Origin of the sequence: Bellilinea caldifistulae, from assembly GCF_001306055.1 — a bacterium.
GTDB lineage: Bacteria > Chloroflexota > Anaerolineae > Anaerolineales > Anaerolineaceae > Bellilinea > Bellilinea caldifistulae.
Genome location: NZ_LGHJ01000028.1, coordinates 1 through 50,576, shown reverse-complemented (window position 1 = coordinate 50,576; position 50,576 = coordinate 1). Strand labels below are relative to the sequence as shown.

The 50,576-nt window shown below is 51.9% G+C and carries 39 protein-coding genes, 1 pseudogene and 1 CRISPR repeat array; of the genes and pseudogenes, 21 read left to right on the top strand and 19 right to left on the bottom strand.

The annotated features are described in order from the left end of the window. Nucleotides 1-144: 144 nt before the first annotated feature. The 11 genes from AC812_RS16640 to AC812_RS17745 all read left to right on the top strand — a co-directional run bounded on the left by AC812_RS16640 (nt 145) and on the right by AC812_RS17745 (nt 9,479). A complete protein-coding gene (locus AC812_RS16640) occupies nt 145-1,845 on the top strand; it encodes an NACHT domain-containing protein (protein WP_062158987.1) in 1,701 nt (566 codons plus the stop codon). Nucleotide 1,846: 1 nt separating this feature from the next. Continuing rightward, on the top strand, nt 1,847-2,278 hold the full coding sequence (csm2, locus tag AC812_RS16635) for a type III-A CRISPR-associated protein Csm2 (protein WP_061919096.1): 432 nt from the start codon (nt 1,847-1,849) through the stop codon (nt 2,276-2,278). A gap of 33 nt (nt 2,279-2,311) precedes the next feature. Further along, complete coding sequence (gene csm3 / locus AC812_RS16630; RefSeq protein WP_061919094.1) at nt 2,312-3,121, top strand: type III-A CRISPR-associated RAMP protein Csm3; 810 nt, start codon at nt 2,312-2,314, stop codon at nt 3,119-3,121. A 9-nt stretch (nt 3,122-3,130) separates the two neighbouring features. Continuing rightward, nucleotides 3,131-4,240, top strand: a complete 1,110-nt coding sequence (gene csm4 / locus AC812_RS16625; RefSeq protein ID WP_061919092.1) for a type III-A CRISPR-associated RAMP protein Csm4 — start codon at nt 3,131-3,133, stop codon at nt 4,238-4,240. Between the two features lies 1 nt (nt 4,241). Continuing rightward, on the top strand, nt 4,242-5,384 hold the full coding sequence (gene csm5, locus AC812_RS16620) for a type III-A CRISPR-associated RAMP protein Csm5 (RefSeq protein WP_061919090.1): 1,143 nt from the start codon (nt 4,242-4,244) through the stop codon (nt 5,382-5,384). Next, the gene (gene csx2, locus AC812_RS16615; RefSeq protein WP_061919088.1) at nt 5,381-6,646 is read left to right on the top strand and encodes a TIGR02221 family CRISPR-associated protein; all 1,266 of its coding nucleotides are present in this window, start codon (nt 5,381-5,383) and stop codon (nt 6,644-6,646) included. Before csm5 ends, csx2 begins: the two co-directional genes overlap by 4 nt. 10 nt (nt 6,647-6,656) lie before the next feature. Further along, nucleotides 6,657-7,061, top strand: coding sequence for a CRISPR-associated protein Csx15 (gene csx15, locus AC812_RS16610; protein ID WP_236839275.1), 405 nt, complete (start codon nt 6,657-6,659; stop codon nt 7,059-7,061). Next, nucleotides 7,058-7,918, top strand: a complete 861-nt coding sequence (cas6, locus tag AC812_RS16605; protein ID WP_061919086.1) for a CRISPR system precrRNA processing endoribonuclease RAMP protein Cas6 — start codon at nt 7,058-7,060, stop codon at nt 7,916-7,918. The genes csx15 and cas6 overlap by 4 nt, the downstream gene beginning before the upstream one ends. A 52-nt stretch (nt 7,919-7,970) precedes the next feature. Then, nucleotides 7,971-8,105 (top strand): hypothetical protein, encoded by a 135-nt coding sequence (locus AC812_RS18325; RefSeq protein WP_282955637.1) that lies wholly within the window; start codon nt 7,971-7,973, stop codon nt 8,103-8,105. A gap of 218 nt (nt 8,106-8,323) precedes the next feature. Continuing rightward, nucleotides 8,324-8,657: direct repeats of the CRISPR family, unit length 36 nt; unit sequence GTCCGAATCAATAAATGCCCGTAAGGGCATTAAGAC. A gap of 273 nt (nt 8,658-8,930) precedes the next feature. Further along, on the top strand, nt 8,931-9,197 hold the full coding sequence (locus AC812_RS16600) for a hypothetical protein (protein ID WP_061919084.1): 267 nt from the start codon (nt 8,931-8,933) through the stop codon (nt 9,195-9,197). 105 nt (nt 9,198-9,302) lie between these two features. After that, on the top strand, nt 9,303-9,479 hold the full coding sequence (locus AC812_RS17745) for a hypothetical protein (protein ID WP_157235502.1): 177 nt from the start codon (nt 9,303-9,305) through the stop codon (nt 9,477-9,479). 100 nt (nt 9,480-9,579) lie between these two features. Here AC812_RS17745 and AC812_RS16595 read toward each other — a convergent pair whose 3' ends face one another. The 10 genes and pseudogenes from AC812_RS16595 to AC812_RS16550 form a co-directional block, all read right to left on the bottom strand. Then, a complete protein-coding gene (locus tag AC812_RS16595; RefSeq protein WP_061919082.1) occupies nt 9,580-12,135 on the bottom strand; it encodes an ABC transporter permease in 2,556 nt (851 codons plus the stop codon). Between the two features lie 22 nt (nt 12,136-12,157). Further along, nucleotides 12,158-12,907 carry an ABC transporter ATP-binding protein gene (locus AC812_RS16590; protein ID WP_061919080.1) on the bottom strand — a complete coding sequence of 250 codons (750 nt, stop codon included), beginning with the start codon at nt 12,905-12,907 and terminating at the stop codon, nt 12,158-12,160. Nucleotides 12,908-12,939: 32 nt separating this feature from the next. Beyond that, nucleotides 12,940-13,533, bottom strand: coding sequence for a PadR family transcriptional regulator (locus tag AC812_RS16585; protein WP_061919078.1), 594 nt, complete (start codon nt 13,531-13,533; stop codon nt 12,940-12,942). 223 nt (nt 13,534-13,756) lie between these two features. After that, entirely contained in the window at nt 13,757-14,107 is a 351-nt protein-coding gene (locus AC812_RS16580; RefSeq protein WP_061919076.1) for an Hpt domain-containing protein, read from the bottom strand. Next, nucleotides 14,097-15,449, bottom strand: coding sequence for a response regulator (locus AC812_RS18410; protein WP_346265129.1), 1,353 nt, complete (start codon nt 15,447-15,449; stop codon nt 14,097-14,099). The genes AC812_RS16580 and AC812_RS18410 overlap by 11 nt, the downstream gene beginning before the upstream one ends. A 21-nt stretch (nt 15,450-15,470) precedes the next feature. Beyond that, a pseudogene (locus tag AC812_RS18405) lies at nt 15,471-17,012 on the bottom strand (PAS domain S-box protein); the annotation flags it as partial. A 222-nt stretch (nt 17,013-17,234) separates the two neighbouring features. Further along, nucleotides 17,235-17,663 (bottom strand): peptidase associated/transthyretin-like domain-containing protein, encoded by a 429-nt coding sequence (locus AC812_RS16565; protein WP_061919070.1) that lies wholly within the window; start codon nt 17,661-17,663, stop codon nt 17,235-17,237. Nucleotides 17,664-17,688: 25 nt separating this feature from the next. Continuing rightward, nucleotides 17,689-18,426 carry a 3-keto-alpha-glucoside-1,2-lyase-like domain-containing protein gene (locus tag AC812_RS16560; RefSeq protein ID WP_061919068.1) on the bottom strand — a complete coding sequence of 246 codons (738 nt, stop codon included), beginning with the start codon at nt 18,424-18,426 and terminating at the stop codon, nt 17,689-17,691. 15 nt (nt 18,427-18,441) lie between these two features. Next, entirely contained in the window at nt 18,442-19,650 is a 1,209-nt protein-coding gene (locus AC812_RS16555; protein ID WP_061919066.1) for a response regulator, read from the bottom strand. A gap of 333 nt (nt 19,651-19,983) precedes the next feature. Further along, nucleotides 19,984-20,856, bottom strand: a complete 873-nt coding sequence (locus AC812_RS16550; RefSeq protein WP_061919064.1) for a tyrosine-type recombinase/integrase — start codon at nt 20,854-20,856, stop codon at nt 19,984-19,986. A gap of 300 nt (nt 20,857-21,156) precedes the next feature. Between AC812_RS16550 and AC812_RS16545 the strand changes: the two genes are divergently transcribed. From AC812_RS16545 to AC812_RS16520, 6 genes are read left to right on the top strand one after another with little or no spacing between them, the layout of a single operon-like run. Continuing rightward, nucleotides 21,157-22,851 (top strand): NERD domain-containing protein, encoded by a 1,695-nt coding sequence (locus tag AC812_RS16545; RefSeq protein ID WP_061919062.1) that lies wholly within the window; start codon nt 21,157-21,159, stop codon nt 22,849-22,851. An 8-nt stretch (nt 22,852-22,859) separates the two neighbouring features. Further along, entirely contained in the window at nt 22,860-26,567 is a 3,708-nt protein-coding gene (locus AC812_RS16540) for a DUF6079 family protein (RefSeq protein WP_061919060.1), read from the top strand. A gap of 10 nt (nt 26,568-26,577) precedes the next feature. Next, nucleotides 26,578-29,301 (top strand): DNA methyltransferase, encoded by a 2,724-nt coding sequence (locus tag AC812_RS16535; protein WP_082149207.1) that lies wholly within the window; start codon nt 26,578-26,580, stop codon nt 29,299-29,301. A gap of 27 nt (nt 29,302-29,328) precedes the next feature. Next, the gene (locus AC812_RS16530; protein WP_061919058.1) at nt 29,329-32,931 is read left to right on the top strand and encodes a hypothetical protein; all 3,603 of its coding nucleotides are present in this window, start codon (nt 29,329-29,331) and stop codon (nt 32,929-32,931) included. 2 nt (nt 32,932-32,933) lie between these two features. Then, complete coding sequence (locus AC812_RS16525) at nt 32,934-37,958, top strand: DEAD/DEAH box helicase (RefSeq protein WP_061919057.1); 5,025 nt, start codon at nt 32,934-32,936, stop codon at nt 37,956-37,958. Further along, on the top strand, nt 37,955-38,662 hold the full coding sequence (locus AC812_RS16520; protein ID WP_061919055.1) for a hypothetical protein: 708 nt from the start codon (nt 37,955-37,957) through the stop codon (nt 38,660-38,662). The genes AC812_RS16525 and AC812_RS16520 overlap by 4 nt, the downstream gene beginning before the upstream one ends. A gap of 127 nt (nt 38,663-38,789) precedes the next feature. On the opposite strand, the gene AC812_RS16515 is transcribed toward AC812_RS16520, so the two are convergent. The 5 genes from AC812_RS16515 to AC812_RS16495 all read right to left on the bottom strand — a co-directional run bounded on the left by AC812_RS16515 (nt 38,790) and on the right by AC812_RS16495 (nt 41,109). Next, nucleotides 38,790-39,599 (bottom strand): hypothetical protein, encoded by an 810-nt coding sequence (locus tag AC812_RS16515; protein ID WP_061919053.1) that lies wholly within the window; start codon nt 39,597-39,599, stop codon nt 38,790-38,792. Nucleotides 39,600-39,880: 281 nt separating this feature from the next. Beyond that, nucleotides 39,881-40,150: a hypothetical protein gene (locus AC812_RS16510; RefSeq protein WP_061919051.1), complete on the bottom strand. Its 270-nt coding sequence runs from the start codon at nt 40,148-40,150 to the stop codon at nt 39,881-39,883. Then, on the bottom strand, nt 40,143-40,451 hold the full coding sequence (locus AC812_RS16505) for an SWIM zinc finger family protein (RefSeq protein ID WP_061919049.1): 309 nt from the start codon (nt 40,449-40,451) through the stop codon (nt 40,143-40,145). The genes AC812_RS16510 and AC812_RS16505 overlap by 8 nt, the downstream gene beginning before the upstream one ends. A gap of 77 nt (nt 40,452-40,528) precedes the next feature. Further along, complete coding sequence (locus AC812_RS16500; RefSeq protein WP_061919047.1) at nt 40,529-40,735, bottom strand: hypothetical protein; 207 nt, start codon at nt 40,733-40,735, stop codon at nt 40,529-40,531. Next, the gene (locus tag AC812_RS16495) at nt 40,732-41,109 is read right to left on the bottom strand and encodes a hypothetical protein (RefSeq protein ID WP_061919045.1); all 378 of its coding nucleotides are present in this window, start codon (nt 41,107-41,109) and stop codon (nt 40,732-40,734) included. Before AC812_RS16495 ends, AC812_RS16500 begins: the two co-directional genes overlap by 4 nt. Between AC812_RS16495 and AC812_RS17740 the strand changes: the two genes are divergently transcribed. Continuing rightward, entirely contained in the window at nt 41,108-41,263 is a 156-nt protein-coding gene (locus AC812_RS17740; RefSeq protein WP_157235499.1) for a hypothetical protein, read from the top strand. The two genes, AC812_RS16495 and AC812_RS17740, sit on opposite strands and share 2 nt — an antisense overlap. A gap of 422 nt (nt 41,264-41,685) precedes the next feature. On the opposite strand, the gene AC812_RS16490 is transcribed toward AC812_RS17740, so the two are convergent. From AC812_RS16490 to AC812_RS16480, 4 genes are all read right to left on the bottom strand, one after another. Beyond that, entirely contained in the window at nt 41,686-41,883 is a 198-nt protein-coding gene (locus tag AC812_RS16490) for a hypothetical protein (RefSeq protein ID WP_061919043.1), read from the bottom strand. 214 nt (nt 41,884-42,097) lie between these two features. Beyond that, the gene (locus AC812_RS17735; RefSeq protein ID WP_157235496.1) at nt 42,098-42,256 is read right to left on the bottom strand and encodes a hypothetical protein; all 159 of its coding nucleotides are present in this window, start codon (nt 42,254-42,256) and stop codon (nt 42,098-42,100) included. A 355-nt stretch (nt 42,257-42,611) separates the two neighbouring features. Then, nucleotides 42,612-42,902, bottom strand: coding sequence for a hypothetical protein (locus tag AC812_RS16485; RefSeq protein ID WP_061919041.1), 291 nt, complete (start codon nt 42,900-42,902; stop codon nt 42,612-42,614). Next, the gene (locus AC812_RS16480; RefSeq protein ID WP_062158985.1) at nt 42,899-43,717 is read right to left on the bottom strand and encodes a tyrosine-type recombinase/integrase; all 819 of its coding nucleotides are present in this window, start codon (nt 43,715-43,717) and stop codon (nt 42,899-42,901) included. The genes AC812_RS16485 and AC812_RS16480 overlap by 4 nt, the downstream gene beginning before the upstream one ends. Before the next feature lie 320 nt (nt 43,718-44,037). Here AC812_RS16480 and AC812_RS16475 point away from each other — a divergent pair, with 320 nt between their 5' ends. The 3 genes from AC812_RS16475 to AC812_RS16465 all read left to right on the top strand — a co-directional run bounded on the left by AC812_RS16475 (nt 44,038) and on the right by AC812_RS16465 (nt 50,443). Then, nucleotides 44,038-49,425, top strand: coding sequence for an RHS repeat-associated core domain-containing protein (locus AC812_RS16475; RefSeq protein WP_062158983.1), 5,388 nt, complete (start codon nt 44,038-44,040; stop codon nt 49,423-49,425). Continuing rightward, nucleotides 49,422-49,724 (top strand): hypothetical protein, encoded by a 303-nt coding sequence (locus tag AC812_RS16470; protein ID WP_061919035.1) that lies wholly within the window; start codon nt 49,422-49,424, stop codon nt 49,722-49,724. The genes AC812_RS16475 and AC812_RS16470 overlap by 4 nt, the downstream gene beginning before the upstream one ends. A 149-nt stretch (nt 49,725-49,873) precedes the next feature. Continuing rightward, on the top strand, nt 49,874-50,443 hold the full coding sequence (locus AC812_RS16465) for a GIY-YIG nuclease family protein (protein ID WP_061919034.1): 570 nt from the start codon (nt 49,874-49,876) through the stop codon (nt 50,441-50,443). The last annotated feature ends 133 nt before the right edge of the window (nt 50,444-50,576 follow it).

Here is a 50,576-nt window from a genome sequence, read left to right as displayed (position 1 = left end):
TTGCGCAAAATTTCTTCGATCGTCCCTGCAGAAAGGTTATAATCATTTTGGTGAGTCATTGGGTTCTCCTTATTTGGTTTGGTCACCGTATAAGGATACTTCTGACTCACCATTTTTGTTAAGGTCCAAGAATTTACAGAAAGAATGATACATCAACTCAGAGGAATTGATGGAGTAAAAAGAACTATAAAAAATCTCATAAATGATTATATCCAACCAGAGCTTCGGGCTGTGAACTTGGAGGCAATTGATTGTGATGGGCATATCATTTTGTCCATCAAAATACCCCCTCTGCCAACAGAAACCCCATTCAAAGTCAGAAGAAGTCTGGATCGCATAGAAACAGGTCAATCCTGGATACGAACCGGGGAGAGCAACGAAAGACTGGCTCCCGAAATGGAAGGAATTTACCATCCTTTTACAAAATGCCCGTATATTTTTCCAGAACAATGGGAGAATTATTTTGTGAAACTGCAAGAGAGATTCAAGGAATCCTTCACCATTGAAGGATATCAAGAATTACTTTCAAATAATGGAATAGAGATTGTTGAAGAGATTCGGAGGTTCCTTGAGAGTAACAAAAACCTTCTCGTAATAACTGGCGAAGCCGCTATTGGGAAAACCACATTACTCGAAAGGTTCGCTTATATGAGGGCTGAATTATTGGAGGGGGATATTGGAAATCAAGAAAACTACCATCAGGTGTACTATCCATTTGGTTTTATACCGATTTTTGTTTCACTAAGGGAGTTGAACATAAATAATAGCGATCAAATGGAAAGCCTTCTGGTTAATCGTTTATGTGAGGGATTGAAATTTCCAGAGAGAAGACCTGAAGAATTGAATCGGTTATTTGAAAATCGGAGGTATCACTTTGTGGTGTTGCTGGATGGCTTTGATGAGATATTGAATAGGGTAGTTGGCAGGAGTTTTATTCGAATCTTAGAAGATTTGATAAGGAAGTATCCTGATCTGAAATTTATTCTGGCCACTCGCCCGCCTTCACCATCTTTTGCGGATGAATACAGAAAAGACATATCGGAAATAAGAATACAGCCATTTAATCAAGAGCAAATCCGAAAATACATTGAAGTTCAATGCAAAAGTGAGATCCTTGAAAAGGTTGAAACCTTTATTTACGCCGACCAGGAGCTGACACAAATTTGTTCGATTCCTTTTTATCTTGAAACAGCCTTGCCAGAGATTATTGGTGAATATTCCCCGCAACAGGATGATTTGGTAAAGGAAAACGAGATAATCCCGACGATAGCAGAAGATGGAGAGGATATGGACAATTCTGAAAATAATAGTCAACCGAGCGAGATTGCACAAGCAGAAGAATTAACCCTTGATCAACCGATTGAAGTGAGAACGGAAGCCACAGAGTCTCAAAAAACCTTAATTGAAGATCAGAACATTCGAATTGGCGTCATGCTTGACCGCATTTATTGGAGAGCATGGAACAGAGAAGCACAAAAAAGAAATTATGATCCCGATACGATGAGGTCTTTTTGGAGCCAAACTGAGAAATTAGCAATAAATGTAAATCTAGGCGAAGAGATCGGCCATCATCAATTTAACCGGGTGATGAGAAGAAATGCTAGGATGTTTTGCTTGAGTTTATCGGTTCTAACCGAAACTGAGGAAAGGAGAAGGATTCGTTTCTTTACAGATTTGACTCAGGTTATTTTTGCGGCTAATTACCTCAAAGAATTGATTCAAGAAAATCGAACGAGGTTCGAGAACCAGATTCAAGGTCTCTCTACACAATTCCAAGACAAATTAACCCCAATCTTGATGGATATAAGTCCAAAGTTTTATACGCTCAATACACAGGAGGAATAAAATGAGCCCCATACCTGCAAATGAAGTGCAAAAAATTATCACTCAGGACGCCAGCGGCGAACTGCTGGTGCAATGGACGAATCAGTTCGGTAAGGAGTTGAAAGAGCTGTATCTTTCCACCAGCCAGATCCGCAGTCTGTTCGGCGAGGTGCGCCAGATTCAGGGTGAATGGGCAGTTGCCCGCCAGAAGGGCGGAGCAGCGGTCGCCGAGCGCCAGAAGGTACTGCGCCGCCTGATTCTGCTCAAGCCGAAGATGGAGTACCGCGCCCGCCGAGAGCGCGGGCAGGCTGTTCGGGCGCTGGTGGATGTGCTCAAACCGGCGCTGGATGCGGTCACGCAGGCGCCGGCCGAAAAGCAGGACGAGTACTTCAAGCGTTTTGTCGAATTCCTCGAGGCAATTCTGGCCTACCACAAAGCCTACGGTGGCAGTTAGCACCCCGCAAAACTTGAACTTCAGGAGGTCATGATGAACAACAACAAAATTCAACTCAAAGGACGCGTTTTAATCCATTTTGATGTGGTTGCCCAAACAGGTTTGCACATCGGCGGTACCGAATCGGGCATCGAAATCGGCGGGGTGGATAAGACGGTCATCCGCGACCCGCTCACCAACCGGCCCTACATCCCCGGTTCCAGCCTGCGCGGCAAGATGCGCAGCCTGCTGGAAAAGTACAAGGGCTTGCCGCAGAACCAGCGCATCGGGCAGGGTTATATTCATTCCTGTGGAGCGGAAAACAATAAACACTCTGATACTTACCTGAACTGTGATGTGTGTACCACCTTTGGCGTGCCGGGCGAGCGCGAGTTTGCCACCCCCACCCGCCTGATCGTGCGGGATGTCTTTATGGATGAAGAAAGCGTAAAGGCTTTGGAAAATGCCGGCACCGACCTGCCCTACACCGAAGTCAAGACCGAAGTTTCGATTGACCGGGTGACCTCGGCAGCCAACCCACGCCAGATGGAGCGCGTGCCGGCCGGCACCCGTTTCAGCAACGCCGAACTGGTCTATTCGGTCTATGAAGGTGCCAATTGCGACGCTAAAAAGGACGTTCAGCGCCTGAAGGTGATTGTTGAAGGGCTGCAACTGCTGCTGGATGACTACCTCGGCGGGCTGGGCAGCCGCGGTTCTGGCAAGGTGGAGATCCAGAACATTCGCCTCGCCTGGCGCGGCAAGGATTACAGCGCCGAGCCGAAGAAATTAGGAGAATTTGAAACGGTTGCCGAACTGGCCGCCGGGCTGAGCGGCCTTCAGCAGCAAATTCTGGCCGAGTTGTAGGAGGGCGATATGCCACCCCTTGAAATCTATGCCCTGAAAATGAAGGGCGTAGTGCGGGTTGGCCGGCGCGGGCTGGAGCTGGAAGACACCCTGCCTGCTATCCCCTCGGATACACTGTTCAGCGCGCTGACCGCGGCGCTGGCGGCTTCCGGCGAGGACACGGCCGCCTTCCTGCAGCCGTTTCTGACCGATCCACCCCGTCCGCCCTTTTTGCTGACCTCGACTTTCCCCTACGTCGGCGAGGTGCGCTTTTACCCCGCACCGCTGGATTGGAGCGGCGCGCTGAGCGCCGAAACCCTGCGCGACTACGGCAAGCGCATCAAAAAGGTGCAGTACCTTTCCGAGCGGCTCTTTTTGCGTCTGCTGGGCGGTGAGCGGCTGGATGATGACCTTTTTCCAAAAGAAGAAGAGCAACCGCCCAAAAACGGCATTGCCCTGCAAGGCGGCCAGTTCTGGCTGACGCTGGAAGAAACCGGTTCGCTGCTGGAAGTTTATAAACTGAGGAAAGAAAAAATCTTTGCCCTGCGGCGCCAGGCGGTCTACCGCCGCGCCCGCCAGCCGCATGTGACCGTGGACCGCATCCGCTACGCGCCGGATATCTACCACACCGTCCAGATCCACTTTCAGCCGGGATGCGGCCTGTGGTTTGGCGTGCAGTGGCTGGCCGATGAAACTCACCCCAGCCGTGTCCTGCTGCGCCGCGCGCTGGATGCCCTGCAATACAGTGGGCTGGGCGGGAAGCGCGCCATCGGCTTTGGCGGTTTTGAGCTGCGTAAAGGCTTTCCTCAGCCACTACCATTTGAACTGCCTGTTGCTGCGCCCGGCCAGCCGGCCTACCTGCTCAGCCGCTATCACCCCCGCGCGGCCGAACTGCCCACTGCCCTGCAAGACGGATGCTACCAGCTGGTCAGCGTGGGCGGCTGGTGTGATCCCTTCGGACGCGAGAACCTGCTGCGCCAGCGCGTGCTGATGATCGGCGAGGGTAGCCTGCTGAACTTACCGAACCTGCCGGCGGGGGATGTGTGCGAGGTTTCGCCGCGGCAAGCCGGCGACCTGCCGCACCCCATCTACCGTTACGGGCTTGCCTGTGCGGCCGGTTTCAACGCGCGAGGAGGTTGACATGCCCGACTACACCGTCTTTCAGGTAAAGGTTTCCACCCTCACTCCGCTGCACATTGGCAGCGGCATAGAACTGCTCAACCAGTACGATTATGCCATTTATAAAGACCACACCTGGCGTATCCACCATGACCACCTGCTGGAAGCCCAAAAGATCGAGGACCCACGCCAACTGGCCATCATCGCCGAACGGCCGCCGCAGGAGCTGCTCAGCGAGGCTGATTATCGTCCTGACAGTCCCCTCTTCCGCTATGTGCTGAAAGGAACGCCGCGTGCCACCGGTGAAGGGGCCGTCCTGCGCGAGCAGATCAAGGATGTGTATGACCGACCCTACCTGCCCGGTTCTTCACTCAAAGGCGCGCTGCGCACGGCGCTGGCCGCCGTATTGTGGAAGCAGAACGGCTTGCGGCTGGAAGTTAGCCACCTTGGGCGTAACGCCAAGTTTGCCGCCCAGGAACTGGAACGCTCGCTGCTGGGCAAAAACCCCAACCACGACCTGCTGCGCGCCTTGCAGGTCAGCGACAGCCAGCCGCTCGGTGCGGAAAGCCTGATGGTGGTCAACGCGCGGGTGATCAACCGCGGCGGCGCGTTGGGTTCGCCCATCGAAATGGAAGCCATCCGCCCGGATGTGACCTTTGAGCTGACCATCAAGGTGGATACCGCGCTCTTCTCGGACTGGGCGAAGGGCAAGGGGCTGCGGTTTGCCGCCGAAAGCGCGCTGCGTGCCCTGCCGCAGATCGTCAACAAGCGCGCGCAGGAGCAGGTGCGGCGCGAGCAGGCCTGGTTTGCGCGCATCCCCGGCGCCGGGCGGGTGACCTCGTTTTACGATTCCCTGCTCAAAAGCCAGCTGCAGCCCAACCAGATGCTCCTGTGCCTGGGCTGGGGTACCGGCTGGGAGAGCAAAACGTTCGGTACGCAGATGTTTGGCGACCCCAACACCCGTGAGGCGCTGCTGCGCCAGTTCCGCATGGCGCGTGGCAAACGCAAACACGGCGACCCATTCCCGCTCTCGCGGCGGGTGGCGGCCGCCTTTCAAAGAGGCAACAACGGCAAAGTGCAGGAAAGCCCCGCCCTGCCGCTCGGTTGGGTGCTGGTGCAGTTCCAGCCGGTTACCGGCAATCTCTCACTCTGGAGGACGACATGACGCATACGGTGATTACGTTTCTGGGCATTCGCCCTCAACAAACTACTTACCGCTATGACGGCAGGGAATATCAAGGACAGGTTTTTGCCGAAGCCATCCTGCAATTTCTTAACTTTGATCGAATGCTGGTGCTAACAACGCCGGAAGCGGAGTCGGTTTATTCGTCGACTCTTGAAAAGGGAAATGATCCCCGCATTCAGAAGGTTCCCATTCCTACCGGTCGTGATGATAAAGAAATGTGGGGTATCTTTGACAATGTTATTGACGAAATTAAGGATGGAGAAGAGGTAACCTTCGATATTACCCATGGACTGCGTTCAATCCCTTTTCTTGCCTTCCTTTTTGCAGCTTATCTCAAATCTGCCAAGGGAGTGACCATCCGCTCGATCCTCTATGGCGCACTGGATTTACAGAAAGAAAATAACGGTGTAGCGCCGGTATTGGATCTTTCGCGTTTTGCTTCGATGCTGGATTGGATTAATGCTGCCGATCAATTTGTTCAAACCGGCAATGCTACCCGGCTGGCGGATTTGTTGGGTGGCGTCAAAGAACAGAAACGGGCGGCGGAAACGCTCAGAACCGTTTCGCAGGCTGCCTTCTTATGCCAGCCGGTCAGTCTGATGAAAGCCAGCACTGATTTGCGTCCACATCTGGAGAGGGCTGCCAGATCTTTCTCTCATACTTCCAGGCCTTTCAGTGTCTTGTCGAAGAATATCATCGGCATTTTTGATGATTTTGCGCTCGAAGCTCCGCTAGATGATCCGTTAGAGTTTATCCGCCGGGAGTGGAAGATGATCGAGTGGTATGCGGACCATGGCCAAATGCTCCAGGCTGTCACGCTGGCGCGCGAGGTGATGATTGATGCGGTAGCCGTGCGTTACGAAAAAAACATTCACCTGAAACACGACCAGCGATCCACACTCGAAAAAGCCATTTCGGGGATTGCCAAAATTGGTCAGCCAATAACCGATGAGCATACCGGCGAAAAGCGCAAATTCAGCGTGGATGACTTGAATCGGATTGGCTATCAAATTTACAATGAATGGCCGGATGCAGAGAGCATGGCAAAAAACTTTTCTAGCCTGACGAGGCTGCGTAATCAACTGAGCCATGCGGAGCATCAGGCAGACCGGATGAACCTTCCTAAGGTGGAGCGTCAGATTTCAGAAGTGCTGGATGCCTTGCATCAGTTGCTAATTAAGTGGCAAATCCTGCCCGCGGACGAAAACCCGCCCGCCGATTTACCCACTCCTTCCGATTAGAGGTAACCCCATGATCTTGCTGCTCAACTTCTCTCACCCCCTCACCACCGATCAAATTCAACAGGTGGAAGCGCTCAGCGGCCAGCCGGTTGAGATTATGGACATCCCCGTCCACTTCGACAACAACCAGCCCTTCCTGCCCCAGCTGGAGGCGCTCATGACGCGCCTGTCCCTCTCCCCGGCCGAGTGGCAGAGCCGCCCCATTCTCGTCAACCCGCCCTCGCTCAACTTCATCACCGCCCTGCTGCTGGCCGAGCTGCACGGGCGGATGGGTTACTTCCCCCCGGTGCTCAGATTGCGCCCCGTGCCGGATGCGCTGCCGCCGCGCTACGAGGTGGCCGAAATTCTCAACCTCAACGCGGTGCGCGAACGGGCGCGCGCCGCCCGCTACCCCTCCAACGGAGAGGCCGGATGAGCGCACCGCCCGACCTGCTTTCGCTGGTGCTGATTGTGCGCCCGCTGCCGGCCGCGGCCGAGGAACGCCCGCTGCCGGAATGGTGGGGGCGGGCGGCGCAGGCTCTGTTGCTGGATGTCGTCCGACGCTCCGACGAACGCCTGGCTGCCGAACTGCACGACGATAACGGCCTGCGCCCCTACACCGCCTCGAATCTGCTGGGGCATTTTGAGGCGCGCCGCCCGCAGCCCGAACAAACCTACACCCTGCGCTTTACCGCGCTGACGGCGCCGCTGGCCGGCCTGCTCCTCGCCGCCGCCCAGCCCGGCGGGCCGCTGGCCGCCGGCGCACAGGTGGAGCTGGATTACCTGCCCTTCCGCATCGAAGCCGCCCACTTCGACCCCGTCGCTCACCCGTGGGCGGCTACGGCGCGTTACGACGATTTCTCCGCCGGACACCTGCTGGGCAGCGCCCCGCCGCGCCGTCTGACCCTGCACTTTGCCAGCCCGACCACTTTTCACGTGGATGGCCGTCACCTGCCACTGCCGCTGCCGGAGCAGGTTTTTACCAGTTTGCTGGAACGCTGGAACGCCTTTTCGCCACTCGCCCTGCCGGCCGAAACGCGCCGGTTTGCCGCCGAGTGCCTGCACCTTTCGCGCTTCCGCCTGAACAGTGTGCCGGTGCCGCTCAAACAGGGCGGGCTGCGCATCGGCGCGGTGGGTGAGGCTACCTACACCGCCAGCCACTACGACCGCTTCTGGCTGACCGCCCTTTACACGCTGGCCGAGTTTGCGCTATTCTCCGGGCTGGGCAGCGGGGCGGCTTACGGGCTGGGGCAGGCGCGCCGTCTGGCTTCCCCCAGCCGCACATCGGATTAAGCGCCCGCATCGCGCCTCTGCACCTTAAAAACTGCATACGTCGTTTGAGGTGATGGACTACAACCCAACCGATTCGGATAATCCGGCTCATCCGGCGCTCCCGTTGCGGGAGATAGCCGCGCCGCCTGCCGCGGAAAAGTACGGGTGGTTGGGCAGGGAAAGCCGCTGCCCCCACCGGAAGTGGTGATCGTTTGAGGGTTTCGTATAGATTATGCGTACCCCCCTCCTCATTCCACCAAAAAATAACCGAATTTTGGAGGGGGGTACGCAAAAAAGATTAAAATTGTACGGAAAAAGCAATTTTTTGCCAGAATTGATTGATTTTTTATAAAACCGGTAATAAAATGTACTTATACTAAACGGACTTCACTGAAAAAACAAGAGAAATGCAGAGATGAATCAGTGGTCCGAATCAATAAATGCCCGTAAGGGCATTAAGACAAAGAGGGGGGTATTTTTTTTGTAAAAATTTTTGAAGTCCGAATCAATAAATGCCCGTAAGGGCATTAAGACTAAATCGCCTGCGGGCGGAACTTGTCCTTGCACGCTTTGTCCGAATCAATAAATGCCCGTAAGGGCATTAAGACGTCTCGATGTTCTCATAAACGTCACAAAATCTGATTTCGTCCGAATCAATAAATACCCGTAAGGGCATTAAGACAGAACTAAAAATCCTTTCCACCATCGGTATCATAGAGGAAAGGTCCGAATCAATAAATGCCCGTAAGGGCATTAAGACACGCCTTTTTGGCGACTTGGGCTTATTGTTGCTCATCCTGATCTCTTGATCTGCCTCAACGGGCTCGGCCGCTCATCAGCCGGTTGAAACGACACGACAACCGCCTGTTTTGCGCCCTCATCATCATCCATTTGAAGATCAATTACCGGCTGGACTGGAAAGTTTCGGGTATAATTTGCTGGTATAGCAGGGGGAATTTCGACTGAGGCTCAAGCCGTCAGGATAATAAATGACAATATCCGTTTAAATTGATCCGTAAAGGGGAAAAAAGAGATGATCAACGAACTGGAAACCCGAATGATTTCGGTGATCTTGCAATGCGGGGCATGGTACGCCGAGCCGGAAGATTACCATCTCTATCTGCATGTGGTTGCCGATGGCGAAAAAAAGATCCTTGTAACGACGGTTGCGGAGAGTGAAAGCGATGCCAGAAAAGTGATCCTTGAAGATGACAGCAAAAGAAAAATTCTTTTCACAATCTCCCTTTTCGACTTGCTCGAATTTGCCCGAAAAAACGAATTGGACGATCCGGATGAATGACCCGCCTGCGGAAATTCGCAAAGAAGGTTTGATTTCTGCTCTGCAATAGGCAAAAGCGGGGAAATATCATCAAGACCCCTCAAAATTGGATAGGCTGACCGGGATATGATGCGCAAATTAAGGCTTTTGTTCTACGACATTTTCTTTTTTGTTTCTTTGGGTTACGGGGGAGCGATTCTCTACGGTCTGTATGTCGAAAGTCAAGAACTGCAACTCTGGCTGAAAAGAGCGGTTGCCGTTTGTCATCTGATTTCCATCAGCGTTTTTGGTGCGGCCAGATAGCCCCAAAGAGGCCAGCCCAACCTGCTCGCTGACCTTTGCGGGAAACCGCGAGCCGCCGTCAGGCGGCTCGCGGTGGGGTGTATGACCCCGGCTTCCGGTTTTACTCGTAGCGCAGAGCCTCAACCACATCCAGCCGGGTTGCCTGACGGGCCGGCACAACCGCCGACAGCGCCCCAAACAGCAAGCCAACTGCTGCCGCCGCCAGAATGCCGGAAGCCGGGAAGATGTACTCCATGGGGAAGCCCATCGCCTCAAAGGCTTTGACCGCCATGATGCCCATGTACAGCCCGGCGAGAATACCAAACGCCGTCCCAATTGCCGCCAGAATCAGGGCCTCCGAGAGGATGATCGCCCGCACCTGACGGCGGTTGGCGCCCACCGCCCGCAACATGCCGATTTCGCGGGTGCGTTCCAGCACCCCAATAGCCAGCGTGTTGACCATGGCAATCAGCGAAGGAATGGCGAGAAAGGCGGCCATGGCGTACATGGCGATGAAGATGGCGTCGAACATGCGGGCGTTTTCTTCCACGTACGCTTTGCCGTTGAGCAGTTTGAACTGCGGGTAGTCCTTCAGCAGGGTCATCAGTGCGCTTTCCACCTTCTGCCGGTCGGCGCCCGGTTTGAGGTTGATCTGGAAGAAGACATCTTCCTGCCGTCCAAAGTCGAGGGCGATGTTCGACTGGGAGATGTAGGCGGTGGTCGTCTTGGCGTTGAGGTAGTCGGTTGCCAGCCCCACCACGCGGTAGGTCTGTTTGCCGCCGGGGGTCACCAGTTCAACCTCGTCGCCCACCTGAATGCCGGAGGCGGTTGCCAGCACGCCGTTGATGATCATCGCCCGTTCGGTTTTGAGCGCCTGAAACGCGCTGAGCGGGTCGCCGGTCGTGAAGGTCAGCGATTCCATCTGAAGGTAGGCGTCCGGGTCAATTCCCAGCACGCCCACGGCAATATCGCCAATCTGGGCGGCGGCAAAGCGCAGCGTGCTGACCAGTTCCACACCCTCAATCTGGCGCAGGTTCTCGGCCAGCTGTGGGGAAGCGCCCGTGTTCGAGCCCCACACCGCCAGCGTTGGCGGCACCAGCAGGTAGTCGCTGCCCAGGCTTTTTTCCATGATCCGCGTAAAGGTCAGCGCCACCGATGAGAGGATGGAAGCCATCATCACCACCACGGCAAGGGCAATCATCGTGGTGGAGGCAGTCACGGTTGCGCGGCCCGGCTGTCGGCTGAGGTTGCCCTCGGCTAACTGGGCTGTGCCGTTGCGGGCGTAGATCAACGCCAGCAGGCTGCCGAACATCACCGCAATCGGGTTAATCAAGGCGGGCGCCATCAGGATCAGCGAGACGGTGAAGAGCACCGCTCCCAGCCCGATCAGGGCGGCCTGCCGGCTGAACAAAATCCCGGCGGCCAGCGCCATCAGCACAACCCCGGCCCAAAAGGACAGGCTGGCAACCCGCTTGAAATTGACCTTGCCCAACGAGGGGCGCAGGGCTTCCAGCGGGGTGATTCGCGAAGCCGAGTAAGCCGGGATCAGACCGGCAACGACCGTGATGCCCACTCCCAGCACAATGGAGCTGATCAGCAAAAGCGGTGAAACCTCCGGCGCGCCGACGGTAATATTGAGAAATTGCTTGGCGACCGGCACAATCAACTGCAACACCAGCAGCCCGAACAGGTAGCCCAGCACCAGGCCGGCCGCCGTGCCGATCACCCCCTGCAGCAGCCCCTCGGTGATGATCAGCCAGCGGATGGTGCGGCGGTTTGCGCCGAGGGCGCGGAGCATGCCAATATCGCGGCGGCGCTCGGCGATGATGGTGCGGAAGGTGTTAAAGATGATGAAGCCGCCCATCAACAGCGCCAGAAAGCCCATCAGCACAAAAATCAACTGGGCGTTTTTCAGGTTGGTGTAGATTTCCGAGCCGGTTTCCAGCGCGCCGATTTTGAAGGAATCGCCAAGGGTTTCGGTGATTCGTTTTTGAATCTCGGCGCGGCGGGCTTCATCCAGTGTCCCAAAATTGGCATCCAGGATGTTAATCTTATCCGGCATGTTCATCAACCGTTGAGCATCGCTGAGGGTCACCAGCACTTCTTCGTTACCGGGCATCATCCGCTCCGGCAGGATGCCGACAATCTTCAGTTCGGCAATGCCGGTAGCGGTGGGCAGCGCGAGGGTATCGCCCAATTTGAGGCCGATTTCGCGCGCCAGCGAGCGGGTGATCACCGCCGCCCCCTGATCCTCAGGTTCAAGGAAACGCCCTTCGATGATGTTGTAGGCGATCATCTGGCGTGCGGTCGTCGGGTCAATGCCTTTCAGCAGCAGGGCGGTGATTCGGTCAAAGGCTTGCGGATCGTGATCAAAGTAATCGGCCGGCAGGTTGACGATGCGTTCCAGCGAACCACTGGCAACTTCAACCCCTTCCACGGCGCGCACCTTTTCGAGAACCGAAGGATCGAACGCCTCGCCGGTTTTATGGGTGATGGTGACATCCACCTGACCGGCAACCGCCATCACCTGCGTCTGGTAGGCTTTGACGAAGGTGGGCAAAAAGGTGTTCATGCCAAAAATGACCAGCACACCAAAGGTAATCGCCAGCGTGGTCAGGGCGGTGCGCAATTTGCGTCCGCTCAGGTATCTCCATGCCAGAGTCCAGTAGAGGTTCATCTCATACTCCTTTTACGGCTGCTCAGTCACCAATTTCGCGCATTTTATCCAGCACGGCTTCGGTCTGTTCGCCGTTGCGATGTTCCAGAATAGTTTCATCCACAATTTTGCCGTCTTTTAGAAAGACAATCCGGTCGGCGTAGGCGGCAATCCGGGCGTCATGGGTCACCATCAGGATGGTGCGTTCCCAGGTGGAGGAAATCTGGCGCAGGAGGGTGGCAATTTCCTCAGAAGAACGCGAATCGAGATTGCCGGTCGGCTCATCCGCCAGAATCAGGGCCGGGTCGGCTGCCAGCGCGCGGGCAATCGCCACCCGCTGCTGCTCCCCGCCGGAAAGTTGCGAGGGGTGATGCGTCAGGCGGTGTCCCATGCCGACTCGTTCGAGCCATTCCTGCGCCCGCTGACGTGCTTCAGCCGGGCGGATGCCGTCCAGAATCATCGGCAGGGCAGTGTTTTCCAGGGCGTTCAGCACCGGAATGAGGTTGAAGAACTGAAAAACAAAGCCCATTTTACGCCGGCGGATGGCGGTCACCGCGTCATCATTGAGGGTGGTCAAATCCTGACCATCCAGAAAGACTTTTCCGCTGGTGGGGCGGTCCAGCCCGCCGATCAGATGCAGCAGGGTGGATTTCCCGCAGCCGCTGGGGCCCATCACGGCGACAAACTCGCCCGGCTGAATGGCAAGATTGACGCCGTCCAGCGCGCGGATGGCGGTTGAACCCTGCCCGTAAATTTTGGTCAGGTCTTCGGTACGAACAATTGGGTGATTCATGATGCCTCCGTAATTCATAGGGGGGATGGTGACTAATCGGGAGATTTGGATTTGGGCGGCCGCCCGCGCGGTTTCAATTCCGGTTCCGGCACCGGCTGATGACTGACTTCGTCCAGCCGGCTTTCGATCATGTCCAGCCAGCGCAAATCAGCCTCCACATGCATGATGGCCTGATCCAGCAGAAGAATGTGAGCCAGCGAGGTGTACGGATCGAGTTCCATACGCAGGGTGGTCAGGCGGTGCAGTTCCTGGAACAGGCTGGTGCGCTGCAGGTAAATCAGGCGGCGCGGGTCGGTTTGTCCGGTTGCCATGGCGAGCATCAGTTTCAGGAAGAATTCATCCCGCTGATGTTCCACTTTGACCGGCGACTCAAACCAGCGGCGCAATTCCTCTTTACCGGCCGGGGTGATGGTGTAACAACGCCTGGCCTGGTCGGCTTCACTTTCCGGCGATTCTTCGGCGATCAGACCGCTTTCTTTCAGGCGGGTCAGGGTGGTATAGACCTGCGCGGGTTTGAGTTCCCAGGTTTCGCGCCCGCCCATCACTGCCTGAAAAGCCTGCAACAGTTCGTAGCCATAGCGGCTGCGCTGGCAGAGCAAACCTAAAAGTGCGTTTCGGACGGACATAGAAAAATACTCACCGGTTTACCAAATTTCGGGAAAATATAAAACCGATGAGTATTTTTGTCAAGGGAGTTGGAAACCGGTATTTGCCCTGCCCCCATTCACCGGGAGAGGGTTGAGGCGGGGGAGGGGGAAAACAAAACCGGGTTTTCGGTCAGGTGCGCTGGAGAAAACTATCTTTGCCTATCCTTGCGAAAACATTTAACCTGCGGCTTTGCAGGCGGTTTTATCCGCCGTTTAAGTAATCCTTCAGGGCTTGTAAAACACGCTCCAGTTCCTCGCCGGCAGCAGCGACCTTCCCGGCCAGTTCTGGCAGGGGGGTGGTTTTACCGGCCTGTTCCAGTTCGGCTGCCATGCTGGCCAGTTGCCCGGCGCCCAGCGTGGCGCTGTTGGACTTGAGGGTGTGTGCCGAGCGTACAAAGCGGGCGGTATCACCGCTGGTGATGGTTTCCTTCAGGGTGTCCAGCAAGCGGGGGGCATCATTGAGGTAAGAGCGGATAATGTCCTCAATGAAACTGTCTGCATCTTCACCCATGAAATCGCGGTAGGAATTGAGCGTACTCAGATCAAGAGACATGTTCACCTCGTCTAATTTTTTGATAGGCATTCTCCAAACCGCGCATTAATTCTTCAACACGGATTGGTTTTGAGATGTAATCGTCCATTCCGATTGCCAGATAGCGTTCGCGGTCGCCTTCCAGGGCATTGGCGGTCATGGCAATCAGGATCGGCCTGTCTTCGGGTGGGTAGCGGCGCTGAATTTCTCGGGCGGCTTCCTCGCCGTCCATTTCCGGCATTTGCACATCCAGCAGCACCACGTCGTAGTGCTGGCGGCGCAGGGCTTCCAGCACTTCCAGCCCGTTGGCGGCCACATCCACGTGGTAGCCCATCCGCTGCAAGATACCGATGGCCACTTTCTGGTTGACCAGATTGTCCTCTGCTAACAGGATGTGCATGGGGCAGCGTTCCGCAAAGGTATGGTCAATGACTGGCGCGGTGTGTTTGCGGGGTTGTTGGCGCGGTTTATTGTTTAACACCGAAAGGATGGTTTCGAATAACTGGTTTGGTTTGAGCGGTTTGTAAAGCACAGTGGTAAACAAATCCTGGGTGGCAGTTTCCGGTTTATATCCCAAAGAGGTGAACAGTACCATCGGCAGGTTTTTGCCTTCCGGTAATTTGCGAATTTCACCGGCAACAGCTACGCCGTCCATTTCCGGCATTTGCATGTCAATCAAGGCGATATCGAAGCTTTCCCCTTTGCGGATCAATTCCAGCGCTTCTGCGCCGCTGGCAACCGAGTAGGGTTTCATTTTCCAGCGGGCGGTCTGGCGCGAGATGATCATGCGGTTCATGGCGTTGTCATCCACAATCAGAATCTTGCGCTCGGCCAGTTCGTCGGTATGGATCTGGTGCGGCAGCAGATGGGTGGCCTGGGTGGCTTGCGCCCGGATGGTAAAGTGAAAAGTTGAGCCTTTGCCCGGTTCGCTCTCCACCCAAATTTCACCGCCCATCATCTCGACCAATCGTTTGCTGATCGAAAGGCCGAGGCCGGTACCGCCGAATCGCCGCGAGGTGGAGGCGTCCACCTGTGTAAAGGGCTGGAAAAGGCTGTTGACACGATCAGCCGGGATGCCAATGCCGGTGTCGCGCACCGCAAAATGAACGCGGTACTCGTCCGGCTCAGTGATCTTTTCAGACTCAACGTTTATAAACACCCCGCCCTTTTCGGTGAACTTGACGGCGTTGGAAAGCAGGTTGACCAGCACCTGACGCAGGCGGGTGACATCGCCCAGCAAGCGGTTGGGGGTATTTTCCTGAACCAAATAGGACAGATCCAGCCCCTTTTCTGAAGCTTTGGAAACCAGCAGATCCATGGCCGACTCGATGCAGTCGCTCAGGTAGAAGGGTTGCTTTTCCATCACCATCTTTCCGGCCTCGATTTTGGAGAAATCGAGGATGTCGTTGATGATAGTGAGCAGGGAATCGCCGCTGGTGCGGATGGTTTCGACAAAATTTTTCTGCTCAGCATCCAGCCGGGTGTCGAGCAGCAGACTGGTCATCCCGATGATGGCGTTGAGAGGCGTGCGGATTTCGTGGCTCATGTTGGCTAAAAATTCAGCTTTAGCCTGGGCGGCAGCCTCAGCCTGACGGCGTGCCTCCAAAAGGTCGCTGATATCGTGGTAGATACCCAGCACGCCTATCGGTTGACCATCCACCACCACCGGTACACCGAAGATTTCCACATCCACCAGACGTCCGTCTTTGCGCTTGCGCTGCCCGATCAGGTGAACTTTACCACGGCTTACGACGGTTGCGCTGAGCGACCTGGCATGTTCCAGTTCCTCTTCCGGTACAATCAGTTTGTCAATATTCTGGTTGTGAATCTCGTTGCGAGAGTAGCCGAACAGGCTTTCAAATGCCGGGTTGCAGCCGGTGATGCGGTGCTGATGATCCAGAGTCACGATGGCAATGGGGGAGTTTTCCACCAGGGTTTCAAAATAGCGTTTCTGACGGCGGATTTCATCTTCCGCCTTGCGCCGTTCGGTGATGTCTTCCATCACCGAAATCACATACTTGATTGAGCCTTCCTCATCACTGAGGGGAATGGAAGTTTGCTGATTGATGAACAATGACCCATCTTTCTTTTTCTCGATCAACTCTCCCTGCCAGAGTTCGCCCTTTAATACCTGTTCGCGAATCTGGAGGTAAAATTCGTCGTCATGTGCACCGGAGCGGGAGAAACCCAGCTTCTTTCAAATCACCTCGTCGGGTGTGTAGCCGGTCAATTCAGTATAAGCCGGGTTGACCCAGACCACCCGATCCTGAGGATCGGCAAGCAGAACGGCGTTAGTGATGTGATTGAGGATGACGCTGTGGAGGCGTAATTTTTCCTCATTAATCCTGTTTTTCAAAATCGTAGCCAGATCACCGGCGACCGACTCGAGATCGAGTGGATTCCAGGCCTCATCGTTGACCGTGTTTTCGTCAATGTACACGGCCAGCACGGCTTCCAGTTGACCATCCACTTCGATGGGAACATACAGGTTGCCGTGAAACTGATCGCGCTGTATGGAACTGATTTCGTTCTGGCAGGTTACAAACTGGATGGCGTTATTGCGCATGGCTGCCCCGCAGCGGCAGTAGCCATCCGGCACCAACCGGCAGAATTGCCCCGCATTCGGGTCAAGGTAGCGTTCGGCGACAATTTTTAGGCTGTTGGTGGGCCTGTCATATAAAAAGATGCCGGCCTGCTTTGCTGAAGAAAGAATCGGCAATTCCAGAATCAAATCCAGCGATTGGGTCAGCGTTTCTTTGAGCGGCAGATTCTGTAATGAAATCTGTAATAACTGATTTAAGATAAACTGGGTTTTATAGGCCTGATCCAGCTTACCAACCCGTTCGTTGACCGCGCTTTCCAGCTTCTGGTTAACGAACAGGAGGGCTTCTTTCTGCCTGCCCAGTAAATAAAACACCACACCCATGACTAGCGGCGCAGAGGCGACTACCCAGATGATCCGGCTGCCTGAAAATAACTCAACGACCGAAAACCATCCGTTGAAGTTGCCGCGCGCGATCAATTCCAGCAAGATTGCAAAAACAGGGAAGAGGCAGCCGATTGCAAAACCGGTCAGGGCATATTGAAGCGCCAGTCGTTTTCTAAGTTCCTGGAAAATCATTAACGTTCTCCTGAATTTGTCCATTTCTCACGGTGTCGCGGTTGAAACAAATTGGAGCGTACCGACATCCAGAATTTCACCCGGTAAAACCGCAATCTGAAACTCATGCCCGATGCGTTGGTCGGCTACGATCAAATACTGTTTTCCGGCGGGCACACCGTCCACCTGGAAGAAGCCGTTGGTGTCGGTAATGCCGGTAACTTCTGTGCCGAGAATGTAAATTTCTCCCTGAAAAGGCTGCCCGCGATCATCCACCACGTAGCCCTTGACACTGCCGGCCCCGCGCACCAGCTGAGCGCTGTCGGAGCGCGCCCAAACCAGGGCTGCCAGTGCAATGACCGTCACCAGCAGCAGCAAAATAATCACCTGCTGGGGGGTTAACCGCTTTTTTGAGGGCAGGTCTTCCCGCAGCCCGTTTTGGAAATCTTTCAATGAGGGTGATTGTTCAAAATTCATTCCAACCTCCTGAACCTGCCGCTAGCTACTTCACTTCAAAGATGGAAAAGTGCGAGGTACAGGCGGTGGTATTGCCCCACGAACGAAAACCTGCCCCGCCATCTTTATACACATGATCGGTAACTTCCAAAACTTTTTTCCCGTCCACCAGAACAGTAAAATTCGCGCCGCTGACAACGATGTCTATATCATGGGGGGTTTTGTAAAGCGCAAAATCAGGCGGAATAGTTGTTTCGGCTATCGGTTTCCAAATTTCTTTGCCGTTCATCCAGCGGCGGATGAGGAAGGAGCCATTGGGTGATCCGTAATTCTTCATACCGGGGTCGTATTGAAAAATGTACCCCGACGCGCCTTGCTGCCCAAAGGTTGTTCTGAAAAACACACCAAATCCCGGCCCTTGGCCAATGACCACATCTTCCAGGTGGATGACATAGTCTTTTAATTCCTGCTTCATCGAACATTGGTTGAAGGTTTGGGTGGCTCCGTTCCAGCAAAAGTTGCCCCCTTGTATGTTGGTGTTCCCAAAATTATTTTGCCAGCCGCTCAATCCCTGGGTAAAGTCATCTTCGCAAATTACGGCGGGTTTGGCGGAAACAGCGCAAGTTCCGCTGTCGGAAAAGATGCTGACGACAGCGCAGTAGACATCCCGCAGGGAAATCCCAAATAGCTGCAAAATCAGCACCAGTGCAACTGCCGCCAGCACCAGAATCAATGCATATTCCAACAATCCCTGTCCCGACTCTTGAATTCTTTTTTCCATCATTCGCCCTCCGGTGTTTTATTTCTTTCTGGCTTTCATCCGCTTTTGAACGCGGATCAGCGCTTCGGAATACGGCTTGGGCGGATTTTTCTTGTGTTCGGGTTTGCTCCAGTAAAAGGCAAAATCTTCAAACAAGCCGCCCAAAGCGCTTTCCGGCGCTTCATAAACGGGTGGCTTACCCAACGTCAGCGCGTTGATCAGCTCATCTCCGGCGAAGGGCAAGACAATCTCGATTCGTTTTTGGAGAACCTTTTCAATCTCTTCTCTGGGCAGTCCTTTGCCTTTGAAAGTCCAGTTCAAGACCAGTTTGACTTTTTCGGGCGGATAACCGATTTTGGAAAACACATCCAGCGCAATGCTGGCACATTGCACCGATGCCAGTTCCGGGGAAAGCACCAGCAGGATCAAATCGGCCTGGTCCAAAGCCGCCAGAGTCGTTTCTGCAAAATTGTGGGGCAGGTCAATCACAAGGTATTCGTTTTGTTGGGAAAGCAAAGTCAGCACCTGTTTGACCTGATCGGCGTTCAACAACTCAGCCTCGTAAGGGCGGCGCGGGGCTGCCAGCACATTGGCGCCGCTAGGGTGCTTCAAAAGGACTTGATAGACCACCTCACTGTCTATTTCTTCGGCGTGGATTTTGGATAATTCCGCCCAACTGTGACGCAGAGGCAAATCCAACATCAGAGCGGAAATGCCGTTTTCAAGTGCCAGATCTACCAGCACAACCGGTTTCTTCCACAACTGGCTGAGCCCGATGGCCGTATTGGCGGTAATCGAAGAAACGCCACTGCCGCCGCGTAAGGAAAATACCGCAATTGTACTGGCTTCGGTTTTGGTCGGTGTGGGCAGGTAAAACCCAGAGCGCCGCAGGGCGACCTGCACCCGAGCCAGAAACTCCTGCGGTTGAAACGGTTTGGGAATGAAGTCATCCGCGCCGGCTTCAAAGGCTTTTAGGCGTTCTTCCAGTTGATTGAGTGAAGTGAGAATGATGATCGGTAGTCGGGCGGTGTCCGAACGATCCCTCAACCGGCGGCAAAGCTGATACCCGTCCATTTCGGGCATCATCACATCCAGAATCACCAGATCCGGCATGATATTGGGAATGGCTGCCAGGGCTTCGGTGGCGCTGGCGGCAGCGTAAACCTCGTATCCTTCTTTTTTGAGTATCCCACCCACCAATTTACGGCTGACTTCATTGTCATCTACAATGAAGATTTTTTCGCGCATAGCATTACCTCCACACAACCTTTAAAAAGATTATAAAAAGTCTTTCCCACGGACTCCGTAACATCTTTGTAAAGATTATTTTCAAGTTTGAAAAGAAAATTCAGGCTTTTTTAACCTGTTGCTTGTGACGAAAGAACGGAAAGTTAAACCATTGGTTCTCTACCTGTGGTGGGGTATCAGGTGTGCGCGGAGAGGGTCGAATTGCATCCCCCTTGCGGGGACGCCCGAACCTGTAAAAAAAACACCCCATCGCGGGGTGTAGAGTGGGCGCGGAGAGGGTCGAACCCCCGAACCTCACGGATGTGAACTGTGAGTCGGGAGTTCGAATTTGAGTTATCTTAAGCCCCAATGATTTACCGGTGAGGCGATCTCATGGTCACGATCAAGATCGTGTTGGGCAATTGCCAAATATCTCTTCACCATATCCAGAGTTGAATGTCCCAAAATCTTTTGAAGTGAATATATATTTCCCCCGTTTCTCAGAAATTGAATCGCAAATGTGTGTCTGAACCGATGTGGAAAAACATGACTTACCCCCGCGTCCATTCCTAATCTTGTTAGAATTCGTCCTAGTAAAACTCGGTCGAGAGGTTTGCCATTGGTTTTAGCGAATAGTGGCGAATTAGCGGTTGTATATTTTCTGTACCAGAGGCATTCCTCAATCGCGTTGGAAGTATTTTTTGAGATCGGAATGTTTCTCTCTTTCTTTCCCTTTCCAAAGACCAAAATATGATTTGTCGCTTTGTTTAGGTCATTTATTGTCAAGTTGCATAATTCAGATGCCCGTATTCCGGTATCCAGTAACAGCAATATTATGGCTCGATTTTGGAAGGGATTGGAAGAGTGGTTTGCTGCCTCTAAAATTGTAAATATCTCAATTTTGGAAAAAGGTAAGATTGTTTTCTTTTCCGCTACTGGCGCTTTGATCTGGCGAACCGGGTTCTCATCACAAATACCTTGCTGGATAGCCCATTGCCATAACGCTGACAGGTCGGCATGATAGTTGCGCAGGGTTTTTGCCGATATTTTCGATTGAGAAGCCATGAACTGGACGATGTTTTGTTTGTTGATTGTACGAATATCCACATCTCCCACACAAGCAAGAAATTTTTTATAGATGACCCCATAATCCCGGATGGTATGCGGTGAATATCGCATCGCAATCCGTTCTTCGATAAATTGTTTGACTGCAGTGCTAAACAACATGGCGTCCTCCGTTAATTGGTGGTAATTTTTTGGTATTCCGATTCTGCCACCTCAAAACGGCTTTGAAAGCATAAACTTTTGCTATATACTATCTAGAAAGACAAATTCAGCCCCACCGCTGGTATCGGCGAGGCTGAGACGGCAACGCGGTGAAGGCGCGTTGCGGCAAAAACAAGCATAGCAAACTTTTGCCGCCCGCGCAAGCGAACCGAAATGCGCGGGCTGAGTTTTTGGCCTATACAGTCTTTCCTGAGCGAAATTCTTATTCCAAAAATCTATTCCTTGACTCGCAGGTTATTTATGGCAAGAATGTACCCTCAGCACTTCCCTGAATGGGCACTGAAAGATGAAAAGCTATCGGCAGAAAAGAAGGTTTACGCGGCCTTATCCACCTTACCCGATAATTACACCGTGTTCTACCACGTGGCCTGGCAAATACGTAGTCTTCAACAAGGTGTAGAAGACGGAGAAGCAGATTTTATTATTGCCCACCCCAATAAAGGTATTTTGATTTTAGAAGTAAAAGGGGGACAGATCCATTATGATGCCAATCTTCAGCAATGGTATAGCAAAGATCGTTATGGACAAGAGCATCCTATCAAAGACCCTGTAAATCAACTCCGAAGAAGCAAGGGGGCTATGATTTCCAAGTTAAGAGAATTACCCTCTTGGGGAAATCGTTATATCAATATTGCTTATTCGGTTGTATTTCCAGATGTAATCGCCGAAAAAATTCTCATACGTCCGGACCTGTCACGTGAACTGATAATAGATGCGGTGGATCTAAGAAACCTGTTAGATAAAATTGAACAGACTTTTGACTGGTTCCATAGAGATGGAAATAAATTCGGCGCGTTGGGAAAACAAGGGATTGAGATTCTTGAGTCTTTTCTTGCAAATTCTATTACGCTGAGTACCCCAATGGGCGTACAACTTGAATATGAGGAGCAAAAAATTATTGAATTAACCGAACAACAAATGGCTCTGTTGCAATTCATCCAACGGCAACGACGTGCACTCATCGAAGGATGTGCAGGCTCTGGAAAAACCATGCTGGCTTTGGAAAAAGCACGCCAATTATCAGAACAGGGCTTTGCAACGTTACTGGTCTGTTTTAATGTACCTCTAGCTGAATACTTACGAGAAGTTGCGCCACAAGAAGTTGATGTATTTCATTTTCATGGACTATGCACAAAATTGGCGAAGGATGCTGGATTGGGTTATCGTTCTTTTCTAAATGATGAGGATTACTATAATAATGTCTTACCCGAAATGCTTTTGGAGGCTTTAGAGAATTTAGGAACTCAATATGATGCCATTATTGTAGATGAAGGACAAGACTTTCATATAGAATGGCTTAAAACTCTAATGATGGCTCTTCATGACGGTGAGAAGGGTATCTTCTATGTCTTCTATGATAATAATCAGAATATCTATCATCGTCTCAAAGATCTGGATAATTGGTTGAAGATCCCCCCGTTTATTTTGAATGAGAACTGCCGGAATACCCAGTCTATCCATAATGTGGTTAAAGAATTTCATACTGCTTCAAACGAACTTGTGTGTTATGGTCCAGTAGGTCTCTCTCCCGAAGTGTATTTCTTCTCTAATTCGGCCCAACAAGAAGAAATTGTTAGAAAATCTTTAGATCGTCTGGTAAATACCGAAAAGGTAGAGCCAAGACATATCACATTGCTGACCACGCGGGCACCAGAACATACCATATTCAATCCTGGGAGGAAGTTGGGAAATTTCATCCTTCGGGAGTGGAGTGATAAAACCTCTCGTCACATTGATATTCGCGTCAGCAGTACTTCGCGTTTCAAGGGTTTGGAAAATCGGGTCGTTATTTTGACCGGGCTTGAAGACAGTGATGCATATTGGATCAATGAGATTCTATACGTTGCCTGTTCACGCGCTCGAACCTATCTGATTATTGTTGCTCATGAACGCTCAAAAAGCCTACTTGAAAAAATACTACCATCTACAAAATGAGGTTTATCATGAAGTATTCTGACCTAGTTCAGTTCGAACCCGTCGAAAATGTAGTCCATGTCCGTGAGGCAGATGACCACCGTATTGCCGAAAAACTTGTGCGCACGTATGTCATTTCTGACCGCATGGCGGATGTCATCCTGCTCCGCATCCTGCCTACTATCAGCCTTGAACGGAGTGAAGATAACGGTGGTTTATTCATTGTGGGATACTATGGCACCGGTAAATCGCACTTAATGGCGCTTATTTCTGCTATTGCAGAACATGCCGAATTACTTAGTGAGGTCACTCATCCTGCTGTCCAGCAAGGCCTTCAGCCTATTGCAGGTCGCTTCAGTGTGATCCGCCAGGAAATCGGCAATTCTGCGATGACTTTGCGGGATATTGTCCTCCAATACTTGCAAGAAGGGCTAGCCCGAATGGGGGTTGAAGTGCATTTCCCGCCCATGAATCAGGTTCCCAACACCAAAGATTTGCTCCAAAACGCTATCCACGCTTTTCAAGCAAAATACCCCAGACAGGGCCTATTGATTGTTATTGATGAATTACTGGACTACTTGCAAGGACGAAATGAACGTGAGTTGATCCATGATCTTTCGTTTCTTCGAGAAATCGGTGAGATTTGCTCTACGACCGACTTGCGCTTCATAGCCGGGTTACAGGAATCATTGTTTGACAGCCCACGCTTCCAATTTGCCGCAGATTCAATCCGCCGGGTGCGTGATCGGTATCAACAAGTCCGCATTGTCCGCGAAGATGTGGCTTTTGTCGTCTCTCGCCGTTTACTTGCGAAGTATGAGAAACAACGCCAACAGATTCGAACTTACTTACAAAAGTTCACCCCCCTGTACGACTCAATGGCAGAGCGTTTAGAAGACTTTGTTGCGTTGTTCCCCATTCACCCGGCATACTTGGAAATGTTCGAGCGAGTGACAGTTATTGAAAAACGGCAAGCCCTCAAGGCAGTCAGTCACGAAATACGTCAAATACTTCAACAGGAAGTCCCAGAAGACCGCCCTGGGCTGATTTCGTTTGATGCATTCTGGCGTTTGATTCTCGAAGACCCTTCTTACAGAGCAATCCCAGAAATTCGGGAGGTGATGGACAAGAGCCAGGTGCTGGAAGAGCGGGTGCGTAATGCCCTTTCTCCCATTTACCGAGATGCCGCTATTCGGATCATCCACAGTCTTTCGCTTCATCGCCTCACTACCGGCGACCTGCGTGTGCCGATTGGATTGACCCCCAGAGAACTGCGCGATCGTCTGTGTCTGTATCTGCCTATTCCTGAAACCGATGCAACTTTCCTACTGACCAGTGTGGAAAATGTTCTGCAGGAAATTTCCCGAACAGTTAGCGGGCAATTTCTCTCCCGTAATCCGGAAAACGATCAGTATTATCTTGATTTAGATAAAGACATTGATTTTGATGCTCAAATCGAGCAACGTGCCGCTGTATTGGATCCGGATACTCTTGACCGCTACTACTTCGATGCCTTAAGGCGCCTTCTGGAATTAAGCGATAGCACCTACCGGACCGGTTTTCGCATCTGGCAGGTTGAGATCCCTTGGCAAGGTCATGGAATTACCCGGGATGGTTATATTTTCCTGGGTACGCGCGATGAACTCTCCACCACCCACCCGGAGCGCGACTTTTATATTCACTTCTTGCACCTATTCAAAACTAACGGAAAAAATGACCAGCCCCGTTCGGATGAAATTTTCTTTGTACTTGAGTCCCCTCAGGAAGATTTTCTGCGCTCGCTCAGGTTATATGCTGGCGCACGCGAAATGTCGACAATTTCTTCCGGAAGTAATAAGATGCAGTATGAAAAAAAAGCAGAAAACCATCTGAGAGACCTTTCCCGCTGGATTCGGGAATACTTCGACAAGGCTTTTTCCATTCGATACGGGGCGGTTTCTCGCCGGGTGGCTGATTACAAGGGCGAGTATCGTCTTTTCCGCCAGGAAATCAATTTGCGCGATCAGATCTATCAACTTGCTTCCGCCATCCTCCAGCCTGTTTTTGACCAAAAGTACCCCGAATACCCATCCTTTGTCGGCATGCAACTTACCTTGAAGTCCTTACCGGAAGCCGCGGAATGGGCAATTCGCGCAATGACAGGTGGCTCGATGAATATCCAAGCCCAGAGTATTCTGGAAGGACTTGATTTACTTCGAAAAGAGAATAATAAACCAGTCTTCACTGTTCTGGAATCTCGTTACGCCCGGGCAGTGCTCAATAAATTGGATACACTTCCTCCCGCTCAGGTACTCAACCGCAAGGACTTAATAGCCCCGCCTGACCCACGTCATGAAGAGCGTGAAGTTCAGTTTGGCCTTGAGCCGGAACTGTTGATGGTTGTTCTAGCGGCGCTTCTCCGTCAAGGCGCCATCACTATTAACTGGATGGGAAAAACATTCACTTCAGATGATCTTAATGAAGTAGCGCGTCTGAAAATTGAAGATTTCATGCAGTTTTCTGCTATTTCTCGGCCAAAGCCGATACCCGAAAAAGCGCTGAAAGCGCTCTTGCAAGGACTGGGGTTCCCTCCAGAATGGGTAGATTACTCCGAACAGCATGAACGCATGGTCCAAGAACTGAATCAGTTCGCTAATGAAGAACTTCAACGCCTAGTGATGGTGATGGATGGACTGCGGGATGGCTTACAGTATTGGGGAGAGCCTGTTCTATCTTCAGATGAAATTCAATCTTATCGTAAGTCGTTGGATAACTATAAAAATTTGCTGGAGATGATTCAACGCTTGAATACCCCCGGGCGTTTGCAGCAGTTTTCTCTCGAAGTTGGGGAAGTGCAAGCACAACTGAAGGGACGAGACACTCTCAAAGTTCTTATCATGCTCCGGGATGTCCTTCAATCGGTACAATCTCATCTCCAGTACATAACACGGGCTGATTTGCATCTTCCTGAGCATCATCCATGGCATCTCGAGGCTCAGCGCTTGAGGAATGAGCATCTTACCTGGTTAAGAAATCCTCAACAACGCGCCGACCCTTCGCTGTATTCCCGTCTGAATGGCGGACTGAGCAATCTGCGGTCGTCTTATGCGCAGGCATATCTTAATCTACATGCCAGAGCGCGGCTCGACCGTTTGGGCGATGAGCGAAAGCAGAAGTTGACCCAAAACCCGCACTGGCGCCATTTGCTTACCTTACAAGAGGTGATTATCCTGCCCAACAGTGAACTGACTCGCTTGCAAAAAGAATTTTCGGAATTGCGTTCCTGTCCGAACCTTACGCTTGAGGATTTATCCAAATACACCGAATGCCCTCACTGTGGCTTTGACCCGCGCAGTGAAATGTTCTCCTTCTCTGCTGTGGAGCGACTGGAGAAATTAGAAGAAAACCTGAACCTGGTGCACAGCAAGTGGATTGCCCGGCTGCGTGAGGAATTACAAAAACCCGAAGTTGCCGAAAATATCACTTTGCTCAAATCGCCCTACCGCGAGCAGATCAAGGAGTTCGTGGAAAAGGGCGAGTTTACTTCTCCGGTATCCAGGAATCTCGTTGAGGCTATCAACGACGCGCTACGCGGTTTGGATAAAGTGGTGCTGGAAGGCAGCGACTTCTTGATTGCTCTTACCCAGCCGGGAATGCCCTGCACCATCGAAGAACTCTACCAACGGTTGAAAACTTTGTTGGATAAGAAAATCGGCGATAAGGATCTCACCAAAGTACGCATTGAGATTGACTGGTAAAGGAAGAGATATGCATCAAGACGAACTGTTTGAGCAAGTCAATGCTACCCCAATGGTTTCCGAAGAAGAACGTCAGCAATGGCGGGAGAAACTATGCCAGCACCTAAAAGATGCGCAATTCCGCCAGATTCCCGGCTTTCCCATTGCCAGCGACGAAGCCATCCTCAACCTCTCCGATCCACCCTACTACACGGCTTGTCCCAATCCCTTCATGGAGGAAATTTTGGCGCAATGGCAGGAAGAACGGCGCCAGACCCGCGAGAAAATGGGCTTGCCCAACGATGCCGAGAACCACTACCATCGCGAGCCATTTGCCGCAGATGTCTCGGAGGGTAAGAACGATCCTATCTACAATGCCCATTCGTATCACACCAAAGTGCCGCACAAAGCCATCATGCGCTATATTCTGCACTACACCGAACCGGGCGATATTGTGCTGGACGGATTCTGCGGCACCGGCATGACCGGCGTGGCGGCGCAATTATGTGGCGATCAAAGAACTGTGGAGAGCCTGGGCTACCGCGTGGATGAGCAGGACATCATCTGGGAAGGTGATAAGCCCATTTCCCGCCTGGGGACGCGTAAAGCCGTGCTCATTGATCTCTCCCCCGCCGCCACGTTCATCGCTTACAACTACAACACCCCGGCCGATGCGCGCGCCTTTGAGCGTGAAGCCCAGCGCATTCTCCGGGAAGTAGAAAAAGAATGCGACTGGATGTACGAAACCTGGCACACGCCCCCCTCTCCCGCTGGGAGAGGGGCTGGGGGTGAGGGGGTAAAAGGCAAAATCAACTATACCGTCTGGTCGGATGTCTTTCTCTGCCCGCAGTGTGGGGCAGAGATGGTCTTCTGGGACGTGGCGGTGGATCATGAAAACGGGCAGATTCGCGACGATTGGCACTGTCCTGGATGTGGCGCCCTGCTCAGCAAGAGCCCGCGCAAAGAAAGCCGCACCCTGCGGGTGGAGCGCGCCTTTGAAACCAAGTACGACCGCGCCATCGGGCAAACCGTGCGCCAAGCCAAGCAGGTGCCGGTGCTGATCAACTACAGCGTGGGCAAGAAGCGCTACGAAAAACGCCCGGATGCCGCAGACCTTGCCCTGCTGGAGAAAATCGAAAACAGCGACATTCCTTATCCGTTCCCGACCTATCCTTTGCCGAAGGGTGACAAAACCAGCGACCCGTTTAACGTGGGAGTTACCCACGTGCACCATTTCTACACCCGCCGCAATCTATGGGCGCTGGCGGAAATTTTTAAAAAAATGGGAAAATCTCCACACAAAAATTATTTGCTTTGGCTACTTACAGGAATTACTGAAGGCTCCTCAAAATTAAACCGAGAAAGGACAAGTGGTATACCTAGTAAATTATCTAGAACTTTATATATTGCATCCACAATTAGAGAGATAGATCCAATTCCTTTTATCTCAAGAAAATTCTATAAACTTCTAAATCTACTGATAAGAACTAAGAAGAATAGTTTTGGTTTATTATCAACCCAATCGAGCAACAGATTAAACTTGCCTAATAATTCATTAGATTACATTTTTATTGACCCTCCCTTCGGCGCCAACCTGATGTACAGCGAACTCAACTTCCTCTGGGAAGCCTGGCTGGGCGTTTTCACCAACAACGCGCCCGAGGCGGTGGTCAACAAGACCCAGCGCAAGGGCTTGCCCGAATATCAAGCCCTCATGGAAGCCTGCTTCCGCGAGTTCTACCGCGTGCTCAAACCCGGGCGCTGGATGACGGTAGAGTTCCATAACTCGCAAAACGCCGTCTGGAACGCCATTCAAGAAGCCCTGTTACGCGCCGGTTTTGTGATCGCCGATGTACGTACGATAGACAAAATACAAGGAACATTCAATCAGGTCAACGCCTTTGGCGCCGTCAAGCAGGACCTGATCATCTCGGCTTACAAGCCCACCGCCATATTTGAACAGCAGTTTGCGCTGGAAGCCGGTACGGTGGAGGGGGCCTGGGAGTTTGTGCGTCAGCATCTGGAGTTCCTGCCCATGCCGATGCTGAAGAACGACGTTCTGCTCGAGTTCGTCCAAGAGCGCGCCCCCTATGTACTGTTCGACCGCATGGTTGCCTATCACATTCAGCATGGGTTTGCCGTGCCCCTCTCTGCGCCGCAATTTTACGCTGGCTTAAAAGAGCGCTTTGCCGAACGCGAAGGGATGATTTTCACCTATCCCCAAGCCAGCCAGTTTGACCGATTGCGCCTGCAAGCCGAGCGGGTAGAGCAAATGCCGCTGTTGATCACGGATGAGAAGAGCGCCATCCAGTGGTTGAGGGTTCAACTGGCAGAAGGTCCCAAAACGTACTCGGATTTGCTCATCCGCTTCAACCAGGAAAGCCGCAAATTGCCCTACGAAGCCATGCCCGAGTTGAAAACAATGCTGGAGGAAAACTTTCTGGAGGATGCAGAGGGGCTCTGGCGGTTACCGGATCCCTCCAAAGAAAGCGACTTGCAAGCCCTGCGGGAGAAGAGTTTACTGCGCGAGTTTGCCGCCTATCTGCAGAGTAAGGGGAAGTTGAAAGCCTTTCGATTGGAAGCCATCCGAGCGGGCTTCAGCCGGGCGTGGAAGGAACGCAATTACGCTGCCATTGTCCAGGTTGCCAATCGCCTTCCGGAACGGGTATTTGAGGATGATTCTCAGTTGTTAATGTATGCCGACAACGCGCGCCTGCGTTGGGAGGATCAGCCAAGACAGCAGAGCCTTTTATAAAAAATTGGAAAGGGGGAGAATAGGCGTATGCACCTTCACGAATGGGAAACTTACTTAGAACCTTATCTCAGCCAAATTCAGTTGCTGGGAGAAATTCCGCTTTCTCGGGAACAGCATGCGGAATTGGAAATAGAGCTGGAAAAATGGATACGTCGGTACGGATTAACCCAAGCCACTCGAAACTTCGGGACACATTTTCCCGCCGTTTTTGTGACCTATCTGTCATTTAAGGCAGCATTCAACGACGAACGCAGTTTTTGGGATAAGGTAGCCGAAGCGTTTGAAATAGATCACGTCGCAATATTTCACCCAAACCATCACTGGGGAAGATTGTTCCGCGAAATTATTCAGCAGTACCCCAATCTCCGGGACTTTCGAAATGAGTTCGAAGAAGGATATATAAATCCCATCCGTCTTCATGGGGGCATTCCGGCTTACTCTCTAGCGGATTTCTTTCAGCACATTTTGCTTCCTTCGGTGCAAAAACCCCCTTACAAAGATCTGGAAGACGGTCGAGCACTGGAAGAATTGCTCAACCATTATACGGCTGAATTGTTTGTGGATGACGTTGTGCGTCACTTTTTCCAATATGGGGGGGAACCGGCCCAACGCTTTTTCAGCAAATGCCGCCAGATGGCGCGTGAAGCCGTGCAAGGGAACCCCATTCCCGATGCAGCAACTTTAGGTATCCGCCCGTATGTGGTACAAGCCTTTGAGCATTTCTGGCAAAACCGGGCTGAATTATCCATTCGCCGGCGTTTGCCGCGTTTGTATTTTGATCCCTACGCTCCCGGCTTAAACATTCAATTGCCTGCCCAACCTATCTCTTCTGAAGAGCAATCGCGTTATGTCTGTTTTTTCTGGAGGATACGCCTTGTTGATAGCACCCAGCCTGTTGGGGAAGAAGGAACCCTTCGTCTGCGTGTTCGACGCAGTGGTTCAGAAGTACATACGGATGAAGTTTCCTACCAGCCGGAGACGCTTGCTCCATATGCCGAAATTTCCTTTGTAGGGCAAAGTGAAGAAGGAAACGAAACAACGCTTTTTAAGCGTTCTCTGCGTCTTTTGCCCTCTTCCGAAGTGCCTGTTTTTGCCTTCCGTTACAGGGATAATAGCGCGTGTTCTCTCAACCCGGTAATCCCTGCAGAGACGTTGTGGCTTTTCTATCCGGCGGATGCTGAATTGTTGTTTTCAGGGTCTGTTCATGAAGTTGAACATTTACATCCTTTCCCACCACCTTTGGACAATTGGCAATCCCAAGCGTGGGATCTCAGGAATGCCAGCCTCATTCGTTTACAGCGCCAGGGGCAGGATGTTTGCCCCCCTTTGCCTGTCCGGTGGACACAAGAGCCAAAAATTGTTGGCATACTTTTACCCCAAAGCCTGCCGATAGAAGAGAAACCCGTCTATCTGGGAAGTCCCGGTTTGGAACTCCCTGTTCATGATTTTGAGCATTTGGAAAGTGAACTGAGCCGCTGGAAAATTCACCTGCAGTCTCGTTTCGCTGCAAACCCGCAAGGGAAGTGGGAGTATTCTGCCGGCGATTTTCCGGGCGAGAACGTTCCGGAAAACAATGTGGTTCGATTATCTCTCCATAAGGTGCTGGGAGAAGCCCCCTGCGGTACTTTTCATCTTACAATCCAGCGGGGCAATAGTTTTCAAGCAGAACTCCCCTTCCGTGTTTTGCCCTCTTCTATTCAGGTGGAAGATCTTCACCCTTATTATCTTCCTGATTGGCAAGGGGCAAAGGATGTGCAGTTTTCGATTCGGCTTCCAGAGGGTTTCTCTCTTTCCCTGTTGGAAGATAGCGAGGCGGAAATACAAAACATAGGCGACAGGTGGCAAATCAACGTACCTGCGGAAGACGAACAGGTTGCTCTGCAAATTGAAAAGCCCACCGAGAAAGAGATCATTCGGGTACCTTTCAAGATTGAAATTCCACACTTGAAGTGGTCATTAGAATTGATATCCGGTAAACCCCGTGAATGGCAAGATAAGCCTTTATCCTTATCCCTCGCCAAAATACTCCAAAGCGACAATCCCCGGTTATTCCTGAAAATTCCTTCTGCGATGGAATTGGATATTGTGGAGCTCCATTTAACGGATGACAACGAGAATGAAACCCTACAAGTACAACCTCCCCAACAAACATATCAACGGGAATTGGTTTTTCAACTCAATGCATTTCATGATACTTTACGAAGCCATTCCAGGGCGTCTATCTTATATTTCATCCTGAAAATGCAATTCAATGAGCAAAGCATTGAGTTACCGGTTTTGCAAGCCCATCGCGATCTTAATATTCAAAAATGTGAAATCGAGATTCTCCAGAACAGAGGCAGGCGGTTGCACTGGTTTGAGCCTGAGCCGTTGCGTCAACGATATGTGCGTATTTGGGGTCTGTGGCAACCCTGGTCAGATCCAATTCAGATTCCTGTTCCTGACGATCTTTCTCCCAGCACGCGACATAACGAGCCGGGTTGGTGGCAAATGGATATTCCGAAAGAATATTCTTTGCCGCCTTCTCAATATCGCCTTCAATTTGTGGCTATGGGACGGTATGATTTGCAAGATCCACCTCCGAGACCACCGGAGAATTCCATCCTTATAGAGATGGTTTCTCCACCTCAAAGGTTAGACGAAATTGAGGAACAACTGCAAATACATCCTCAACGATCCTTTGCCTTGCATCTGGAAAAAGCCTGTATTTACCACAGCCAAAAAAATGCCAGCCAGCTTAATCATGAAATCCAATGGTTATGTTCAAATTGGTCCAGTGCTCCCCTGCGACTGCTTTACTTTCTGCAGGATTGGTTGGCAGAGATTGACCCTTCGAGCAGGAAAGCTATCCTTCTAAACATGTTCCGGAAAGAAACTCTTTTGAGACTTCAGCAAGATTCAGATAAAAATTTTGTGCAAAGGTATCTTGATCTTGTTGTGAATGCAAGAACTCTGAACCCGGAAAGTGCCTATCTCGTAACAGGAATGTCCAAAAATCCTCTGGTCATGCTGAGAGCATTGGAGGTGCTCATCAAAAATTCAGATAGTCGTGGTTTGGATATATTGCAAAATTATTTGCAGCAGGGAAAAATTTCGGAAGAGGGCGCTGCAAACGTACTTCTTGCGAATCCTGAATTTTCGTTTCCTTTCTTGAGAGAAATGCCAGATAGTCCAATTCGATGGAGATTACTGGGCTTTTTCTCAGCCAAACACAGTTGTCCTGATTTAGTGGTACATAAGGGATACTGGGTGCTCAGTGATGCGGGCTGGGGAAAAATTGTCAAAATTGAAGGTTCAAGCAGCAATGATTATTTCCTTCTCGAAAAAGAGAAACCGCGTTTGCACATTGTTTTGAGGGAGGAAGAGACGCGTGAAGAGACATCAATTGCCGAGGAAGCAACTATTGACCTTGAAGCAAATGAACTGAGTTTTATAGGAAGAAACGCAGGCCAAATTTGCACAAAGTGTAAGCGATTTATCACCTGTAAAGGTATTATTGCTTGGGAGAGGCATCGTCACACCACCCAGCACCAATATGATACTTTCCCTATTGTTTTCCCTTACAAAATGACCCTTCCTCTTCGCTTTTCTGTTCACTCCCCCCAAGATGTTTTTTCTGATAAGGAGTAACGATGAAAAACACCCTTCATCCAATTCACACCACAGCCCATCTAAGGGATACCTATATTCGCTACTTGAAGACCATCAAGCCTTTTCAAGATGAGCGCTTGCGCAAGGAGTTTGCCCAAGCCCTGGAAGAAGAAGACCTATTGATCAAGGGACCGTATCTGGAAATTACCCCACCTTTTGAGACAGGAAAGAGCATTCGTGAATTGGTTCAGGAGGGAATTCTTTCACAAAAGTTTCAAACCCTGTGTGATCCAGGAGGATTGGACTACGAGCGTCCATTATACCTTCATCAAGAGACAGCCATCCGCAAAGTCCGCAACGGACGTAATGTTGTGGTCACTACAGGTACTGGTAGTGGAAAAACCGAAACGTTTCTAATTCCTATACTCGACGCATTGCTTCGGGAAGAAGAAAACGGCACGCTTTCCCAGCCGGGGGTGCGTGGAATGTTGTTATACCCCATGAATGCTCTGGCAAACGACCAAATGGATCGTTTGCGGAGTATATTGAAGCAATATCCTGCTATTACATTTGGACGCTATATTGGAGAGACTCCAGATGGTCAGAATATGGCGGAGCAATTGTACCGAGAATTACATCGGGAAAGTCCTTTCCCGGAGCCCCTACCCAATGAATTAATCAGTCGTCAGCAAATGCAACAAACCCCACCACACCTATTGTTGACCAACTATGCGATGCTGGAATATCTCTTATTGCGTCCGAAAGACTCTCCGCTTTTTGATGGGGAAACCGGACAGCACTGGCGATTTATTGTGCTGGACGAAGCCCATGTGTATGATGGCGCGCAGGGTACAGAAATCGCCATGCTTTTGCGCCGTTTACAGGAACGTGTTACTCGAAAAAGCCCAAAAACACTCCAAGCCATTGCCACAAGCGCAACCCTGGGAGACGAAAGTCCTGAGAATTTACAAAAAATTGTTGAGTTTGCTTCCCGGTTATTTAACTTACCTTTTGAATGGATTCCTGAAGACACCAATCGTCAGGATGTGGTTTTAGGGAAACGCAAACCCGAAAGCGAATTAGGAGATGTATGGGGAGAAGGCACTGAGCAATTGTATGTTGAAGTGGCTTCTCTTGCAGAAGGGTGGCGGCAAGGTCAACAGCCATTCATTCCTGATGAACTTTCTGGAGTTCCTGATAACATTCTTTCACAGGCTGCTAAGGAAGCTCAATCTCACCCGGAACAGGCAGTGCCAAGATATATTTACCAGGTGCTTAGAGGGGATGGTCGCATCCATAAACTCCGCAGTTTTTTGAGAGAGAAACCCTATAAGTTCAACGAAATCGCTGGCATTATTTTTGAGGATCTGCCAAAGGAACAAGCCCAATCTTCCCTCGCCAACCTGGTATCTGCGGCTATCTTAGCGCGGGAAATGCCTCAAAGTGCCCCGCTCTTACCTGCCAGGTATCATGTTTTTATTCGGGCTTTGGAAGGAGCATTTGTTTGTCTTAACACCCATGCGCCTGAACATCAAAGCCCTAATCCAAAACCAATTTTGTTTCTCAAGCGACAAAAGTTCTGCCCTCACTGCGGAAGTCGAGTGTTTGAAATAGCCAACTGCACACGATGTGGGGTAACGTACCTGATTGGGAACGAAACATCGGGTAAAGATATTGCGGATGAAAAGTATGTCCGTCTCGATTTAGATTTAGAATACCTCACTCAAAACAGTGTGCTATATCAGAACGAACTGGAAGCCAAGCGAGTAGAGTATTTTTCCTTAGAAGAGAAATTAGATAACGTTGAAGTGGATGAAGATGCCCTGATTGAGGAAAAAGCAGAAATTGATACTCATGTTGGCACTGAAAAGCCTAATCCCGTTGAAATTTGCCCAAAATGTGGTGCTTTGTATTTTCCTGGAACGGGCGCAAGACGTTGTGATTGTGGAGTCCCATTCTTGAAATTAGCGAAAATCGAAATGGAAAAAGGGAAGACCTTAATTCGATGTACTTCCTGTTCAACTTACAACCGGAACGGGGTGGTATATCGCTTTCTTACCGGTCAGGATGCTCCGGTGAGTGTTCTGGCTGGCGCTTTATATGAGCATGTACCTCCTGCGCGAAAAGAAACGGAGCGTCAATACCCCGGTGAAGGACGGAAAATGCTGGTTTTTTCCGATAATCGCCAGCAAGCGGCTTTTTTTGCTGCTTATCTGGAACGTGCTCAAAAGAAGATTTTGCAGCGTCGTTTAATTACAAAGATGTTGAAACAACAAAGTCAACTGGACATGGGAGAACCCATGCGTGTACCCGATTGTTTGCCCCCCCTAATCAAATTGGTTGATCAATATGGGGTTTTTTATATAGAAGAGTCGATCAGGAACAAGCGAATAGAGGTAGCATCCTGGCTCATGCAAGAATTCAGTGGTTTAGATAAACGAATTAGTCTCGAAGGGGTAGGGCTGGTCTATTTCCAACCAAAATTTGGGGCAGGGTGGATGCTTCCAGAAGTTTTCAACCAATCTCCGTGGAATCTGACTTCAGACGAAGCGAAAAACCTCTTAACCATTTTGCTAAATACACTCCGTCGGCAAGGAGCGGTAACTTATCTGTTGGAAGATGAAGGGATTGATTTGTTAGCAGAAAGGCAAAATGCCTTTCTGCCCAGAAATAAATTGTTCTATGTGCGAAATAATGGAGCGAGTGTAACAAGTCAACAAGGAATTTATAGTTGGTGTCCTGCACCCAATATGAAGAATACGCGCCTTGATTATTTGACGCGGTTGTTAAGGCGCCAACAGTCTCAGTTAGCAGAAGACAAAGTTCTTACGCTTAGTCTCGAGTTATTAATGGAAATTTGGGAATATCTCACAGGAAACGCCAGTCCTGTGCAAGACTTTTGGCTGAAAAAAGCAAACATCAAAGGTGAAGGGGTATTGTACCGCCTGAACCATCAAGCCTGGGAAGTTATTCCAGCCATAGATGAAGGTATAGGGAAATGGTATATTTGCGATAAATGCCAAAACCTGACCCCACATAATTTGAATAATGTGTGTCCCACATACGGGTGCATGGGATCCTTGCATCCGCTCGGTGATCATGGTGCATGGCTTAAAGATAACATGTATCGTTCCCAATATCTTCACGAGTACATTGTCCCTTTAGAGGCTGAAGAACACACTGCCCAATGGGTCTCTGCAAAAGCAGCAGAAGTTCAAAAAGATTTTGTTGTAGGGAAAATCAATGTTCTGAGTTCTTCCACCACCTTTGAATTAGGGGTAGATGTTGGAGACTTGAATGCAGTGGTACTGCGCAATATGCCCCCTTCCAGTGCAAACTACATTCAACGTGCTGGACGGACTGGGCGTAGGACGGATAGCGTAGCAATGGTAGTCACCTTTGCCCAACGTCGTCCTCATGACTTGATGTTTTATGATTCTCCGGAAACGATGGTTTCCGGAAAAATCCGTCCACCCATCATTTCACTGAAGAATGACAAAATTATTCGACGCCATTTACATTCGGTAGTCTTTGCTGCATTTTTCCGATGGGTGAAAGAAAATTACAACATTGAGTACCGGAATGTGGGAGATTTTGTGGATCCGGAAAACATATCTTACCCTAATGGGCCTGAATTGCTTAAGAAATTCCTTCAAAATCGTCCGTCTGAAATTGAACTTGCACTTGAGAGAATTATTCCCAATGATGACGAACTGCGCGAAACATTAAAATTGAAAAATTGGGAATGGCAGGTTTATTTACTGGAAAGTGACGAAGCTGTTTTAGATAAATCTGTTCAAACCATTCAGAGAGAAATCAATGAATTCCAAAATTTAGAGCAACAAGCATCTGCGAACCGAAATTATTCCCAGGCACAAAAATACATGCAAATCCAGAAACAGATTCGTGAACGAGATTTATTAGGGTATTTGGGTTCTACGAATGTCCTACCAAAATATGGTTTTCCAACTGATGTAGTTACATTGCAGACGAATCACCTTAATATTGAAATTGCAAAAGATATTCAGTTAGAACGTGATTTACAAATAGCTATTTCTGAATTTGCTCCCGGTGGACAGGTGGTTGCCGCAAAGCGGATTTGGTACAGCAAGGGGATCAAAAAACATCCCCAAAAATCATGGGAACCTTTCTCGTATGCAGTTTGTCCAAATTGTAAGCGAATGAATATAAGAGCGGGTGAGACAGCACCCATTGATCATTGTGCTGTGTGTGGGACGATGGTTAATATCAGGAACAGGTTAGCAGGAACTTTCATTATACCAGAACTTGGTTTTGTGGCTTCAAGCGAAACGGATATACCGGGAGAACAACCCCCAGAACGGATCTACGCAAGCAAGGTTTATTTCTCACACTACACAACTCAATCGAACACCTACGAAAAACTAGATTTACCTCTGGAAATCGACCCAGAGTTCTCATCAGGTATCTCCGTCTACAAGGGTTATTCCCGATATGGTTGGTTAGTGCGGGTGAATAACGGCTACGGGGATGGCTTTCGAGTGTGCAGAACATGCGGATACGCTGAAGTGGTTAATCCTTCTCAACATCGTCACAAGAAACCCAATCACAAAAACCCGGAAACTGGCAAGGAATGTAGTGGAACTTATGCAATTTATCACCTTGGACACCGCTTTATGACCGATGTGCTGGAGCTTAACTTGAGTATTTCAATTCAAGATGAGAAAACTATTTATTCGGTCCTCTATGCCCTGTTATTTGGTGCTGTGGAAAAATTGGATATACCTGTAAATGAAGTGGACGGGGTTGTGTATTACCGAGAGGGTACACCCTCATTCATCTTGTATGATAACACCCCCGGAGGCGCAGGTTATGTCCGCATGATTTATGACAATCTGTATAAAGTATTTGAAGGCGCTTATGATCGGGTGGTAGGATGTAAAGGTTGCAGTCAAGATACCAGTTGCTACTCATGTCTGCGCAGTTATCAGAATCAGTATCTCCATGATAAACTTGAGCGTCGTTTGGCTTGGATAGTTCTTGGGCAGATTCTAGACAAACCTCTACCACACGAGGATGCTATATGACCATTTTTGACCGATTTATCCGTTATGAGTGGGCAGAATTTGCGCTGAATGTGGCCATGCAAAAAGGGGATCCCTCTCAGATTAAACCTTTTCTGATAATGCAAGGGATAGCTCCTCAATCAGGGCGAAGAACAGCAAACATTTTATCGAATATGTGGTTTCCCAAAGAACCACTTTACCAACGATTGAAGGAAAAAGCAGTAGTCCTTTTACCCAATTTATCCACTAATGAGCATTTGGCTCTTCACTGGGGAATGTCTTTGTGTATATTCCCTATATTTAGCCAGACGGTAAAAATAATTGGTTCTCTATCGAAAATCCAAGAGACCATCACAAAGCAAGAGGTCATTTCTAGAATTCTAGGAGAATATAGCAATCAGATAACGATTAAGAGATCAATAGAACGAATAATTCAAACTCTTCTCAATTGGGGAGTCCTGGAACAAAGAGAAAATGGCTTCATCACATCATCTCCAAGGATAATCTCAAATACTGAGTTGATTGAGTGGTTATTTGAAGCAGTAATTTTAAAATCTCCGGACAGATATTTACCGCTTCAAGACTTAATCAGGGCAAATGAAATTTTTCCATTTGATATTCAATTACCTATTTTGTCAATCTACGAAAATCCTTCCTTTAGCATACATCGAGATGCAAGCGGTGAAGAGATAATTGGTATCAATTATTCAGTTATCCTTGGCTAAAAAACCAAACTCAAATTTCTTTTTAGCTAAGTTACGATAGGCACTGGATATCCTGAAAATGGTATTATTATTGCATTCTTAAGCCTATGAGCCGGACTGGGTAGTCCGGCTCTGTTCCCGCAGGGAATTAGCCAGCATAGGCGGATTGCAGGCTGAGGAATGCCCGCGCCATGCGCTGCAAGTGGATGCCTTCGGGCTTGCCTTGTGGGTCATAGCCCTTGCCATCCGTGTTTGCAGCCCAGCGTACCCATCCCTGACCGGCAGGGCCAGACTTCCACACTTCGGCAATGGTCTTGTCTTTCATCTTGCCAAAGTGGATGACGGTCTGACCCGGATCGGCCAGTTCCGCTACCGGTGCAGGCGTTTCAGCCGGTTCAGCAGACGCAACCGCAGGCGCAAGGGTGGGTTTCGGCGCAGGCTGGGGTGTCACTTTGCCATTGCCGTTCGGGGCAAAATCCTTGTGAGACCGCAGTCCCAGGTACACGCTTTCCTGGAAGCCGATATTGCTAACGGCGTTCCCCAAAGCGTTGGTAATCGCCCCTTTCATGGCGTAGGCAATGTTTGCGTTTTCGCTTGCGCCACTGGCATGGATGGAGCAGACATGGGTCACGCTGGCAGTATCATTTTGAAGCCTGTACCAGAACTTCAAATGCGTCAACACCGCAGACCAGACGCCATATTCATTGCCCCTCGCATTGGTGCGGGACTCGTAGCGGTATTCCAGATTGGCAGGGTCATACTCGTATCCCCAGCCGTACCCACACAACCCAAACACATGATTAAGCGTTTTCCGCATCCAGTTCGGGTCAATGTCGGTCAGGTCAACCGCTCCCGGCACTGCCTTGTATGCCCCGGCGGGCAACTCTTGATCCAACTGCTGGATGGCTTCATCCAGCGTCAGACCGGTTAGGGTGAAGATGTTAGAAAGAGTGGACATGGTAAACCTCCTTTTTGCGCCCTCGTCCGCAGCCGAGGGCAATTCAGAGTGTATTGCCCTGCTGCGTCAGGGGTAAGCCACACAGTCTCGCTCCACCCACGATGTACAATCGTGAGCAGAGGGAGGCCGTGCGGCAGGGAGATTTACCCGTCCCGTATCCGCCTATGCTGTTGTTAATGTGCAGTCCCTTGCGGGAAATCACCCTGGCGGACTTGCACCGCCTTTCGCACTGTGCAGGGTGGAATTTTCGGATGGGCAGGGCTGGGTAGCCCTGCCGGGTGTTACTCGCTCGCCATTTGCTCTCGCCAGATCATCTCCAATAAGGGACTGATCTGCTTCCGCCAGGACGGTTCGATCTTTTCCAGACAGTCGAGACAAAGAACATAACTGCCGATCATCGGTGCCGGGTTCAGCGGTACTTCTGCGTTACACAGATCGCAGTACACCTCATCGGCGGTCAGCATTGGACCCTCTTCCAGGAGATTGCCGTCCCAGTCGTAGATGGCATAAGACGGTCTCTCTTCCGGGTACCACAGGGTGATCTTAGCCATGCTGCGCCTCCTCTACCCGTTGCTGGTGTTCCACCTGTGCCAGCAAGATATGCTTGCAAGGCGTTTTGTGGCCCCGCTTCTGGAAGTCCGGGCAGGTACAACGCCATTCACCGGTTGCAGGCTTGTAACCCACAAAGTAGGTCGTGCCTTGCGGATTGCTTTGCCGGGAGAAAATCTCCCACAGTATGGCGGTATTCCCGTCAGGGGCTTTGGCGGTCATCCGCGAGACAATTTTGATCAGCCCGTTGGCTGCACCCAGCAGCCCTTTTTCCAGCCGTTTGAGTGTGGCTTCTTGCAACATGATAATCCTCCTTTTCCCGGTACGCCGTGCCGCACCGGGAGAGACTAGTTCTCCCCGGCACGGCGGGGTTTTTGGCGTTACCGAAAGGAAGGGACGGCTTGCAAGGGTTCGCCATACACGATTTGACCGCTGGCAGAACGCCAAGCGTGGGTGGTGTAACGGCGTTTTCCACGCCCCAGTAACCGCAGCCAGACTACCCAACGGTCATCTCCCAGGTCGGAGACCAGGATGACGACAAAAGTGCTTTTACCAATTCGGACGATTTCGCCTACTTCTGGTCTCATGGCATATCCTCAGCAGGCTCTTCTTCGTCTTCATCAGTCAGCACAGTCAGCACGGCTCCGCAGTCGAGGCAGTGGACTTCCTCGTGGAGGTCATCCCAAACCTCTCCTGCGTCAAAGTGATAGCCGCCGGTAGTGATGACGGTGGTTCGCCGGTGAGGACATTCTTCCTGCTGTTGTTCCAGCCAGGCATCGTAGAGGTAGCGGATTTCATCGTACACATGCTCATTGAGCGCATCTGCCAGATGATCGCACAGGTATTCGATGAATTTCCGCCAATCTTTTGCCTGTTCCCGATAGACCAATGCGTAGAAAACGTCCTCTTCGGTAACGGTGACTTGGGCAACGATTTTGCCCGGTAGAGGGGTGAAAGACATGGCAATCCTCCTTCGGGTCGGCTCCGCACCGCCGACCCATGTGGTGTATGAGTCGGCGGGCAGGTGCGGCTGCCCGAAAGAGAACGAGGCGATTGGCGAGCGATATAACCTTGTTAAGGTGCAAGACGGGATTTATCCGTCCCGTCAGCGGTGAGGTTGGCATGGCGGGCAGGAGGGTGTCCTTCCCGGCGGGAGATTGGACGCCGCAACCCGTTCCCGGCTGTGCCGGAGTTTGCGCCCGCTCTCCCTGAAATGAATTTGGGTATTGCAGGCTCTCACCTCCTTTCGGGTGGGTTTTGGCATCCGGCAGGGCAGAGCCGGAATTGTCAAGCGCACGGTTTCCGCTTCCCGTACACATCCCTCCGGGTAGAGGGACGCCTGTTTATACTGCCCTGCCAAAACCGCCCTGCCGGAGTTGCACCGGCGGGACTGCGAGGGCGGTTGGCTTAGTGCTGTTGGTAATGTGCTGTTGGTAATGTGCTGTCGGTATATCATCGCTCCAAAACGGAGCGGAGTTCTCGGAAAGAGGGCTTTACCCAAGCCCTCTTGGGGGGCAGGGCTGGGTAGCCCTGCATTTTACCGCCGCCAATCCTCCTCACTAGCCGGTCTTACCGGCCAGACCATCCCATGCTCCCAACGCCAAACCCAGTCACCATCGTCTCTTACCCACACGAAAGAGACCGGGTGTTTTGCGTGGAATCGGTGGGCTTTATCGGAGGCGTCAACGGCAATCATTTCGTCAAACTCAAAGAATACGTAAAAGAAGACGAACATGGTTTTCCTCCTTTCGGGTCGGCGCTGCACCGCCGACCAAATAGTTTGGTGGCGGGTGCAGCCGCCCAGAAAAGAGACTGCCGTTGACAAGCGGCGGTGTTAAGGTACTGCGCCCTTTCGGGCAGATCACTCCTGCGGGATTTGCACCCGCACACGGCACTCTGCGGAGCGGTAAATTTGGAGAGGGGCTTTGTGGCCGCTCTCCGGGGGGACTTTACCGCCTGCGGGTCAAAAGCGTGATGATGACCTCACGCTCATCCTTGTCTTTTGCCTGTTTTAGCATCCGAAGGATGAAGTATTTTTGCGCCAGGTCATACGCAATCAGCAACACGGCAAAGATGACCAGCAGGGGGATTGCTTGGAGCAGGTTCATGGCATCACCTCCTTTCGTTCCCCATTCCGGCGGGAGAGTGCTGCTCTCCCTTCGGAGTGGGGAACGAAAGGGATTTGTCCCAGTGGACGCCGGTAAGCCGGTGAACTGCTCGCTTGTTAAAGTCCCGCCACGGGCTTTGTAAGCCGGTGGAAAGTGGCTGTCCGGGAGTTGCACCCAGAAGGCGGCTTATCCGCCAGCCGATAACCAAAAAACCCGTTGGCAAATGCTTTCGCATTCGTCCAACGGGCTTTGTAAGCCGGTTTGACGCTTTGACGCTTTCAGTCAGGTGGAGGGGCTTTGTGAGCCGCTCCTGACCGTATTCTAGCAAAAGAAAAGACAGAGTGCAAGTGGCTTTTCAAAATTGTTTGGAAAGCAGTCGTTCCAGGTCTTGCATCCGCAGCAAGATCAAATCGTCCGCATGGCGTTTGCCCGCCTCGTGCAGCACTACCTGCGGCAGGCGTTCACCGGCGTTGTGGACTGCCTGCGCCAAAGCGTCCTTCAACCAGCCCGGCAGTTCCTTGCGATGCTTGACTTCCACCGCCAGCCGGTCAGTAATGACATCCGGCGTTGCTCCGCCGGTTGCGCCCAGACGCCTGCCGTTCAGCCGCTTTGCAATCGCCCGTTCGGTGTGCTTCCAGGTGGTCATATTCCCTCTACCGCCTCCTGTATTCGCTCGGCGGTCGGGTGCAGATAGCGCCCGGTCGTCTCCAACCGGGAATGTCCCAAAATCGCCGCAAGAGTGGCCACATCCACACCCTTCTCGATGGCACGGGTGGCAAAGGTGTGGCGCAGGGTGTGCGGGCTGGCTTCGACACCGGCGATGCGGGCATACTCCGCCACCATGCGCTGGACATCCCGCTCCGAGAGCGGCTTGCCCGTGCGGGAGAGGAACAGGTCATCGCCTGCTACCTGGGGGCGTTCGTCCAGCCAGGCTTTCAACGCCTGGCGCACCTCGCCGTTCAGCGGTACACGGCGGGTCTTGTTGCCCTTGCCGCCTCTTACCGTCAGCCACCCTGAACGCCCGTTCATTTCGACATCACCCACCCGCAGGTGGACTACCTCACCCACCCGCAGACCTGCCCGTGCCATCAGGTTGAGGATGGCGGTATCCCGTGTGCTGCCTTCGGCGGCAGCCAACAGTCTGCCCAACTCACGGGCGGAGAGAGCCTTGACCGGCGGCGTGACCTGCTTGGGGCCTTTCACCTTCAAGGTGCGTCCCAGGTGGCGCAGGAACGAACGGAGGGCTGCCAACCGCAGATTGACGCTCGCCGATGAGAGCCTGCGGACGGTTTGCAGGTAGGCGGTGTAGTCCTTGACCTCAACGGCAGTGAGCAGGTTCCAGTCCACGCTTGCGCCGGTGGTTTGGGTGTACCAGTCGGCAAATTCGTTCAGTGCCGCCCGGTAACGCTCTGCCGTGCGGGGGCTGGTGAGGGTTGCAAGATACTCGTCCATGGGGTTCATGGGTGCGTTTTCCTCCCGCTAAAAACATTGTGCGACGCAGTTTAAGGCGGTTTTAAGCCCGAAAAATGGGGATTTTGGGGCTGTTTTTGGGGTTTCTGCGTCTTACAATAGTTATTGTACGACTATGTTGTACGACGCGCAAAATGGCCGTTTGCACCTGAATTCTAAGGACTTGTTAACCTATTGTTAACATTTACGACCTCAAAATTGCCCTTATGGAAGCCTCCCTGGCAGTCTGCCCCTGAGTATCATAAAGAAAATACCGTTTCCCGTCTTTTTTCGAACCAAAAATCTCCTTCCAACCGGATACCATACTTTCCATGCATACACTCACGACTAAAAACCTCCATGCAAATATTATTCGCTTCTTTCTTGTCATCAGCCTACTGACCAACACTTTCCTCCCCATCCGGAAGGTCTCATCAGCGGCAAATCCGGTTTCCGCAGGCCACTTTCAACCGGCTGCTCTATCATCCAATCTGGCCTCATCCCCCCTTCCTATTGTCTCCCAATATCCGGTCCCTGCCTCGGTCTCTCAATCCAGCCTCCCCGCTGCATATCACTACGCCAATGGGATTCTGGAAACCGGCTTCGATGGCAGCCCCTGTTCGGGCTATTTTAACTGCGTTGGTACAGTATCCTGGTCTTCCCCCCTCAATGCCATTGGTGTGCAGGATGGGGCCAGCGCCAGGTTGATCAATTCCTCCCATTATGCGGATGGGAACGGCTTGCGAGCCTGCATGGTGGTCACACTAGGGCAAATCGTTCACCTCACCAACGCAGCTATTCAAGCCTTTGTACATCAACCACAAAATGTCACGCAGGATATGGGCATGGAGTTATCCGTATCCCCTACCCCTCTCCCCTGCGAATCGCCGGATTGGGTCATTGCCTATCCTTATCAGGAAGTGGGAGGGTATCAAGGGGCAGGGTGGTATGGTGGAATCTATACCGGTGATGTACAAGCCGTTCGGATTCGCGTTTGGAGTAATGGCGGTAACGCTTTTTGTGATCCAAGGGAATTCTATATCGACTCGGTTCGAGTTTATGGAACTTTATCGGCCCTCTCCAACCGCTCCACCCTGTCCTCCAATCAACCCAAGAACGGGCAGGGTGACCCACGCGAGTGTGCCGTCAGCGCCTGCGGGGATGCAAGCGAAACGGCCGGTGACCCGATTGACACCCGCACCGGCAATTTCGATTACAGCCTTGTAGATCTCTCCCTCCATACCGTTGCTGGGGAACTCTCCTTCCAGCGCTCCTATGCTTCCCTCGCTGTGAACACCACCCTCTACCCCACCAACCTCGGCCCGGGCTGGACACACAATCAGGATGTGCGCCTGCTCTTCGAAGACGATACGGTCTGGTTCAAGGCTCACACCCTCAACCAATACCGCTTCCTTGTACAAGGCGACGGCACTTACTCACCCTACCCGGGAGTGCTGGCTCAACTGACCTATAATTCCCCTACCAACACCTACATGCTCATTGCAGCCGACCGTTCCCGATATACTTTCGATGGCAGTGGACGTTTACAGTCTTGGCGGGATGAGCGTGGTTTCGGCTTCGATTATACCTACACGGAGGGACAATTGACTCGCGTGAGCGAGCCGCTCAGCGGGCGTTTTCTGCAATTCGAGTACCAGAACGGCCGTCTGGCTGCGGTGAGTGACTCGGCCAACCGTCAGGTCAGTTTTGGTTACAATGCCAGTGGTGACCTGACTGAATTCAATGATGTGCGCGGCCAGGTCTGGCAGTATGCCTATCAGGATCACCGCCTGACCACCGTCATTGCCCCCGGCAATCCGCCTTTTGTGGAACTGATCGTTCACTACGACTCGCAGGGACGCGCCTTCCAGCAATACAACGCAGCCAATGAGCGTATTGTCCACCTGACCTTCAACCCCGATGGCAGCACCACCGTGCTGGACGCACTCGACCGACCCCGCACGGACGGCTACGATGACCGCCACACCAACATCTGGCAGAGCGATCCGGCCGGCTATTTGCTGAACAAGACCTACGATGCCAACTTCCGGCCCATTGAGGTGCGTGATCCATACAACCGCAGCATCGAGTATCAGTGGAGCGCCAACGGAGCCAATCTGACCTATGTCCGCGATGCGGCGGGTAACGAAACCCATTTGGAATATGACCCGGTCAACCGACTGGTGCAGCTGACCGATCCGCTAAATCGTACCCTGACCTTCACCTATGCGGGGGCGTTGCTGCAATCCACCAGCCTGCACACCGGCAGCGCCACGCTCACCACCACCTACACCTACACCACTGCTGCCGATTTTCCCCAACCGCCGGGACTGCTCAAAGCTGTCAGTGACGCCCTCGGCCGCACCACCACCTACACCTATGATTCCCTCGGTCAGCTGGTGCAAATTCAGGATGCCGCCCAGAACTTCACCCATTTCGAATATGACGAGATTGGGAGACCGGTAAGTCTGACCGACCCGCGCGGCAGCGTTACCCACCTGAGTTACGACCCGGCGGGCAACCTGATCCGGTGGGTGCGTAACTACGACCCCGCCAAAACCCAAAACGAGGACAATCTCTTCAACCTGACCGAAACCTTCACCTACGATTCGCTCGGCAGGCTGCAGCAAGCCACTGACCCGCTCGGTCAGACCACCTCCTTCACCTACGACCCGGCCGGACGTTTGATTCAAATCACCGACCCGCTCGGCAACTCTCTCCACTTTGCCTACAATCCCGCCGGGCAATTGATTGCCCAAACCGACCGGCTCGGCCAGACAACCTCGTACGAATACGATACTGCCGGGCGGCTGTGGCGGGTGCGGGATGCCCTGAACCGCATGGTGGTGACCTTTTCCTACAACCCCGATGGCACACTGGCTGAGGAAAGTCATCCCACCGCCGCCGGGGACTATCTCATCTTCTACGAAACCTACGATGCCCTGCGCCATCCGCTGCGAATCATGGATAACACTGGACACACCATCGAACTGACCTACAACCAATCCGGGCAGGTTACCTCGCGCACGGATGGACTTGGCCGGGTAACGCGTTATGAGTACAACTCGTTGGGGCTCTTGAGCGCGGTGGTCCAGAACGCCGTTTCCGGGGCAGTTCCCGACGCCCAGACCAACGTGCGCACCCAATACGACTATGACCTTTTGGGCAACCTCACCGGCATCACCGATGCCAACGGCCACAGCACCACTTTTACGTATGATGTACTCGACCGACTGATCGGCATCACCGACCCGTTGGGCAACGTGACGACCTTTTCTTACGATCCGCTCGGCAACCTCACCGCCCAACACGACCCCAACGGCAACACTATCCTCAATTCTTACGACCTCGCCAACCGGCTGCAGGCGGTGGATTATCCGCCCGGCACGGCGGATGTGTCCTTCGAATACGATTCGCTCGGCCGTTTGACGGACATGCAGGACGGGCTCGGCCGCACCAGCTGGTCTTACGACCCCCTCGGACGCATTACGGCGGTTACCGACCCCTTCGGCAAGACTCTGACCTACGGCTATGATGCCGAAGGCAGGCGCACCAGCCTTACCTACCCGCCCACCGCCGGAAAAGCGCTCACTTACTACTACGACCCGCCCGGGCGGCTGGTTGAGGTACGCGAGGGCAGCACGCCGCTGGTGCAGTACACCTACGATGTCACCGGGCGGCTGATCCAGCGCAGTCTAGCCAACGGCGTCTCCAGTCACTACACCTACGATCTCAGCGGGCAGCTAATCGAACTCCAGCACCTGACCCAAGACGATATCTACACCTATGCCTACGAATACGATGCGGTCGGAAACCTGACCCTGAGCGAGGAAAGCCGCCAGAGCCGGGCTACATCCACCCCGACCGTCACGCTCACCCCCAGCCCAACCCCCACCAGCACAGTTACCCTGACGCCCACCCCCTCCGTAACGCCGAGCCGTACCCCAACCCGCACGGCTACCGCCAGCCCAACCCCCACCCGCACATCCACATCCACCCGCACCCCCACGCCAACACCACTACCGCTTCGCAAGGTCTTCCTGCCATTGGTCTGCAACCTCTGCAGTGGAACGCTCCCACCGCCCTATCCGCCACCACCTTCTTCCGGCGGCATGGATGCCCAACGTAGCAGCCCGCCGCTCGACCCCTACCCCGCCCCGCTGCCGGAAAGCCAGACAACCCCCTCCCAAACCTCCCTCAACCCGTGGCCCTGGCTGCAGCCCTTGGCTGATTTCTTCGAGACTTTCCTGACCCGCCTGCAGACCGCGCTGCTGCCCGTTACCGGCAAAGGGCTGGCCGTTCCACCACCTGCCTCTGCTCCGCAAACCGCTGCCGAGGTTATCCAAATTGGGTACGAATACGATGCGCTCGACCGCCTGACTGCGGCTCAATCCAGCACCGGCGATACCTTCACCTATACCTACGATCCGTCCGGCAACCGCCTCAGCCAGACGCAAAACGGCGTGGCCACCCTCTTCACCTACGACGCCGCCAACCGCCTGTTGAGCGCCGCAGGAACAGCCTTCAGCTGGGACGACAACGGTAATTTGCGCTCCGACGGGCTCAACACCTATACCTACGATGCTGCCAACCGCCTGAGCACACTCACCGGCCCCGCCGCTGCTTACTCCTTTGCCTACGACGGGCTGGGCAACCGCTACCGGACCACTGCCGATGGCAGCCTCACCACCTTCACGCTGGATAGCGCCGCCTCACTCCCGCAGGTACTTGCCGCAGGCGACGCTCTGTATTATCATGGATTGGAGCGCATCGCCCGGCAGGATGCCGCTGGCGAGTTGGATTACTTCCTCACCGATCGGCTCGGCTCTGTGCGTCTGCTGACCGATGCGGGCGGAAATGTCATCCGCAGCCAGTCCTTCGACCCCTTCGGGAATTTGCTTTCGGCCAGCGGCAGCACCTTAACAAATTACGGCTTCACCGGCGAATGGCACGACCCCACTGAACTAATCTATCTCAGAGCGCGCTACTACGCACCACAATGGGGGCGCTTCCTCACCCGCGACCCCTTCCCCGGCATCCTCTCCCAGCCCGCCACCCTCAACCCTTATCCCTACGCCCTCAACAACCCCCTTCGCTACACCGACCCCAGCGGGGAGTTCATCGAGACGCTCTTCGATGCAGCCATGTTGGGCTTTGACCTTTACACGATTGCCGATAAGGCCAGGCGCGGCTGTGCCGTTGGCTGGGGAGACTGGGCTGCGTTGGGTCTGGATGCCCTCAGCCTGGCAGTGCCCTTCCTGCCTGCTGGGGGCTTGGTCATCCGCTTTGCCGCCCACGCCGATGATGCAGGTGATGTGGCAAGACTGACAAGAGACATTAATTCCTTATATGACGGTGTTCGTTCTGCTTCCGCTTACCTTCAAAAAATGGGAGTTCCACATTCGCTAAGAAAGCAAATTATCGAGTCGTTTGAGATCCCCACCATTAGAGTTAGGGTATCTACTTTTGCTGAATATGGAATCAGGTACTATGACAATATCAATGCTTTTGAAAAAGGCCGCTTTCTCTTCGAGACATTTCCTGCCTCTCAACAAAGTTTGGCTATTAAGCGCGAATGGAATCAAATGACTCGCTTCAGACAATGGCAAATCCGCCCTGGCACAACAATCATTGAAGGTCGAGCCGCTCCTCAAGGACAGTTCTTACCAGGGGGTCAAATTCAAAAATTCGTGTTGAGCTTAGAGGATTTGATGCCATGAAAAAAGAGCAGGTGGTTACAACCATTCAACAAGCAGTTGATGCCCTTGATGAGCATGTTGCATCCGTTTCAGTTCCTGAATCTGGGCCTATGTCAAGAAAGCAATTGGAATTCTTTCGCGAACAGTTATTGGATATGCTCAAATGCATTCAGGAAAATCGTCAGAGCCTGAGCACTAGGGGGATGATGGGATGGATAATTATAGACTCTTGGCCATTAAATTCTATCCTTGGAGAGATAATCATCAAAGCAGAACAAAACTTTTGGGATTATAACCAGTTATCTAAGAGGAAATCTTAATGCCGAAAATCTTTCCCAACATAGCCGACATAGATTTGCTCCTAAGGTATCCAGATTAGTAATTTTTCCCATTTTTGCTGCACCTTAATAACACGAGCTTTCCTTGCCCCCTCCGCTTCACCGACCCCAGCGGGGAAAACCCCTTCCTGTTGTTAGGCGGTTTCGGCGGCCTGCTGGGTGGGGTGGCCTACGGGTATGGCGTTCAGGTCATCCGCAACCTCAACCAAGGGCTGTGCTTCTGGGATGCGCTCTCGTTCAACATTGATGCCGGGCAGGTGGCGCTTTACGCGGCGGTAGGCACACTGCTCGGAACCGGTTTGGGGGCAGGAACCGCTAGCATTCACCCCTTGCTTGCCCATCTGGGTACCGCGACCACCATCGCCACCACCCTCTCCGCAGATGGAGACCCAACCAATGAAGTACGGACTGGTGCTTACACCGTTTATCAGGTGGTTCAAAATGGCGTAACAAAATACGTGGGCATACCAAATGATTTTGTTCGTCGAGCTGGAGAGCATCTCAGAACACGGAGCTGGGTTATCGAGCCTATCCAAGGCCTGGAGCACTTTAGTCGCGCAGATGCTAGAGCGGTTGAACAGGTTCTGATTGAGAAGTATGGATTAGCAAACCTCTATAATCAAATTAACAGTATTTCTCCAAATAATCCAATCTACCATGATGCTATTTCGCGTGGGGTTGATGTATCATTCTTTCTGTAAATTCTTGGACCTTAACAAAAATGGTGAGTCAGAAGTATCCTTATACGGTGACCAAACCAAATAAGGAGAACCCAATGACTCACCAAAATGATTATAACCTTTCTGCAGGGACGATCGAAGAAATTTTGCGCAA

What these genes read in the sequence shown, in the direction of transcription:
- AC812_RS16640 (WP_062158987.1), top strand. Translation starts at nt 145, where the DNA reads ATGATACATCAACTCAGAGGAATTGATGGAGTAAAAAGAACTATAAAA.
- csm2 (WP_061919096.1), top strand. Translation starts at nt 1,847, where the DNA reads ATGAGCCCCATACCTGCAAATGAAGTGCAAAAAATTATCACTCAGGAC.
- csm3 (WP_061919094.1), top strand. Translation starts at nt 2,312, where the DNA reads ATGAACAACAACAAAATTCAACTCAAAGGACGCGTTTTAATCCATTTT.
- csm4 (WP_061919092.1), top strand. Translation starts at nt 3,131, where the DNA reads ATGCCACCCCTTGAAATCTATGCCCTGAAAATGAAGGGCGTAGTGCGG.
- csm5 (WP_061919090.1), top strand. Translation starts at nt 4,242, where the DNA reads ATGCCCGACTACACCGTCTTTCAGGTAAAGGTTTCCACCCTCACTCCG.
- csx2 (WP_061919088.1), top strand. Translation starts at nt 5,381, where the DNA reads ATGACGCATACGGTGATTACGTTTCTGGGCATTCGCCCTCAACAAACT.
- csx15 (WP_236839275.1), top strand. Translation starts at nt 6,657, where the DNA reads ATGATCTTGCTGCTCAACTTCTCTCACCCCCTCACCACCGATCAAATT.
- cas6 (WP_061919086.1), top strand. Translation starts at nt 7,058, where the DNA reads ATGAGCGCACCGCCCGACCTGCTTTCGCTGGTGCTGATTGTGCGCCCG.
- AC812_RS18325 (WP_282955637.1), top strand. Translation starts at nt 7,971, where the DNA reads ATGGACTACAACCCAACCGATTCGGATAATCCGGCTCATCCGGCGCTC.
- AC812_RS16600 (WP_061919084.1), top strand. Translation starts at nt 8,931, where the DNA reads ATGATCAACGAACTGGAAACCCGAATGATTTCGGTGATCTTGCAATGC.
- AC812_RS17745 (WP_157235502.1), top strand. Translation starts at nt 9,303, where the DNA reads ATGATGCGCAAATTAAGGCTTTTGTTCTACGACATTTTCTTTTTTGTT.
- AC812_RS16595 (WP_061919082.1), bottom strand. Translation starts at nt 12,135, where the DNA reads ATGAACCTCTACTGGACTCTGGCATGGAGATACCTGAGCGGACGCAAA.
- AC812_RS16590 (WP_061919080.1), bottom strand. Translation starts at nt 12,907, where the DNA reads ATGAATCACCCAATTGTTCGTACCGAAGACCTGACCAAAATTTACGGG.
- AC812_RS16585 (WP_061919078.1), bottom strand. Translation starts at nt 13,533, where the DNA reads ATGTCCGTCCGAAACGCACTTTTAGGTTTGCTCTGCCAGCGCAGCCGC.
- AC812_RS16580 (WP_061919076.1), bottom strand. Translation starts at nt 14,107, where the DNA reads ATGTCTCTTGATCTGAGTACGCTCAATTCCTACCGCGATTTCATGGGT.
- AC812_RS18410 (WP_346265129.1), bottom strand. Translation starts at nt 15,449, where the DNA reads ATGGAAAAGCAACCCTTCTACCTGAGCGACTGCATCGAGTCGGCCATG.
- AC812_RS16565 (WP_061919070.1), bottom strand. Translation starts at nt 17,663, where the DNA reads ATGAATTTTGAACAATCACCCTCATTGAAAGATTTCCAAAACGGGCTG.
- AC812_RS16560 (WP_061919068.1), bottom strand. Translation starts at nt 18,426, where the DNA reads ATGATGGAAAAAAGAATTCAAGAGTCGGGACAGGGATTGTTGGAATAT.
- AC812_RS16555 (WP_061919066.1), bottom strand. Translation starts at nt 19,650, where the DNA reads ATGCGCGAAAAAATCTTCATTGTAGATGACAATGAAGTCAGCCGTAAA.
- AC812_RS16550 (WP_061919064.1), bottom strand. Translation starts at nt 20,856, where the DNA reads ATGTTGTTTAGCACTGCAGTCAAACAATTTATCGAAGAACGGATTGCG.
- AC812_RS16545 (WP_061919062.1), top strand. Translation starts at nt 21,157, where the DNA reads ATGGCAAGAATGTACCCTCAGCACTTCCCTGAATGGGCACTGAAAGAT.
- AC812_RS16540 (WP_061919060.1), top strand. Translation starts at nt 22,860, where the DNA reads ATGAAGTATTCTGACCTAGTTCAGTTCGAACCCGTCGAAAATGTAGTC.
- AC812_RS16535 (WP_082149207.1), top strand. Translation starts at nt 26,578, where the DNA reads ATGCATCAAGACGAACTGTTTGAGCAAGTCAATGCTACCCCAATGGTT.
- AC812_RS16530 (WP_061919058.1), top strand. Translation starts at nt 29,329, where the DNA reads ATGCACCTTCACGAATGGGAAACTTACTTAGAACCTTATCTCAGCCAA.
- AC812_RS16525 (WP_061919057.1), top strand. Translation starts at nt 32,934, where the DNA reads ATGAAAAACACCCTTCATCCAATTCACACCACAGCCCATCTAAGGGAT.
- AC812_RS16520 (WP_061919055.1), top strand. Translation starts at nt 37,955, where the DNA reads ATGACCATTTTTGACCGATTTATCCGTTATGAGTGGGCAGAATTTGCG.
- AC812_RS16515 (WP_061919053.1), bottom strand. Translation starts at nt 39,599, where the DNA reads ATGTCCACTCTTTCTAACATCTTCACCCTAACCGGTCTGACGCTGGAT.
- AC812_RS16510 (WP_061919051.1), bottom strand. Translation starts at nt 40,150, where the DNA reads ATGGCTAAGATCACCCTGTGGTACCCGGAAGAGAGACCGTCTTATGCC.
- AC812_RS16505 (WP_061919049.1), bottom strand. Translation starts at nt 40,451, where the DNA reads ATGTTGCAAGAAGCCACACTCAAACGGCTGGAAAAAGGGCTGCTGGGT.
- AC812_RS16500 (WP_061919047.1), bottom strand. Translation starts at nt 40,735, where the DNA reads ATGAGACCAGAAGTAGGCGAAATCGTCCGAATTGGTAAAAGCACTTTT.
- AC812_RS17740 (WP_157235499.1), top strand. Translation starts at nt 41,108, where the DNA reads ATGGCAATCCTCCTTCGGGTCGGCTCCGCACCGCCGACCCATGTGGTG.
- AC812_RS16495 (WP_061919045.1), bottom strand. Translation starts at nt 41,109, where the DNA reads ATGTCTTTCACCCCTCTACCGGGCAAAATCGTTGCCCAAGTCACCGTT.
- AC812_RS16490 (WP_061919043.1), bottom strand. Translation starts at nt 41,883, where the DNA reads ATGTTCGTCTTCTTTTACGTATTCTTTGAGTTTGACGAAATGATTGCC.
- AC812_RS17735 (WP_157235496.1), bottom strand. Translation starts at nt 42,256, where the DNA reads ATGAACCTGCTCCAAGCAATCCCCCTGCTGGTCATCTTTGCCGTGTTG.
- AC812_RS16485 (WP_061919041.1), bottom strand. Translation starts at nt 42,902, where the DNA reads ATGACCACCTGGAAGCACACCGAACGGGCGATTGCAAAGCGGCTGAAC.
- AC812_RS16480 (WP_062158985.1), bottom strand. Translation starts at nt 43,717, where the DNA reads ATGAACCCCATGGACGAGTATCTTGCAACCCTCACCAGCCCCCGCACG.
- AC812_RS16475 (WP_062158983.1), top strand. Translation starts at nt 44,038, where the DNA reads ATGCATACACTCACGACTAAAAACCTCCATGCAAATATTATTCGCTTC.
- AC812_RS16470 (WP_061919035.1), top strand. Translation starts at nt 49,422, where the DNA reads ATGAAAAAAGAGCAGGTGGTTACAACCATTCAACAAGCAGTTGATGCC.